The organism is Marinobacter sp. SS21 (genome assembly GCF_028369065.1).
GTDB lineage: Bacteria > Pseudomonadota > Gammaproteobacteria > Pseudomonadales > Oleiphilaceae > Marinobacter.
Genome location: NZ_JAQNDA010000005.1, coordinates 56,542 through 114,212, shown reverse-complemented (window position 1 = coordinate 114,212; position 57,671 = coordinate 56,542). Strand labels below are relative to the sequence as shown.

Sequence of the window (57,671 nt, the reverse complement as noted above, 5' to 3'; positions counted from 1 at the left end):
TCGAACGGCTGACCAAAGTTGTACTCGATGGTCTCCACCTCACCGTCCGGCAACGGTCGCGTGTTCACCACCACATCGCCGCCGGTGACCGCCCTGGCGGTTTCCCGCAGCATATCCTCGGTGAGATCCATCAGGTCGTTGTAATCGGCGTAGGCCTGATAGAACTCCAGCATGGTGAACTCAGGGTTGTGACGCGTGGACAGTCCTTCGTTACGGAAATTGCGGTTGATCTCGAACACCCGTTCGAAGCCACCGACCACCAGGCGCTTGAGATACAGCTCCGGCGCGATGCGCAGGTACATGTCGATGTCCAGGGCATTGTGGTGGGTGACGAACGGTCGCGCGGTGGCGCCGCCGGGAATCACCTGCAGCATCGGCGTTTCAACTTCGATGAAATCCCGCGCCGCGAAGTAATTGCGAATGCAGTTGATGACTTGGGAACGTGCCAGGAACACCCGACGACTGTCCTCGTTGGTCATCAGGTCAACGTAACGCTGACGGTAGCGAGTCTCGGTATCCGTCAGACCCTTGTGCTTTTCCGGCAGGGGTCGCAGGGATTTGGTCAGCAGCCGGTACTCGTCCATGTTGACATAGAGATCGCCCTTGCCGGACTTGGCCAGGGTGCCGCGCACCCCCACAATGTCCCCCAGGTCCCAGTGTTTGGTGGCTTTCTGAATGTCCTTGGCGGCGTAAATCTGAATCCGGCCGGACATGTCCTGAACCACTTTGAAGGCCTTGCGATCCAGCATCAAACGACCGGCAATCGCCACCTGGACGCCCAGCGATTCCAGCTCTTCCTTGCTCTTGTCGCCGTATTGCTCCTGCAACTCGGCGGCAGTGGCGTCGCGACGGAAATCGTTGGGGAACGGCGCACCTTGTTCGCGCAATTCCGCCAGCTTGGCACGACGTTCTGCAATCAGTCGGTTTTCTTCCTGCTGGACGTCGTTCGGCGTTTGCTCAGTCATGGTCTCTCACTAACAGTCGGGTCTATAAAGTAAATTCGTTGATCGCTCGGTTCGGCTTACAGTGCCATCTTGAGACTGGCTTCGATGAACTTGTCGATATCGCCATCCAGCACGGCCTGGGTGTTGCTGGTTTCCACCTTGGTACGCAGGTCCTTGACCCGGCTGTCGTCGAGGACATAAGAGCGGATCTGGCTACCCCAGCCGATGTCGGCCTTGGAATCTTCAAGTTTCTGCTTCTCGGCGTTACGCTTCTGCATTTCGAACTCGAACAGCTTGGCCTTGAGCTGTTTCATGGCCTGGTCCTTGTTCTGATGCTGACTGCGACCGGCCTGACAGGCCACCACGATGCCGGTGGGGTTGTGGGTCAGTCGCACCGCGGACTCGGTCCGGTTAACGTGCTGACCACCCGCCCCGGAGGCGCGGTAGACATCAACCCGCAGATCGGCGGGGTTGATCTCGATCTCGAAGCTGTCATCCACTTCCGGCGAGACAAACACGGAGGAGAAGGAGGTGTGACGACGATTGCCGGAATCGAACGGGGATTTACGCACCAGACGGTGAACTCCGGTTTCGGTACGCAGCCAGCCATAGGCATAGTCGCCTTGGAAATGCACCGTGGCACTCTTGATGCCGGCAACCTCACCGTCCTGGGCTTCGACAATTTCGGTCTTGAAGCCGTGGCGCTCACCCCAGCGCAAAAACATGCGCAGCAACATATTGGCCCAGTCCTGGGCTTCGGTGCCACCGGAACCGGCCTGGATATCGAGGTAGGCGTTGTTGGCGTCCATTTCGCCGGAGAACATGCGCCGGAATTCCAGCTTCTGCAGTTCGCCGTCAAGCGCTTCGAGATCGGAGGTAATCTCTTCGGCAGTGGCTTCGTCGTCTTCTTCCACCGCGATTTCCAACAGGCCTTCGGCGTCTTCCAGGCCGGACGTCAGGTTGTCGATGGTCTTGACGATCAGCTCCAGGTCCGAACGCTCCTTGCCCAGCCCCTGGGCCCGTTCCGGGTTGTCCCACACCGTGGGCTCTTCCAGTTCGCGCTCTACTTCAACCAGCCGTTCACTTCGGTGGTCGTAGTCAAAGGTACCCCCTAAGCGCATCAGTGCGCTCACGAAGTTCTTTAATCTTCGTCACAATGGGATTGATTTCCATGAAACCGCTTCTCACCTTCGGGAAATGTGGTGCTCGCCATTCACCAGCTAACAAAAAAGGGTGGCGCGAGCGCAATCGATCAGACGCGGCATTTTAACGGAAATCCGGGGGCAAATCAGCCTGCGCCGACGGCGAGAACCGAAGATTCCCGCCAATCAGCCCAGCGGGGCCGAGGCTGGCTCCAGGTAGTCGATCAGCAACTGCAGCGAAGTGCGGCCACGGAAGGTGTTGGCATCTGGCTTGTACACCGCTCGCGCTCCGGTTGCGGTATAGTCCGGCACCTCGGCCCCGGTGTTGAAGGCAATGGCGTCCACCACCTCGCCACCGGTGGCCGGGCGCAACACCAGCTTGAGATGATTCTGGCCGACAACGCGCTGGCTGATGACCTGGAATTCACCGTCGAACAGCGGCTCGGGGAAATGCTGTCCCCAGGGTCCCGCCCGCCGGAGCAGATTGGCGGTTTCCAGGGTCAATTCCTCCGGCGCTAACGGGCCGTCGGTGGTGATTACCGCCTCCAGATCGGCAGCGGTGATGGCATCCCGTACCGCTGCATCGAAAGCGGCGGCAAAGGCCTCCAGGTCCTGAGCGGCGATGGTCATGCCAGCGGCCATGGCGTGGCCGCCGAACTTCTTCAGGATGCCAGGGTGGCGGGTGTCCACCGCCGCCAGTACATCCCGAATGTGCAAGCCCGGAATCGACCGCGCAGAGCCTTTGAGCTCCTCGCCATCCTCACTGGGCGCAAACGCAATCACCGGGCGATGGGTCTGCTCCCGCAATCGCGCCGCCAGGATACCGATCACGCCCTGATGCCACTGGGGATCGAACAGCGCCAACCCCCAGGGCAGGCCGTCCAGATCCAGCGACATGGAGGCCAGCAGATCCTGGGCCTGGCTTTTCATGTCCCGCTCGATGGTGCGCCGTTCACGATTGAAGGTGTCCAGCTCGGTTGCCAGCCGCCGCGCCTCATCCGCTCCGTCCGCAAGCAGACAGGCAATGCCCACACTCATGTCGTCCAGACGCCCGGCGGCATTGAGGCGCGGCCCGACCACAAACCCGAGATCGGTGGCGCTGATGGCGCTGTGATCCCGGCCAGCCACCTCCAGCAGCGCCAGGATTCCCGGACGGGCCTGACCCTGGCGGATGCGGCGCAGCCCCTGTTCCACAAAAATACGGTTGTTGTGATCCAGAGGCACCACATCGGCCACGGTGCCGAGCGCCACCAGGTCCAGCAGAGAGCCCAAATTGGGCTCGGGCTCGGGCAAGTCGCCGGCCTCCCGCAAATGACGCCGCAGGGCGGTGAGCACGTAGAACATCACCCCCACGCCGGCAGCATTTTTGCTGAGAAACGGGCAGCCCGGCTGATTGGGGTTTACGATGGCGTCAGCGTCAGGCAGCGATTCGCCAGCCAGGTGATGATCGGTAATCAACACCTTAACCCCCATCTCCCGGGCAACCGCCACGCCTTCAAGGGCGGAGATACCGTTATCCACCGTGACCAGCAGATCCGGCAAGGCGCCTTCGTCCCGCAGCCGATGGAGAATGCCCGGGGTCAGGCCATAGCCATCGGCAAAACGGCTGGGCACCCGGAAATCCACATCCCCGAGCCCCAGCATCGATAGCCCAAGCACCGCCACCGCCGTGCTGGTGGCGCCATCGGCGTCAAAGTCGCCCAACACCAGCACCCGCTGATGACTCCGAATGGCTTCGGCCAACAACGCCACCGCCCGCTCAATGCCACGCAGTTCCAGCGGCGACGCCAGTTGCTTCAAGGCATAGCTAAGTTGTTGATCGGAAGTGACGCCGCGCGAGGCATACAGCCGACGCAGCAGGGGGGGGATTTGCCCACCCCATTCCGGCGCTGAGGCCGGAAGGGGGCGACGTACGATCTTTTTCGGGGTCATAGGGACCAAGTTACCGTTAAGCGTGCTTCCAGTGGTCAGCCATGAACGACTGCACCGCGGCCAGGTCGTTGTCCAGCACGGTGCAACGCTCCTCCCGTTCGAACAGATCGGCCATATGGGCCGGCAGCTGGGGCTTGACGCTCAAACCGGCTTCGGCAATGGCATCCGGGAACTTGGCCGGATGGGCGGTGCCCAGGGTAACCATGGGAACACTGGCATCCCGGCGACAGTTCCGGGCCGCGCGTACGCCGATGGCGGTGTGGGGATCCAGCAGGTATTCGTTCTGCTCATACACCTGGCGAATGGTGTCGCAGGTGTTACGGTCATCCACCGCGTCACTGTCAAACAGCTTGCGGGCATTGCGCCAGCGATAGTCCTCAATGCTCACAGGGCCCTGCTGGGCACGTTCCAGCAAATCCCTCACGGCGGCGCCGTCACGCCCGTGCAGGTCGAACAGCAGTCGCTCGAAATTACTGGACACCATGATGTCCATGCTCGGCGACAGGGTATGTTCCAGCTGGTGCTGCTCATACTTGTTGCCGCTCATGAAGCGGTGCAGGATGTCGTTGCGATTAGTGGCAATCACCAGCTGGGAAATGGGCAATCCCATCTTCTTGGCCAGGTAACCGGCAAAAATATCGCCAAAGTTACCGGTCGGCACCGAGAACGCCAGACTGCGATCCGGGCCGCCAAGGGCGAGAGACGCCTGGAAGTAGTAAACGATCTGGGCCATGATCCGCGCCCAGTTGATGGAGTTCACCGCCGCCAGCTGGGTCTTGCCCCCCAGGAACGACTGATCACCGAAACTTTCCTTGACCATCCGCTGGCAGTCGTCGAAGTTGCCGCGCACCGCAATGTTGTGGATGTTGTCACCCAGAACGGTGGTCATCTGGCGACGCTGCACTTCGGACACCCGCTCATGGGGATGGAGAATAAAGATGTCGACGTGTTCACAATGCCGACAGCCCTCGATGGCCGCGGACCCGGTGTCGCCGGACGTCGCACCCATGATCACCACGTGTTGCTTGCGCTTCTCCAGCACATAGTCGAGCAGGCGACCGAGCAACTGCAAGGCGAAATCCTTGAACGCCAGAGTCGGGCCACGGAACAGTTCCATCACCCACTCATTGCAGTCCAGCTGCACCAGCGGAGCAACCGCCGTATGGGAAAACTTCTGGTAGGTCTCATCCAGCATCGCCCGGAAATCGTCCGCCGGAATGGCGTCGTCGACGAACGGGTGCATCACATTGAAGGCGAGTTCGCTGTATGACAGACCACGCCAGCTGCGGATCTCCTCCAGGCTGAAGTGCGGCAGCGACTCCGGTACGTAGAGACCACCATCGCCGGCCAGGCCGGTCAGCAGAACATCCTCAAACCCCAGGGCGGGGGCCTCGCCCCGTGTACTGATATATCTCACGCTGTATTCCTGTTAACTGAAATTTTCTGCACGGATACGCACGACCTGGCCTACGATGTCGGCCAGCGCCTCGATATCCTCGATCGCCCGGTTAACCTGGCGCTCCTGTACGGTGTGAGTCAGGATGATGACGGGGATCTTGCCATCCTCCAACTCGGATTCCTTCTGGACGATGGACTCAATATTGATACCATGTTCACTGAGGATCGAAGCCACCTTCGCCAGCACGCCCGGATGGTCCTCCGCCTGAATCCGCAAATAGTAGGCGGACTGAATGTCTTCCATCGGCAGCACGGGCAAGTCTTCCAGCGCGCCCTGGGAGAAGCCCAGATACGGCACCCGGTGGGAGCTATCGGTGGCCACGGCACGAGCCACGTCCACGACGTCGGCAATAACGGCGGACGCCGTTGCCTCATCACCGGCGCCAGGTCCGTAATACAGGGTCTGGCCCACGGCATCGCCGTCCACCAATACCGCATTCAACACCCCGTCCACCTGGGCGATCAGATGCCCCTGGGGCACCAGGGTCGGGTGCACGCGCAGCTCAATGCCATTCCCGCGACGGCGTGCGATCCCCAGATGCTTGATCCGGTAGCCGAGCATTTCGGCATGGGCAATGTCGTATGGGGTGATCTTCGAGATGCCCTCGGTGTAGGCCCGCTCAAACTGCAACGGCACGCCAAATCCGGTGGAGGCGAGGATGGTCAGCTTGTGGGCGGCGTCGATCCCTTCAACGTCAAAGGTCGGGTCCGCTTCCGCATACCCGAGCTGCTGCGCTTCCTTGAGCACATCGCCAAATTCCCGTCCGGCACGCATTTCGGTGAGAATGAAGTTGCCAGTGCCATTGATGATGCCCGCAATCCAGTCGATGCGATTGGCCGCCAGGCCCTCTCGCATGGCCTTAATGACCGGGATGCCGCCCGCTACGCCAGCCTCGAACGCGACAATCACCCCTTTCGCTTCGGCGGCCTCGAAAATCTCGTTGCCATGCACGGCGATCAGGGCCTTATTGGCGGTGACCACGTGTTTACCGTTCTTGATGGCCGCCATCACCAGCTCTTTGGCGGTTTCATAACCGCCGATCAGCTCGATGACGATGTCCACGTCAGGATCATTGACCACATCGAAGATGTCGGTGGTGAAAGGAATGTCGCCCAGATCGAAATCGGTCCGCTCGGTGCGACTCGCGACCCGGCTGATTCGAATATTGCAGCCCGCCCGGCCAGCAATCTGGCTGGCGTTCCGGTTCAGTACATTAAAGGTACCGCCACCTACCGTACCCAGCCCGCAGATTCCGACATTGACGTCTTTCAATCTTTCACCTCTGTTCCTGATGGTTGGAAAGCCCGCAAACCGCTGAGGTGGTCAACCACAGCCATTCGGCCGACTCCGTAGTTTTGGAGCCGCCTAGTATACCGATTAAGCAGCCAGTTGTGTTAGGACCGCCAGCAAATGCGGATTTAGTGTCCCGTCTGCCTGATTCGCTAATCTACTGCGCGACACCAGAAAGCCCGAGCCCCTTCGCCAACTGTTCCGCAGGCACATAGCCGCGAATCATGTTGCCGTCTTCCAGCACAATGGCCGGAGTACCGGTAACACCCAGCTGCCGCCCCAACCGATACTGCTCCAGCACCGGGTTGGCGCAGCTGGCAGATGCGACACCCTGGCCCAGCTTGGCGGCGTCCATGGAGGCCTGCTGATCGTCGGCGCACCAAACCGACTCGTACTTGGCGAACGAAGGGGTATTGGGTCCGCTACGGGGGAAGGCGTAATAATTAACGGTAATTCCGAGCGCATTGAGCTGTGGCACTTCGCTGTGCAGCTTGCGGCAGTAGCCACAGTCGATGTCGGTGAACACGTTGATCTGCGCTTTCTCTTCGCCATCGGCCTGGAAGCGGATAATGCCTTCCTGCCCCAGCTCAGCCAGCGACGCCACGCGAATGTCGGCTCGGGCGCTCTCCGAGAGATTGACCAGACCATCATCCGTCAACTGCAGCAACTCACCGCTGAAGAAAAACTGACCGTCTTCCGTGGTGTAGATCAACTCCTTCTGCTCACTCACCACCTTATACAGCCCCGGTGCCTGTGAAGGCTCCACGGTCACCCGCCCCAATGCCGGCAACGATTCCGACAGCCGCTTGGCGATGGCCTCTTCCACCTCCCCCGCCCAGGAGGCACCACTGGCCGCCAGGGCCAGAACCATGGTCACCGACGGCAGCCGGTGGGCGATATTCTTCGTTCTCGACATAGTGGATCCTATTGTTGTTGCCCAGCGCTCTGGGCTGCCGACCGGACCGTTCCGGTCAATCCCGGGTCTTTTGCGACCTCAGATGGCGACAAAAGTTCATTCCTTACGCTGCCACCCACTGTACCAAGCCTGGGGCACGCTGCCTAACCTCGCGGGTGGTGGTCACGATGCAAGGACTGAAGCCGTTGCCGTGCAACATGGGTATAAATCTGAGTGGTGGACAGATCGGAGTGACCAAGCAGCATCTGCACCACGCGCAGATCGGCACCATGATTCAATAAGTGGGTGGCGAAGGCATGGCGCAAGGTGTGGGGCGACAAGTGCTGGTGAATGCCCGCCCGGACCGCATACTGTTTTATGCGGTGCCAAAACGCCTGCCGGGTCATGGCGGAGGCACGGTTACCCGGAAAAAGGTCATCGCTGGCGCGCCCCTTCAGCAGCTCGGCGCGGCCGGCTTTCATGTACCGCAAGAGCCAGTCGACGCCCTCCTCCCCTAGCGGCACGAGGCGATCCTTGCCCCCCTTGCCAGTGATTCGCACCACCCCCTGGCGCAGATTCACCTGGTCTACCCGCAGGGTAACCAGTTCCGTTACCCGCAGACCACAACCGTATAGGATCTCCATCATGGCCTTATCCCGCAGCTCGATGGCGGAATCCGGGTCCGGTTCGTCCAGCAGCGCTTCGACGTCGGATTCGGAGAGTGTGCCCGGCAAACGCTTCGGCAACTTCGGGCTGTCAATGCTAAGCGTGGGGTCTTCCGCGATCACCCCCTCTCGCAGCAGATATCGGTAGAATCGGCGCAAACAGGACAGCCTACGCGCGGCAGTGGAACTTTTCCGGCCTTCCGCCATGTTCCATGAGATCCAGTCCAGCAGATCGCTTCGGGTGACCGCCGATAGCGGCTTGGCGGGCTGACGATTCGCCCACCATTGCGCCAGACGCTGCAAGTCGCTGCGATAGGCCGAACGGGTATTCCCCCCGAGACCCTCTTCGAGCCAGAGCGCATCGCAAAACCGCTCAATCAGTTCCGCTGCCTCCGCATTAATCGCCCCAGTCAATCAACCCCCCAGTCAATCAGCACCTCAGCCTTAGCCACAACGCCAGCCATCACACCGGCACAGTCCGCTGCCATGCTTCGACAAACTCGCCTGCGACCACATCCGCGCCGCGCAGCCAATGCGCATGCAGGCCGTGTATCGACGGTCTTCTCCGAGGACCGCTCCAGACGCAAAAAAGGCAGCCAGTGGCTGCCTTTTTTGACCGTGCCGGACACCCAGTGTCCAGCTTACCGATCACCCCAGAGTGGAGCGAATCAGCCCAGCTTCTCTTTGATACGAGCAGCCTTACCGGACAGGTCACGCAGATAGTACAGCTTGGCCTGACGCACGTCACCGCGACGCTTAACGGTGATGCTGTCGATCAGCTTGGAGAAAGTCTGGAAAGTACGCTCAACACCCACGCCGTAAGAAATCTTACGAACGGTGAAGGAGGAATTCAGACCACGGTTACGCTTGCCGATAACCACGCCTTCGAACGCCTGCAGACGCTCGCGGTTGCCTTCGGTTACGCGCACCTGAATAACCACGGTATCACCCGGCGCAAACGCTGGGATTTCCTTGGTCATCTGTTCTGCTTCAATCTGACTGATGATGTTGTTCTTGCCGCTCATCGTATTGCTCCTGATACCCAATCTCTTAATGCCCTGATCGCTCAGAGGCACCCGGTTCATTTAAAATTTCATCCAGCAGCTCACGCTCTTCGTCCGTAAACACCCGCTCTTCCAGCAGGTCGGGGCGTCGCTCCCAGGTTCGCCTCAACGACTGTTTCAGTCGCCAACGCCGGATCTGGCCATGGTGACCGCCTAGTAACACGTCCGGCACGGCCAAACCTTCGTAAACTTCCGGTCGGGTGTAGTGCGGACAATCCAGCAAACCGTCGGCAAACGAGTCCTGCTCTGCCGACTGCGCATGACCCAGCGCTCCGGGGATGAGGCGTGTAACCGCATCAATCACTGACATGGCTGCCAGTTCGCCACCGGACAACACGAAATCGCCCAGCGACACCTCCCGATCGACTTCCGTCATGATCAGGCGTTCATCAACACCTTCGTAGCGCCCGGCGACCAGAATCAGGTTCTCCGCCGCCGCCAGTGATTCCACCACCGACTGGTTCAGGGTCTCACCCTGAGGCGAAAGATAGACCACGCAAGCCTTACCTGGCGCAGCCTCCCGAGCGGCATGGATGGCATCCCGCAGGGGCTGAATCTTCATCAGCATCCCCGGACCGCCACCATAAGGCCGATCATCCACGGTGCGATGCCGGTCATGCGTGAAATCACGCGGGTTCCAACATTCGAACTTGAGCAAACCGTCCCGAACAGCCCGACCGGTAACACCAACGTCCGTGACCGCCCCGAACATCTCCGGAAACAGACTAATTGCGCTGATCCACACCCGTCAGAACTCCGGGTCCCAGTCCACCACCAGGGTTCCGGCAGCAAGATCAATCTCCCGGACCACCTGATCGGGGAGGTAGGGAACCAGGCGTTCCCGCTGATCGATGGACTCAGCGTTCGCCCGAACCACCAACACGTCGTTGGAACCGGTTTCCATCAGGTGATGCACCTGACCCAGGCAGTCGCCCGACACCGTCGAGACCGTCAATCCTTCCAGCTGGTGCCAGTAGAATTCACCCTCGGGCAACTCAGGCAACGATTCGGTCGGCACAACGATGTCGGCGCCGCAATAACCGCGCGCCACATCCCGGTCTCCGACACCGGCGAACTTAACGACGATGCCCGGTCCGTGTCGGCGACCATCCTCAAGCTTGATCGGCTTACGCCGCCCATCCTGGACCAATGTCCAGCCGGGGTACTTCAGAATGCCGTCGATGGGATCGGTATAGGAATAGACCTTTAACCATCCCTTGACGCCATACACCGAGGAAATCCGGCCAATCACAGTTTCCTGCGAACGCTGTGTCATGCCACCACCTCGGCCAAAATCGGAATTACTCGGCGCCTTTCAGCAGCTGAGTAACACGATCGCTGGTCTGGGCGCCTTGGCCGAGCCAGTAGTTAACGCGATCACGATCTACACGCAGGCGCTCTTCCTGGCCACGGGCAACCGGATTGAAGAAGCCAACACGCTCGATAAAACGACCGTCGCGGGAGTTGCGGCTGTCAGTGACTGTCAGATGGTAGAACGGGCGCTTCTTGGAGCCACCACGAGCCAAACGGATTGTTACCATTTCGACCAATATCCTGTTCAGTTGTACGAACTTTGTACGATTCGCACCAGACCGCGAACGGCTGATACGAAGACCCATACTCGAAAGGGGCGCTATTCTATGCCAAAAAAGCGCCAAAGAAAACAGCTAATGCACCTAGGGTGCCTCTGATTTTCACATACGACCAAAGGGCGGCATTCCGCCACCCGGCGGCATCATGCCACCCATACCACGCATCATATTGGCCATCGCACCTTTCTTGCTGAATTTCTTCATCATTTTCTGCATCTGCTTATGCTGCTTCAGCAATCGGTTGATGTCCTGAATCTGGGTACCGGAGCCGGCGGCGATCCGGCGCTTGCGGGAATTATTAATGGTATCCGGATAGCGCCGCTCTTTCGGCGTCATCGAACAGATGATCGCCTCCATCTGCCCAATACTCTTGTCATTGACCTGCTGCTGGGCCACCTGCGCCATCTGGCCCATACCCGGCAGTTTGTCGAGCAGCCCGCCAATGCCCCCCATGTTCTTCATCTGCTGGATCTGGTCGCGGAAATCTTCCAGATCGAAACTCTTGCCCTTCTTGATCTTTGCGGTGAGCTTCTGAGCCTTCTTCTGGTCGAGCTTACGCTCCGCCTCTTCTATTAAGGAGAGCACGTCGCCCATACCCAGAATCCGTGACGCCACCCGGTCCGGGTGAAACGGCTCCAGGGCGTCACTTTTCTCACCCACACCGAGGTACTTGATCGGCTTCCCGGTAATGTGGCGAACCGACAATGCCGCACCACCGCGGGCATCACCGTCAGTTTTGGTGAGCACCACCCCGGTCAGCGGCAGCGCGTCATTGAACGCCTTGGCGGTGTTGGCGGCGTCCTGCCCGGTCATGGAGTCGACTACAAACAAGGTCTCGACGGGGCTCACCGCGTTGTGGAGCCGCTTGATCTCGCCCATCATCTGCTCGTCCACATGCAGACGGCCCGCGGTGTCGAGGATGACGACATCGATGTGCTTCTTGCGGGCGGCATCAATAGCGCCCTCAGCAATGACAATGGGATCCTGGTCGGTGCTACTGGGGTGGAACGCCACACCCACCTCGTTCGCCAGTGTCTCGAGCTGGTTAATGGCGGCCGGACGATAGACGTCGGCACTGACCACCAGCACGGACTTCTTCTCACGCTCTTTCAGCAGCCGCGCCAGCTTGGCAACCGTGGTGGTCTTACCGGCGCCCTGCAGGCCCGCCATCATGATGACCGCAGGGGGCTGAACCGCCAGGTTCAGCGCCTCGTTGCCTTCTCCCATGACGCGCTCCAGCTCCTGCTGGACCACACGGACAAAGACCTGACCCGGGGTCAGGCTGCGCTGAACCTCCTGACCAACCGCCCGCTTGCGCACGCTTTCGACGAACGCCTTGACCACCGGCAAGGCCACATCCGCTTCAAGCAGCGCTTTACGCACCTCCCGCAACGTGTCCTTGATATTGTCGTCGGTGAGCCGGGCCTGGCCGGAAATTTTCCGGAGACTGCCCGAGAGTCGATCTGTCAGGTTCTCAAACATAGCGTAAATCCGTACCCCTGATTAATGGATGCATGAACAGGGAACCGGTTGATTCCGGTTGCACAATCGCGACATTATAACCAGACTATCGCGCTTAAACGACCAGCCGAGTCAAATCATTGAATAACAAACCCGCCTATGAGCCCGTCTCGAACGCCTCAAGGCCCCCAAGCCCCGATCGACAACAAGTAAGGACGACATGGGAACGCTGATTCTCGCGGTGATCTCACTCTTTCTGTACAGCGTCGGCACCGCCTTACAGGCGCTCAGCTTTCGCGGACGCGTTCACACCAATCTGGCGATCATCAGCCTGGTGGGCGCTCTAGCCCTGACCAGTCACGGCCTGCTGATCTGGCAAACTATTCATCACGACGGCGGCTTCGACCTGGGCTTTTTCCAGAGTTCGGTGCTGATTTCCTGGCTGATCGTCGCCCTGCTGCTGGCACTGGGCATTCGCAAACCGGTCCACAACCTGGCTCTTGCCATCTATCCCCTGGCCGGACTGACCATCCTGATGCTACTGGCGACACCCGCCACATCGCGGCTGGTGGCAGACGACAACTACGGGATGCTGTCCCACATCACACTTTCGATCACGGCCTACAGCCTGCTTACCCTTGCCGCCGCCCAGGCCGCTCTGCTCTACTTTCAGAACCGGAAGCTCAAGCACAACTACAACAGCCTGCTGGTCCGCAACTTGCCACCGCTACAGACCATGGAATCCTTGCTGTTCGAAATGGTCTGGGCCGGCGTGGTCCTGCTGGTACTGGCGATTGCCACCGGCGCCATGTTCGTTAACGACCTGTTCGCCCAGAACATTGCCCACAAGACCATCTTTTCGCTGATGTCGCTGGCGGTGTTTGTAGCCCTGCTCATTGGGCGCTACACCAAGGGATGGCGCGGCCTCACCGCGAGCCGCTGGACCCTGACCGGCTGCGCACTGCTGATGCTTGGCTTCTATGGCAGCAAATTCGTGCTGGAACTGGTGTTTCACCACGCAGGCTAGGCCAGGCAACCGCAAAGCTTGACAGCAGTCGCGATGACCCCCTATTTTCGCTACTCATCCGCAACATAAGGATTCCCTCTCTTGAACGAGGCATCGCTTCCGGCGCTGTTTTCACTCCTCGCGGGGCTGATTTTACTGTCCGCATTTTTCTCCAGCTCCGAGACCGGCATGATGTCGCTGAACCGGTATCGCCTGAAGCACCTGGCGAAAACCGGCCACAAAGGCGCCCGACGGGCGCAAAACCTGCTCCAGCGCACCGACCAGTTGATTGGCGTTATCCTCATCGGCAACAACTTCGTCAACATACTGGCCTCCGCTATTGCCACCGTAATTGCCATACGGATCTGGGGCGATGCCGGCATTGCCATCGCGACGCTGCTTCTGACTATCGTCATCCTGATTTTCGCCGAAGTCACCCCAAAAACCCTCGCTGCGCTGTTCCCAGAAAAGATCGCCTTTCCCGCCAGCCACGCCCTGGCGCCCATGCTCAAGGTCCTCTACCCGGTGGTCTGGCTGGTCAACCTGTTCACTGGGGCCATCCTGAAATTGATCGGAGTGTCGGCGCAGGACGCCGCCAACGACCACCTCAGCCGGGAGGAGCTACGCACCCTGGTTAACGAAGCCGGCGCCCTGATTCCCACCAAACACAAGGACATGCTGGTCAGCATCCTGGATTTGGAGAACGTCACCGTCAACGACATCTTCGTCCCCCGGAACGAAGTGGTGGGCATCGATCTGGACGACGATCTGGACACCATCATTCGGCAGCTGCGCAGCAGCCAGCACACCCGCCTGCCCGTGTACAAGGGCGACATCAACAACATTCAGGGCGTACTGCACCTGCGCAACACCTCCAAGCTGCTGATGCAGGACGACATCAACAAGGCCATGCTGATGCAACTGTGCCGGGAGCCCTATTTCATTCCTGAAAGCACCCCACTCAACACCCAGTTAATCAACTTCCAGAAAGGCAAGCGCCGCTTCGGCATCGTGGTAGACGAGTACGGCGAAGTGCTGGGCATCGCCACCCTGGAAGACATTCTTGAGGAGATCGTCGGGGAATTCACCACCGATTACGCGGCCACCAGCCCGGACATCATTCCGCAAGATGACGGCACCTACATCATTGACGGCACCGCCGCCGTACGCACCATCAACAAGACACTGGGCTGGAAATTGCCTACCGACGGCCCCAAAACCCTCAATGGCCTGATCACCGAGACCCTGGAATCCATTCCCGAGACCAACATCTGCCTGCGGGTTGAGAACCATCGGATCGAAGTGCTGCAGATCAAGGACAACGTCGTCAAAGCCGCCATCGTTCATCCACTCAAACGTCGTGGCCGCAGCCACTGAGTCGTGGCCAGGGCTATATGCGATTCCGTTATAGCCGCTTCACGGGTTGGAAGATCATATTTTAAGCACAGCCTTGACCTGACAGGCACCAGATTCAACACTGAAATGGCAGTCGTGCATAATAAAAACAGGAGTGCGAGCCATGAGTCTGGGGCATACTATTGGTCTGCTCACCCACCCGGATCAGGAGTGGGAAGCCATCAGAAAAGATTCAGAATCAGTCAGTAAGCTTTATTTTGGGCACATATTCTTACTCGCCCTGATACCAGCCGCGGCAGGGTACTACGGCAGCACCCAGGTAGGCTGGCAAATCGGAGATGGTCAGGTTATCCGATTGACCACGAGCAGCGCATTGCAGCTGTGCGTGCTGTTTTATGCCGCCATGCTGGCCGGCATCTACATCATCGGCCGGTTCATTGACTTTTTTGCTGCCACGTATGAAGTCAGGGAGAAGCAACCACACGGAGTCACACTAGCAGCCTATACCGCAACCCCGGTGTTCTTGCTGGGCGTCATTGCCGCCTACCCGAACATCTGGGTGAACATGCTGGTCGGCCTGATTGCCATTGCTTATTCCGTCTACCTGCTTTATGAGGGGCTGCCCATCCTGATGAAGATTCCGGCGGAGCGAGGTTTCATGTTTGCGTCGTCGGTTCTGACCGTGGGCCTGGTGATGCTGGTCGCCTTGTTGGCGATCAGTGTTGTTATCTGGAGCATGGGCATTGGCCCCGTCTACACCAGTTGACGGAGCCCATGTTGACGAGACTGGTATAGAGGGCAGTGTTCCCCCGGGCGGGATCCGGGGAATAGGGTAAGTTGCCGATCCCGCGGGAACCGCCTGAGCAGGCAATAACCAATTGGTCATTTTACCTTGCAAGGAATTACGGTAAATTACGCGCATAATCATAATAGAAGCAGTGTAGCTCGGTCATGTATCCGGTTGAGGCGTAACAGGAGTCAGCCATGAAAAAGCAGTCCGGCATACATTATCTCCGTGAGCACAGGGATGCCGGCAGTAAATCAAAACTTCCACTGGAAGTGGTACGGATTCGTGACACCGTCACCGCCGGGCTATGCGATTTATTGCAAGGGGCTTTTGATGCTGTTGACGATTCGTTATTCGAGCTGGCCAATAACGCGCGCAGCAATAACGAACAGAATCGCTACTTTGAAGCCATGCGCGAGATCCGAATCAAGCGCAGGGGCATTGAACGGCAATTCCAGATCTCGGTGAATGAGTTATTTGACCACCCTCCCCGGGCCGGCAGCGCCGCGTCCGCGGAACCAGCCACAGAAAAAGCCACGCTAGACAACCTAACCCTGGTTCAGGACGACGACCTCGAAGAACAGGTCGCGCTGAACGCCATGGTCACCAAATCCCGTGCGCACTTTCAGGGCCCTCTCATTCAGCTGCAAACCCGGTTTTCGGTGATCTATCCCGATGCCAGCGAGGATACCCCGGTCAATCCGCTCGCCCCGGAACACCTCTGCTCGGCATTTGTTGAGGCCACGCAAGCACTTGAGATCCAGATACGCGAACGCCTCATCGTTCTCAAGCAGTTTGATCGCTATGTCGTCTCCAATCTGGGCATGCTGCTGGACGAAGCCAACCGAATCCTGATCCAGGCGGGCATCATTCCCAATTTTCGCTATCACGGCAAAACCAACGAAAAAGCCAGCGCACCGTCAGGAGAGACTCAATCCACGCCGCAGACCGCCACGCAAGCTGCCGACAGCAGCCCTGAGAACGAAGCGTTGTTTGAGCAGATTCGCCAACTGCTCAACCGTCAGCGGCAGGTTAGCGGCCACCACCCCCGAGCGGCCGACCCCAATATTCATGTGGTGGGCGGCCCGGAGCTGATGCATTTGCTGGCGTCTTTGCCACAGATCCCTCAGGATGCGCCCTCCGGCGATCTCAGCGATGGCAAGCCGCTGGTGCTCGACCTGCACCAGGTCGTCGAAAGTCTGTTGCGCAGCACCGAAACCTCGGACGGCAAGAAACCCGCCTTGAACGAAGCGGACGAGGACCTGATCAACCTGATATCCATGTTGTTCGAGTTCATCCTCGACGACTACAACCTTTCAGCCCCGATCCAGGTTCTGATCAGCCGCCTGCAAATCCCCATGCTCAAGGTGGTCATCAAGGACAAATCTTTCTTCAGCAAGGCGGCCCACCCCGCCCGCCGGTTGCTGAACTCCCTCGCCCGTGCCGGTATCGGCTGGAGCGAAAGTGACGAGAAGACCCGCGACAAGCTCTATAACCAGATCCACACCATCGTGCTGCGCATTCTTGAGGAATTTGACGGCGACATCTCGCTGTTCGAGCAACTTGGTGACGAGTTTGAACAGTTCCTGGCGCGGGAGAACCGCCGGGCATCTCTGGTGGAACAGCGAACCCGGGAATCCGAGCGGGGCCGCATCAAGTCGCAAAAAGCCCAGGAAACCGTCGACAAGCTGCTGCAGGAAAAACTGTCGCAGCACACCATCTCGGATGCCGTTCATGACATTCTGGCGAACGGCTGGAGTCGGGTCATGTTCCTGGCCTATCTACGCAACGATGTGGAAAACCGCTGGAACAGCGCGGTACGCGTGGTGGACGATCTGATCTGGTGCCTGCACCCCCACCTGGAGGATGAGGCCCGTGATCAATGGGTACGGGTTGTCCCCGGACTGCTGAAATCCCTTCGTGCCGGCCTGGAGGAAGTCTCGTACAATTCCAGCAAGCTCGATGGCATGATGAGCGACCTCAAGCACGAATTGACCGAGGCCTTTCGCACCCACGCCCTGGCAGAGGCCCGGGAGACGGCCAAAGGGCCGGAGCCGGAACAACCGCCCGAGCCACAACACCCAAGCGCCATTGAGCGGCAGCAGGAGCTTGAAGATGCGGCCATTGCCGAGTTCATCGAGAAGGTGGATGCCATCGACATCGGCACCTGGGTCGAATTTGGTTTGGTCAACGGCGCCAGCTTCCGCTGCAAACTGACCGCCGTCATCGAGGAAGCCGACTGCTTTGTATTCGTCAATCGCATGGGCCTCAAGGTCATCGAGAAAAAGCGCACCGAACTCGCGCATGAGATGCGCCGGGGCCGCCTGACCGTCCTGGAGCAGGGCGCGTTGATCGACCGGGCACTGGATGCCGTCGTCAGCACACTCAAGGGCAAGGCGGCGGGTTAATCCCGCACCTGCCCGAGCCAACCGGCCGCTGTAACCAGGAGTCGCCCGTTTTTCATGTTAGACACCGGACGCCGCAACGCCTTTCCGGCGAAGTACCGGCTGCTGCTGGCCTTGTCCGTCGCGCTGACGCTGCACACCCTGGTAGTGGCGTTCCTGCCATTCATCAATCTCCCCGATGACCGGCCAGACCAAGGCGTTATTAAAATCTCGCTGGCGCAGCCCGGCAGTCGCGAGAGTCTGCCGACACCCCCGCCAACCGAAGCCGTGCCGCACCGTCCTGCCGCCCTGCCGGCGCCCACACCGTCCACCTTGGCGGTACCGAGCAGACCGGCCAGCCAGAGGGTTGCCGATCCGGAACCACCAGCGCCTGCACCCACCAAACCGCCGCAAACGGCTCCGATGAGCACCAGCACCCCGGCGCCAGCCGATAAGGCAGCACAGGACGAACCCATTGAAACCGCAACGGAACAACTCGATGTCGTGACGCAGCTTAGCGAGCCTGCGCCAACATCGCCCTACCTGACCGCATTGGCCGTTCGTATCGCCGAGCACGCCCGCAGCCAGTTCGCCCATGCCTTGGCGGCGACACTCGCCCGCCGTCAGCCGGCACCGGTGCAGATCGAATTAATGCTGATGAATAATGGTGCGCTGATTGGGGCTTCGGTGGTTCGCTCGTCGGGCAATCCGATCATCGATCGGGCGGCATACCAGGGCGCGCTGAGCGCGAGTCCCTATCCGGCACCACCGGAGGGCAACAAGGAAGGCAACCGGTTCCGGGTTGAAATCGTATTCTCCCCGGAACGGTTATAAGCCGGCGCCGGCCGGCTCAGATAGGTATCAGGCCTCGGCCTGCTTAGCGGCAGCCTTGACCATTTCCGTCAGCTCTCCGCTCTCGGACAGCTCAAGCACAATATCACAACCGCCAACCAGCTCACCGCCGATGTACAGCTGAGGATAGGTGGGCCAGCTGGAATAAACCTTCAGCGCCTCACGCAGTTCCTGATTGTCCAGGATATTTACGAACGCGAACCGCTCTCCGCAGGCCATCAGCGCCTGGACTGTCCTGGCGGAAAAGCCACACTGGGGAGACTGCGGAGTACCCTTCATGTAAATAATGACAGGGTTCTCTTCCAACTGACTCTTGATAGTTTCGTTAATATCCATGAACGCTTACCTCTTCGTTGAATCCAGACCGTCACAGCAGGCTGCGCAGCGGCATAGAGAGTGCCCCACCGGTGGTACAGGCACTCGCGATTTACGACAGCCCCAGTGCAGGGAACATTTCAGCCTATTGTACACACCCTGCCAATCCCGCACCAAGAGCGCGTCCGTATAACTCCGAATCCTCTCCGCGCGCCCCACCCCAAGCGCACGACATTGTCATCACCGGGCTGACCCGCTAGACTTGGCCTTTCGCCTGTCGTCGGGCACGTCACGCAATTCCCGCGAAGCTTCCTGCCAGTTCCGCGCTCCGCTCTTTCGGAGTCGCGGCGGGACATGGTTCGGTTCGGGTCGGCTTCGAATTGCTTTCTCTCTTGGTTTCCGCTTCTTAAGGATCAGACAAAGGCCGTGAACATGGCAGTAAGACATTTCCTGACACTCAATGACATGACCCCCGACGAGCTGAACCAGCTCCTGGCGCACGCCAGCAGCCTGAAGCAGGAGTGGCGGGCCGGAAAACTACGCGATTCCCTGAAAAACCGCGTGCTGGCGATGATATTCGAGAAGTCCTCAACCCGTACCCGGGTGTCCTTCGAGGCAGGAATGGCTCAGCTGGGCGGCTCCGCCATGTTCCTCTCGCCCCGCGACACCCAACTGGGCCGGGGAGAGCCCATCGAAGACTCCGCCATTGTCATCTCCAGCATGGTGGACGCGGTGATGATCCGCACCTTCGCACACAACAAGGTCACCAGTTTTGCCGACGCCTCCAAGGCTCCCGTGATCAACGCCCTTACAGACGACTTCCATCCGTGTCAGCTGCTGGCAGACATGCAGACCTATCGCGAGCACCGCGGCAGCATCCAGGGTGCAACCGTAACCTGGGTCGGCGACGGCAACAACATGTGCAACTCCTATATCAATGCCGCCATGCAGTTCGACTTTAACCTACGGATTGCCTGCCCGGCCGGCTATGAGCCCGCCAAGGCCCTGCTGGACAAGGCTGGCAACCGGGTTACCGTGATTGCCGATCCCGACGAGGCAGCTCGCGGTGCCAATCTGCTGGTCACCGATGTGTGGGCCTCCATGGGCCAGGAAGAGGAACAGCAGACGCGGGAATCCGATTTCAAGGATTACCAGATCAACCCGAAACTGATGCAATTGGCCGACAAGGATGCGCTGTTCATGCACTGTTTGCCCGCCCACCGAGGGGAAGAGATTTCAGCGGACATGCTGGAACACAGCAGCTCTGTGGTGTGGGACGAGGCTGAGAACCGCCTGCACGCTCAGAAAGCACTGCTGGAGTTCCTGATCCTCGGCCAACTGGACTGAATAGACCATGAGCAGTGGCGGCGCAAGCCCATCCGACTGGCTGCTGGAGGTTAACAACCTCGCCTGTGGCTACAACGGTGCAACGGTGGTCAACAACATCCATTTCGCCCTCGGCCATGGTGACATTGGCTGCCTGCTCGGCCCCAGCGGCTGCGGCAAGAGCACGATCCTGCGTGCCCTGGCCGGCTTCCTGCCGCTGACCGCCGGCGAAGTCCGTCTGCAATCCCGGGCCATCAGCCTGCCGGGGCGTACGGTGGCGCCGGAGCAGCGAAAAATCGGCATGGTGTTTCAGGACTACGCCCTCTTCCCCCACCTGACTGTCGCCGGCAATATCAGCTTTGGCCTGAGGCACAGCTCACGGGCACAACGTCAGCGCAAGGTGGCGGAGCTGCTGGATCTGGTGCACCTCAAGGACCTGGCCCAAAGCTATCCCCACGAGCTCTCGGGCGGTCAGCAGCAGCGGGTGGCACTGGCCCGGGCCCTGGCCCCGGAACCGACCCTGATTCTGCTGGATGAACCGTTCTCCAACCTGGACGCCGACCTGCGCCGACGGCTCAGTCTGGACGTGCGTGAGATTCTCAAATCCCTCGGCATCAGCGCGTTGCTGGTCACCCACGACCAGCAGGAAGCCTTTGCCATGTGCGACCAGATTGCGGTGCTGCGCGCCGGCAGCATCCAGCAGTGGGATGAGCCGTACAACCTCTACCACGAACCGGTCAATCGATTTGTGGCAGGTTTTATCGGCCAGGGCGGCTTCATACCCGGCAAGGCACTGGGGCCGGATGCGATTGAATCGGAACTGGGGATTATTCGCGGCAACCGGGCCTACAAATGGCCAGCCGGCACCCAGGTCGATGTGCTCATCCGCCCTGACGACATCGTTTTCGACGCCGAATCATCGCTAAAGCCCAAGGTGGTGGAAAAAACCTTCGCCGGCACGTCCACCCTGTACCGGTTCAAATTGTCGAACGACACGGAGTTCGAGGCGCTGTTCCGCAGCCACCTGGACTTCCAACTCGGTGAAACGGTCCCGGTCAGGGTCGAGGCGGATCACCTCATCGCCTTTGAACGGGGCTGAGCCACCCGCCCCCGCCGGCAGGGGGCGAGCGGTGGCCGCGCCGCTCACTTATGGCAGATGCGCTCTATCGCATCCTCCCAGCCAGCGTAGAGGGATTCCCGCAGGCCCGGTGCCATGTCGGGCTCAAACCGGCGTTCGCGCTCCCACATAGTGGCGATATCGTCCAAGCCTTGGTAGACCCCTACCTGCAAACCCGCCAAGTAGGCCGCACCCAGGGCGGTGGTTTCGGTAACCCGGGGACGATCCACCGGCACATTGAGAATGTCTGCCAGGAACTGCATCACCCAGTCGTTCACCGCCATGCCGCCGTCTACCCGCAACTCCTGGAGCCGGGCGCCGTCGTTCTGGATCGCCCGAATCAGATCCTTGGTTTGATAACACACCGACTGCAGACCCGCGGTGACAATTTCGGCAATGCCGGTATCCCGAGTCAGCCCGAACAGCGCGCCACGGGCATCCGGGTCCCAGTGCGGAGCCCCCAGGCCGGTGAACGCCGGCACCATGTACACCGAGTTCTCCACCCCAACCGTCTCGGCGAGGGCGGTGGACTCGCGGGCATGGCCAATCAGCTTGAGCCCATCCCGCAACCACTGCATGGCGGCTCCGGCCACAAAAATGCTGCCCTCCACGGCGTAACTGACCTGTCCCTCCAGCCGGTAACCCACCGTGGTCAGCAATCGGTTCTCTGATCGCAGGGCCTCACTGCCGGTGTTCAGCATGAGAAAGCAGCCGGTGCCATAGGTGCTCTTGGCCATACCGCTCTGAAAACAGGCCTGTCCCACCAGAGCCGCCTGCTGGTCCCCGGCGATGCCCGCCACCCGTACCGGCGCACCCAGGATGTGAGCGGAAACGGTGCCAAACTCCGCGGCGGAATCCTTCACCTCCGGCAGAATCGCCCGGGGCACCCTGAACAGATCAAGCAGATCGCTGTCCCAATCCTGGCTATGAATGTTAAACAACGCCGTGCGCGAGGCGTTACTGGCATCGGTCAAGTGGGACCGGCCATCGGTGAGCTGCCACAGCAACCAGGTATCCACTGTCCCAAAGGCCAGCTCACCGGCCTCGGCCCGAGCCCTCGCGCCTTCCACTTCGTCCAGTATCCAGGCAACCTTGGTGGCAGAAAAGTAGGGGTCGATCAACAGCCCCGTCCGCTCCACTACCAGGCTCTCGTGCCCTTTACTGCGTAGCTGGGCACAGATGGCGGCGGTACGCCGATCCTGCCAGACGATGGCGCGATGAATCGGCTGGCCGGTGGCACGATCCCAGATGATGGTCGTTTCCCGCTGATTGGTGATACCAATCCCGGCGATCTCTTTCGCCTCAATGCTGGCCTGGCGAACCGCATCCCGACACACCTGCAACGAGCTCTCCCAGATCTCCATCGCGTCGTGCTCGACCCAGCCGTCTCGGGGGAAGTGCTGCTGAAACTCCTGCTGGGCGACGGCGACAATTTCGCCCTGTTGGGTAAAAACGATGGCCCGGGAACTGGTCGTGCCCTGGTCAATGGCCAGCAGATAGGTTGGCATCCTGAGTGTCCTTTTACGTCACGTGAATACCGCTTGGCGGCGGGCGATCGAAACAGGCCCACAAAGCGGCGAGCTTATAGTTGGATTTTCGTAAACGAAAATTATAATGAACTCATCGCCATTCGAAAACCCACATGCAGCATCTGCGTCACCCAACGAGACCCAATCCATGACCATCAACGCACGCCACGAAAACATCGTCGAACTGGTCAGCGACCGTGGCTTTATGACGGTGGAGACTCTGGCAGAGCACTTTAACGTTACTCCCCAGACCATTCGCCGGGACATCAACACCCTGGACGACGCCGGCCGGCTAAGGCGCTATCATGGCGGCGCCGGACTCCCCGCCAGCACCACCAACCTCGCCTATGCCGAGCGCCGTATCCGCAACCTGGACGAAAAACAGCGCATTGCCGAAGCCATTGCCGAACAGGTACCGGACAACAGCTCCCTGTTCATTAACATTGGCACCACCACCGAAACCATTGCCAAGGCCCTACTCGGCAAATCCGGACTGACCGTGATCACCAACAACCTCCATGTTGCCAGCATTCTGTGCAGCAAGGACGACTTTACCGTCATCATTGCCGGCGGCATGGTGCGCAACCGGGACGGCGGCATCATCGGCGAAGCCACCCAGGAATTCATCCGCCAGTTCAAGGTGGATATTGCGGTTATCGGCATCAGCGGCATCGACAACGACGGCGACCTGCTGGATTTCGACTACCAGGAAGTTCGCGTCGCCCAGGCCATCATCGAACACAGCCGCCAGGTCTTCCTGGCCGCGGACCACACCAAGTTCGGCCGCAACGCCATGATTCGCCTTGGCCACATATCCCAGGCAACACACCTGTTCACCGACTTGCAACCGAACAAGCGGCTGAGCGCCTGCATCAAGGATTCCGGCGTAAAACTGATTATTGCACCGGAATCAGAGACTTTCTGAGCACAAATGTTCGAAGGTGAAAATTTATCTTGGTTTCCACTGCGACTTTTCGCTAATATCGCCCTATATCATTTTCATTTTTGAACATTCGGGCGCTAAAATGGGCATTCAGGACAACCGGAACAAGACCACTTCCTACCAGGTATCAAGCACCTACGACCTCCTGATCATTGGCGGCGGCATTAACGGTACCGGCATCGCGGCCGATGCCGCCGGACGCGGCCTCAACGTCATGCTGTGCGAGCAGAGCGATCTTGGCTCCGCCACTTCCTCCGCCAGCAGCAAGCTGGTGCATGGCGGACTGCGTTACCTCGAACACTACGAATTCCGCTTGGTGCGGGAAGCTTTGGCTGAACGGGAGGTCCTGCTGAAAATCGCCCCTCACCTGGTCCGCCCGATGCGCTTCACCCTGCCCCATCGACGCCACCTGCGTCCGGGATGGATGATTCGCTGCGGCCTGTTCCTATACGACCACCTGGCGCCTCGGGAAACCCTGCCGCCGGCGCGGCGAGTGCGCTTCAACGGATCGGGCCCACTTAACCCCGCCATCAAGAAGGGCTACAGCTATTCCGACTGCTGGGTCGATGACGCCCGACTGGTGATTGCCAACGCCCAGGCCGCCCGCAACTATGGCGCCCGGGTTGCGCCATACACTCGGTGCGTGAAGGCACGGCAATTGAAAGATCAGGCACTGTGGGCGGTCGAGCTGAAGGACACCCGCACCGGCGAACTCAACACCGTTTACGCCAAGGCACTGGTCAATGCCAGCGGCCCGTGGGCGGCACAGATCTTCGACCAGGCCCTGGATCGACCGTCACCCCATGGCGTCAGGCTGATCAAGGGCAGCCATATCATCGTGCCGCGACTGGTCGACAGTGAAGAGGCCTACATCCTGCAAAATACGGATCGCCGAATCGTATTCGTGCTGCCTTATGAAGAAAGGTTCAGCCTCATCGGCACCACCGACAAGGAATACCAGGGCAATCCGGCGGACGTCGCTATAGATGACGACGAGGTCGACTATCTGCTCACTGTGGTCAATGAGCACTTCATCAGCCAGCTGTCCCGGGACGATGTCGTGCACAGTTACTCCGGCGTACGGCCCCTGCTCGATGACGAATCCAGCGATCCGTCGGCGATCACCCGCGACTATACGCTCGAACTGCAAGGCGACGCCTCCCAAGCTCCGCTGCTGAGCGTCTTTGGCGGCAAGATCACAACCTACCGAAAACTGGCGGAAGCCGCAGTGGAGCGTCTGCGGGCCTGGTTCCCGACGATGGGGCCCGCCTTCACCGGCTCGATGCCATTGCCGGGTGCCACGCGTCAGCTGAACAACCGCAGGGCAATCCTGGAGTGCCTCACCAGCCTGTACCCACAGCTACCACCCGAGATGCTGAATCGCTTCAGCCGCAGCTATGGCCTGCTGGCGATTCGCTTTCTTGGCGAGCGGCAATCCACCGCTGAGATGGGACAACACTTTGGCAGCACCCTGTACGAGTGCGAGACAAGGTATCTGGTGGAACAGGAATGGGCACGCACCACCGACGACGTGTTATGGCGGCGCAGCAAGCTGGGCCTGCAACTGGAGCCGGAGCAGGTGGAAAACCTGAAACTGTGGTTGGAGGCCGAGAACGGACAATGCGGACAAAAAAAAGGGCCGGAAATTCCGGCCCTCAAATGACGAATGAAACAAGGAAAGTTCGTAAGAACTACAACCTCAAAAGTCATCCCTTACCCGTACAGTATGCTCATTGAGCCCCCACGGCTCAGTGAGCATTAGGTGTTACTTTGTTACATTGGGTCACCTAGCGGTACATACGTCACATTTCCGAGCCCTTAGAGGGCGCCCTCAAGAGGCGCCTTGCGGGGCCAGACCAGACTGAAGCGGGCACCACCCAGGTCCTCACTGCGACTGACGAAAGCCTGGCCGCCGTGCCAGTACAAAATCCGCCTGACGATGGACAAGCCCAACCCGTAACCACCCGAGGTTCGGGTCCGGCTGTCGTCGAGACGGGCAAAAGCGGTAAACACCTTCTCCCAGTCTTCCTCCGGAATGCCTGAGCCGTCATCCTCCACATCCACCCGACAGTTGTCCTCATCGAGTTGGCAGCGAACCCGGACCCTGGTACTGGCGTAACGGGCAGCATTGCCCACCAGATTCTGGACGGCGCGATGAAGGTAGCGAGGCTCAACGTCGGACATCGCCCAGCGTTCGCAGTCATCGCTGATATCCGCCTCAATGACGGTGTCCGGGCGGACCAACTGCTGCTCGCCCACCACCTGCCGCACAATGTCCGTCACCGATGCCTCCACCAGGGAGAACACCGGCCCACCCTGCTCCAACCGGGCATAGGTCAGGATTTCATCGATCAGCTCGTCGAGCTCCTGGATATCGCCATCAATGCCATCCAACTGTTTCTGCAGCGCCTCCGGGCTATTGCTACCCTCCAGCATCTGCACGCCGAAGCGAATCCGCGCCACCGGGGTGCGCAATTCATGAGACACCGCATGGATCATTTCCCGCTGCACCCCCACCAGCCTCTGGATCTGCTCCGCCATGCCGTTAAAGGCTCCGGCAAGCCGTGACACCAAGGTGCTGTCCCCGGCCTCCACTCGCGCCCCCATCTCTCCCCGGGCAATGCGCACCGCGACCGACTCTACCGCCCGCAGGTTGTGATCGACGCCCCGCAATAACAGATACAGCGCTGCAGCCAGCACGCTGGCGGCCACCACCGCCAGCAGCAGGATGACTGACCAGTGCCAAGGATTGAAAGCAGAGGGCGGTGTCATGCCCAACAAGGTGCCGTCCTGCAAGCGGATCAGCACCTTGGTGGTATCCGCCTCGTCGCCCCGATACAAAGCCACATGGCGCTGGGTCACCTGCTCCAGCACGCTGGTGTCGGGCACGCTGCCACGGATCAACGGGGTTAGGACAACTCCGAGGGCCTCGGACAACTGGGCCATGAGCGTATCCCGCTCATCCGGTAGGGTTTCGTTGAGATGAAACAGGGAAACATAGGCAATCGCTTCGGCGACCTGTTTGTAGGTATCCCGAAAATTAGCCTCCAGCACACGCCCCTGGCTATCGACCACCATCACCCGCCAACCCAGGCTGGTCGCGTCAGCCACCACCTGGCCGTAGTCCAGGCGCTCCCGCGTGACCGGGCCCGCCACCAGATCGACAGGCGCAAGCCGGCGTACATCAGACAACTCTGCCAACCAAGGATACTGGACCAGTGGCTCAGGTATTGATGCCAACCATCGCATCAAGGGCGCCGGGTACTGTTCGTGCCAAGCCTGCAGGCGAACGGCATTGCTGCCCCAGAACAGGGAAAAGCACAACAACAAGACCACGGTTGTCAGCCCGATCAGGCGCAGGTACAGCTTCAGGAACAGCTTCAGGGGCATGAGTCCTACCCTGGAGAAACGGGCCGGCGCTCCACCGGCGCAGGCCACTGGTAGTCAGTCAGGCTTCCTTGACGAACAGATAGCCCTTGCTGCGAACGGTCTTGATCCGCCGCGGGTGTACCGGATCGTCGCCAATCTTGGGGCGAATCCGTGAGACCCGAACGTCAATCGAGCGATCCTGACCGTCGTACTCGATACCCCGAAGCGCGGTGAAGATCTCTTCCCGACTCAATACCCGCCCGGCACTGCTGGCCAGCAGCCACAACAGGTCAAACTCGGCGCTGGTCAGATCAATGCTCTTATCGTTAAGCCAGGCTTCCCGCATCGAGCGATCCACCACCAGGTCGTTAAACTGCAAGCGCACCGGTTCATCTTCGCCCTCTGCCTCCGCCGAGGACCCAGCAGTCTCGCCAACGCGACGCAACAGCGCCCGAATCCGGGCCAGCAATACCCGTGGTTGCACCGGCTTGCCGATGTAATCGTCCGCACCCATTTCGAGCCCGAGCACCTGATCCAGGTCGTCGGTTCTGGCCGTCAACATGATGATCGGCCCCGAAAAATACGGTCGCACCCGGCGGCAAATGGACAATCCATCTTCCCCTGGCAGCATCAAATCCAGCACCACCAGATCCGGCTGCTCATTGCGGATGCGATCGACTGCGTGCCCGCCATGGGATTCAACAGCCACCGTGAGCCCGTTCCCCTCCAAGTACTCCCGGGTCAGATCCGCCAGCCGTTCATCATCCTCAACGATGAGGATACGCCAACTTTCATTCGTCTGTTCCACGCCATCCATCTCTGATTTTGTTTTCCGGAACGGGTACCCGCCGCTAGACAGACCCAACCTCGCCTCCGTGCCTCAGCTACGGAGATCGCTTACTGCCCGCCTGACCGTAGGCTTTACGACCCCACGCGTTGCGTACTGCCAAAATGTTAAGCACTGCCTCAGCAGGTAAAGGCAGCCCTAACCTTTAAGGAGCCTCTTAGCCCAAGTGCTTTCTTAACCTAAGCACGCTCTTAACCTAACTACGTTCTTAACCTAATACGTTCTTAACCTTAAGTACTCTCTTAAACAGTACAGGCAACGTCCTGTAACAGCAATTATACATGGTATTCAGAAATATACATGGAACCGGCCAATCGTAACACCATGTGACGCATTGCCCGCTGGCCCGATCGGCCCCGCTGCTGTCACAGTTCCGTCACCCCCACTTCATCGAGCTGTCACACCGGCTTCATAGGCTTGTCTGAAAATGGAAACAAAGAGACAGCACCATGACCGTACAAACCGCTCGCGCTGCCCGCTCAGCCCGTCGCCTTAAGACTGTCATTACCCGCCAGCCCAGCTTGATCGAAGCGGCCCAACGGCTACGTTACGAGGTGTTTTCCGAAGAGTATGAGTCAGACTTGGGCAGCTGCACCCCCGGCCTGGACGCGGATGAGTTTGACAGCTGGTGCGACCATCTTGTGGTGACCGACGAAGCCAACGGCCAATTAGTGGCCACCACGCGGATCCTCCACAGCGACGGCGCCGCCCAAGCCGGCGGTTTCTATTCCGAAGGCGAATTCAACCTGACCAACCTGTACCGCCTGCCGGGCACGGTGGCCGAACTGGGCCGCACCTGCGTGCATCCCGACTATCGCAGTGGCGCCACCATCAGCATGCTCTGGGCGTCCGTTGCTGAATACCTGGTCGCCCAACGGGTCGATTACTTGATCGGCTGCGCCAGCATTGGCATGTCCGATGGCGGACAGCGAGCCTGGCGCATCGCCAAGCATTTGCAGCAGGAGTACCTGGCGGATGAGCGTTTCCGGGTGACGCCGAAGCGGGACCTGCCCCACCTGACTCACCCGGTCAGCGACGACCGACCGGTGGAGGCACCGGCGCTGATCAAGGCCTATATGCGCCTGGGGGCCAGGGTCTGCGGTGAGCCCTGCTGGGATCCGGATTTCCGCTGCGCAGACCTGCTGGTGGTCCTGGAAGTCAACCAGCTTGCGGACCGCTACAGCAAGCATTTCATGCGCCGTCAGAAGGATTGACACACCGGCTTTGCGAAGGAGACGCAAACATGGGCTACATTCGCCTGAGCGTTAGACTGACGCTGTTCGTGCTGTTCCTCGGTTTCACCGCCGGGGTTGCCGTTGCGGTATCACTGGCTGAACTGATCAAACGTCGCCCCATCGACCGCACGCCCTACGCCAGCTTCTGTTTCCAGGGCGCGGTACGCTGTCTTGGGTTTCGGGTCAGACAACAGGGCCAGGCAATCGACGGGCCGGTGCTGTTTATCAGCAACCACATCTCCTGGTCGGACATTCCAGTACTCGGCGGCACGGCCCCGTTGAGATTTTTGTCCAAGGCGGAAGTCGGGCAATGGCCACTGATCGGTTGGCTCGCCCATCAGGCAGGGACCCTGTTCATCCAGCGCCGCAGCGGTAAATCCGGACTCAGTCGCCAGGAAATTGCCGCAACACTACACCAGGGCCAATCCGTGCTGGTGTTTCCCGAAGGTACCACCAGCGCCGGCCTCACCGTTCTGCCCTTCCATCAGCGGCTATTGTGGGCAGCCGCGGACGCGGGTGTCGCCATCCAGCCCATCAGCATCGGATACCTGCGAGACGGCCAGCCGGATCATTTGGCACCGTTCATTGGGGACGACGACTTCCAGTCACACCTGATGCGGTTACTGCAAAAACCGGCAGTGGAGGTCGGCGTGGTCTATCACCCGCCGGTTACCGTGGTGCCAGGCGCTCTCATGGATACCCGCATGGACACCGACATGGACACTCTCTGCCAGACCCTGCGCCAGACCGTGATGGAGGGGCTGACGCAGATCCATCAGAGCGGGGCTCAGTCAGGCACCGCCGGCAAACCGGTCTCTGCCCGCTGAACGCTTCTCGCCGCCGGAACAGCCAGGCGGTACCGGCAGCCCCTCAGAACAGCGGGCGGCCGGCCTCGATCTCGTCCTCGGTCGCCTCCCGCCTGGCGATAATTTCCAGTTCGAAATACAGGGTCAAGCCCGCCAGCGGATGGTTGGCATCCACCATGACCAGATTGCCATCGATCGCCATCACCCGCACCACCTGGGCTTGCTCACCGGTGTTGGTCTGAAACTTCATACCGACCTGTAGATCCTCTATGCCCTCGAAGGCGGAGCGAGGGACCTTGCGCACCAAATCCGGGTTGTGGTCACCGTAAGCCATGGCCGGCGGAATGGTCACCTCCAGGCAGTCACCCGGACCGCGCTCCCGCACGGCCTCCTGAATACCTTCGATAACTCCATCACCACCCAACAGGAAGTGCAGTGGCTCGCCACCCTCGGAGGTATCCACCACCTCGCCGGTGCGGTTCTTCAGTTGATAGTGAACGGTATAAACTGCGGTCGTTTGCATTATGTCTTGGGAATTCCTTTGGTACCGAGGAGACCGGCGAGCGTCAGCCCCTGCAGCAACAGCCGCTGATGCAGCTTTTCCCGCAGGCCCTTCGGCGCATTCAGTCCCATGCGTTTCAACAGCGGCAGAACCGGCGACAGATCCGCCGGGGCCCCCAGGCCTCGCCACAATAGCGCCAGTTTACCACGACGGCTTGCGGTTGCCGCTTTTAACGCCTTGAGCGCCCTACCCAGCGCCAGCTCATCCTCACTGAAATCGCAGCCAAACGGAAACGCCGGGAACAACTCCTCGCCGGTCGCCGGCTGAAACACCGCCCGAACGGATTCCGTCGTGTTATGGCGCCATTCTTCCGGAAGCTCGTAATCCGCCGCCACTTTACCCGCGCGCTTGGCCTGTTTCAGCAGCTTTGGCTGGAACCGGGAGTCGGCGATCCGAATCATCTCCAGATACACCTGTTCATCGGATTTGCCACGCAGATCGGCAATGCCGTACTCGGTCACCACCAGGTCCCGTAGATGCCGGGGAATGGTGCAGTGAGCGTAATTGAACACGATGTTGGATACGGTTTTGCCACCGGACGACCGGGTACTGCGCAAGGTCAGGATAGAGCGGGCATCCGGCAGCTCATGGGCCATGGCAACGAAGTTGTACTGGCCGCCTACGCCACTGACCACCCGGCCATCGTCCAGGCCGTCGGATACGACAGCACCGTCCAGGGTATGCATCATGGCGGAATTGACAAACCGGCTCTCCTTGCGCTGAGCGGCCTTCAATTGTTGATTGCCTAAGCGGTGGTCGTACAGGTGGTTGATGTAATTCACACTGGTCATGCAGATCCGGTCCCGCTGGCCCGGCGTCAATTGCCGCAGCTGCTGATAGAAGGCCTCCGGCCCAAGGTAGAAGCCGCCGTGCAGCACCACCCCACCCTGCAGGCGTTGCCCCAGCGCGAGGAGCGCTATGCCCTCGCGGGCTGACGCATCATCCAGGTCTGGCTCCAGAGTCTGGCCCTGTACCACCAATCGCCCGCCCTTGTAACGCACATCCGCATGGAGAATGCCGTAATGGCTCAGCCAATGTACGTCCCGGGCTCGCAACGGCGAATGAATCAGCTCAGCCTCGCGCAGCGCGTCCAGCGTTGCCAGGCTAACCTCAAGCCCCACCTTGCCCTCATTGATCAGCCGCTGAAGCCCGGCATGATCGAACACCTCCCGCTTCAGCACGCCGGCCTGCAGCAGATGCATGAAGCCATCTACCATCATCTCACTGCAGCCGTACAACCCCTCCTCAAAGGTGCCGGTATCGCCACATTGCTGTGCCGCCGGCTGGCGCCGGGCCACCTCAAGCGCATCGAAAATCTGTCGCCAGGCCGCGTTGCGGGTATGCCGCAGCAGGGTGCTGTGCACCAAGGCAGCCCCCAGGGAGCCAATTCCCACCTGCAGGGTCCCGCCGTCCTTGAGCAACGTACTGGCGTAGAAGCCAATGGCATGATCCACCGAAGAGACGGCCATCTGAGGCACCGAAAACAGCGGGTACTCGGTTTTTTGACGGTCCAGCAGGATGTCAAAGCTGCTGGCGGCCACCTCGGCGTCCCGACCGAGGTAGGGCAGATGTCGATTGGTCTCGGCCACCAGGGCGATGGCCTCCCCGGCCTCGGCCCTGGCACGGAGCGCGGGGAGCAGATCCAGTGACAGATCCGGATTACAACTCAAACTCACCAACTCCGATTCCTTACCCTGAGCCGGCGCCACCAGCTGCCCGACAACATTGACCCCCTGGGCCAACAGATCCCGGACGGCGTGGGTGTAGTTGGTACAGACGTAATTGCGCTGCTGCTCAGTGTTGCCGAGAAAACTTCCGGCCTTAAAGAAGAACTCGGAGACCCGGACATTGTCGGGAAGCTGGCCGTCCACCACATCGCGGGCGTACTCCAGTTCCGGAATGTCGCCATAAAGTCGGTGGGCAAACGGCTCCAGAAAGCGCTGTTCCAGGGACGAATGCCCTTGGGGTGCCAGCATGGAAATGGCCGTTATGATGTGCAGATCGATGGTGGCATCCTGCTGGGCCCGGCGATAGAGCGCGTTCACGAATCGCACCGGCTTACCCAATCCCAATGGCAGACCGAGAATGATCCGGTTACCCACCCGTTCAATCACCGCATCCACACAGGCTTCACCGCTGGCCACCTTGACCGGGCTGTCTGACACCATCGCAACACTCCCCTATCACGAAACATCCAATGGACAGGGATAATCACACGACTGGGCGCGGCAGACAACGTAGGGGACCATCGGAATGAAGGCTCGAAGCAATTTGGCCCAGGCAGGCAGACAGGGAAATACGTCAAAGAAAGGCAGAATCAGCGCCGGAAACGACGTTCAGAGCGGGGAGTGCAAAGGCGTGGGGTTTAGCAAACTAACAACGTAACAATTGAACAACCGGAGGATCAGAATTTCCACTTCAGGTTCAGGCAGGCGCCGCGCTGCAACAGCGCCACGCCATGATCCGGTTTGACCGCCTGAGAGGCGTAGCTCTTGTCATCAGCGGCGCTATTGAAGCCGAGACTGAGCAAACGTGAGCCGATTTCGGTCAACGCATCGGTTTCATCCCGCTCAAAATCCCCTGACATCTGCTCCTGCAGCTGATACAGGTTATCCACGGCAATTTCAGCCAACACCGGCTCACGCTCCGCGGCATCGGCCCGAACGACAAAGGTCAGCATGTTGAGCGCCAGCAAGGCGACGAAGATTCGAATAACCATAATTAGCCTGACTACTGATTTGCGAAGCGAATTTTAGAGCTCCATTAGGCTAAAGTCTAATCAACTTGAGTCTCATATCTGTGAAAGGCGACACATTGTCATCGGCTTTTTGTCACCAACTGCAACAGAACGTGTCAATTTATCATCAATCAACGTCGAATTCCGCCAGCTTAGACTTTGTCATCAAGCAAATAGCAAATCCGCAGGAACCAGCCTACCATTTGTTAACATTTTGTCATGTTAGCCATCTTCCGATACCACCTGATGGCCTGGGGAGGTAACTCGAGTGGTCAGAGAGTAAACAGAATGTCATCGCGCTGTCGCCTGGCTGTCACAGAGTCTTTCCATAGTGACAGCAGGGAGATGGAGAGCCGAGCCTGGCAACCTGGCCGGGCCGGCCCCATCCGCCAGTCCATATCGGCATGGTAAGCGCATGACAGAACCGACAAGAACATCCATACGACCCCGTCACATTGCCATCGTGTCCGAGACCTTCCCCCCGGAAGTCAACGGCGTCGCCAACACCCTGCGCCATTTGTGCCAGGGTTTGATGCAACAAGGCCATCGAGTCTCGGTGGTGCGTCCGCGCCAGCAGGACGAATCCGGCGCCGAGGTTCAGGCCGCGGGTCAGGCCCTGTTCACCAGTGAACACCTGGTGACGGGCATTCCGCTGCCCGGGTATCCGGAACTGCGTTTCGGCCTGGCCCGCACCGGCAGGCTGACCAAACTCTGGCGCCGTCAGCGCCCCGACGCCCTCTACGTGGCCACTGAAGGCCCCTTGGGCGTCGTCGCCGTGAGTGCGGCGCAACGCCTCGGCATTCCGGTCAGCTCCGGCTTTCACACCAATTTCCACAGTTACAGCCACTATTACGGCGCCGGCTTCCTGGAAAAACTGCTGTGCGGCTACGGCCGCTGGTTCCATAACCGCACCGCCATTACGCTGGTGCCCACCCGCAAGATGCAGGACGCGGTGCGGGCCATGGGCGTGCAGAGCACCGGACTGTGGAGCCGCGGCGTGGATTGCACCCGCTTTACCCCCCACAAGCGCGATACGGAGCTGCGATCAAGCTGGGGCGTGGCGCCGAACGAACGGGTGGTGCTCTACGTCGGTCGACTGGCGTCGGAGAAAAACCTGCAGATGGCCTCGGCCTGCTTCGAGCGAATCCGCAACCTGCACCCCAAGGCCCGATTCGTGCTAGTGGGCGACGGTCCCATGCGCAAACGGCTGGCCGAGAAACACCCGGATTACCTGTTCTGCGGCATGCAGCGCGGGGAAGCCCTGGCACGGCACTACGCCTCCGGGGACATCTTTCTGTTTCCCAGCAAGACCGACACCTTTGGCAACGTGGTTACCGAGGCCATGGCCAGTGGCCTGGCGGTGGTTGCCTATGACGATGCCGCCGCCAGCGAACACATTCAGCACGAAGGCAACGGCATGAAGGCCGACCTGAGTGACGACGACGGCTTTATCGACGCCGCGCTCAAGCTGGCAGACCAACCCACCCTACTCAGCCGGATACGGGCCCAGGCGCGACTGGACGCTCTGGAGCTGAACTGGAGCACACAAATCGAACAGTTCGAACAACTGGTACTCAACCAGCAACACAGGGCCAAATACCATGCCATCAAGCAAAGCATCCCGCTTCTTTGAGGCGGTCGACCAACGGGAGTTCGCCCTCTGCCAGACCATCAACCGGTCACTGCGGTTCCGGCCGGTGCATGGTTACTTTCAGCTCACCAGCAAACTGGGAGACGGCTGGTTCTGGTACGCCCTGATCCTCGCCCTGCCCCTGCTGCGCCCCCAGGACGGTCTGGCCATCGCGCTGTTGATGGTCGCCACCGGCCTGACCTGCACCATGAGCTACAAGCTGCTGAAGCGCTGGCTGATCCGGGAACGCCCGTTCATCTCATTCCCCTCCATCAGTTGCGGTACTCCGCCCCTGGATCGCTACAGCTTCCCCTCCGGGCATACCCTGCATGCGGTCTGCTTCAACACCATGCTGGCCGTGATGATGCCGGGCCTGGCCTGGCTGATTCTGCCCTTCACCTTCAGCGTGGCCGCCTCGCGGGTGGTACTGGGACTGCATTACCCCAGCGATGTGGCCGCCGGCGCGGTCATCGGCGCCAGCCTGGGGTTAACGGCGGTGTACGGATTTAGCGACTGGTTTGTCGCCATGTTTGGCTGAAGGGTGCCACGAGGCTTGGGCGCAGTCTAGTCGAACAACCGCAACTGTTGAGTGGGCGACTGTTCGCTGCGGAATCGCACTCCCAACCCCAGCAGACGCACCGGGCGCTCAGCGTCGGTCACCAATTCCCGCAGCAGGGGCAGGTAGTCCTGAGATTGGGGCTGTTGCACCGATTCGCGCACCCGCTCCAGGGTATGGGTTGAAAAATCGCTGTAGCGGATCTTCACAAACAGCTTATGGATGGGCTTGTCACCGGCCTTGCGGGACAGCCGCCGGACCAGCTCCACCACCAACTCTTCCACCACGGCTTCACAGGCGGCGCGCCCCGGCAGATCCTTGGCAAAGGTACGCTCCACACTCACCGACTTAGCGTTGCGACTCACCACCACCGGCCGCTCGTCACGACCGTGGGCCATCTCATAGAGGCGATAGCCCTGGCGACCAAACTGCTCGGTGAGCTGCTCCGGGCGTAGCGCTTGCAAATCGGCGCAAGTCGCAATGCCCAATTCGTGGAGCTTGCGGGCAGTCACCTTGCCCACGCCGAACAATTTCTCCACCGGCAGGGCACGAACAAAACCGTCGACGTCCTCCGGACGAATCACGAAGAGGCCGTCCGGTTTTTCCCAGTCGCTGGCAATCTTGGCCAGGAACTTGTTGGGTGCGACCCCGGCCGATACCGTGATGCCCACGTCCTGACGGACCCGCTCGCGCAAGTAGCGGGCCATCAGCGTGGCACTGCCGCGATGGGATTCGATGTCGGTCACGTCGAGAAACGCCTCATCCAGCGACAGCGGCTCCACCCATTCCGTGAGTTCCCGGAAGATGGTCATGACCTGACGGGACACTTCCCGATACCGGGCCATATTAGGCGGCACCGTCACCAACTCCGGGCACAGCCGGCGGGCTTCGCCGCCAGGCATGGCCGAACGCACGCCGAACGCCCGCGCCCGGTAGTTGCACGTGGTCACCACGCCCCGGCCGCCCTCGCCGCCAACGGCCAACGGTACTTGGCGCAGGGACGGGTCATCCAGCATCTCGACGGCAGCATAAAAACAGTCACAATCGATATGGATGATCTTTCGCTGGCCCATGGCCGCCACTGCCTGTTCAAGTGGATTTCTGTTGACGTTTGCCACCGCAAAACCATCACCAAGACAACACCTTGTCGCAAGGTACCGCAAAAAGTCCGGAAACACGGCATTTTTCCCTTCCGCAACTTGCGGTACCATGCCCCAAACCGGTTGATCCGACCATGCCAGCCCCGCTCGCCCGGGCGCGCACGGGCATTGGTCCCTTACCGCCCATAAAGGATGTCGCACACTATGACAGCCCCTGTATCGAAGCAAATCGAAACCGAAATTGAAGCCGCCGCTTTCCGTCGTCTCGTGGCGCACCTGCAGGATCACCCCGAGGTTCAGAACATCGATCTGATGAATCTGGCCGGATTTTGCCGCAACTGCCTGTCCAAATGGTACCGGGCGGAAGCCAGTGAACGTGGCGTGGCGCTGTCCGATCCGGATGCCCGCGAGCGCATTTACGGCATGCCCTACGAAGACTGGAAGGCTCGCCATCAGCAAGGCCCCAAGCAGGACGGGCAGCAACCATGACCATCACGGAAGCCGTAACAATCCATCTGGCGTCACTGGACGCCCGGCGCAGTGATTTTGAGGACACCCTCGCGCTGATCGAGCGCTATTTCGATTATACCCCGGCCGGCTTTCACAACGGCCCGCTGTTCAACGGCCCCGGCGAGAACGAAGGGTCCTGCAAGCTGTTTGCCCTCGGCCAGTTCTGCAACCTGAACGAGTCGGAGACATTGCGCTGCTTCGGTCGACACTATCAACAGGTCCTGGACGAGCCTACCGGGAACAGTCACGGCAATATCCGCCAGTTCATCGGCACCGGTTGGTCAGGCATTCGCTTCGAGCAGCCGCCACTGCGCCTGAAAACCACACCCTCACAAGAAGCCGCCCGGGAATCGAATCCATCATGACCAATGCCACCTCTGCGGATGTCACGCACTGCTTCCAGCTCAAGAGCGCCAACGTCTCTCTGACCGCGCTGGAACTTCACTTTTTTGACAGTGACAGCTTCGAGGCAACGCTGCGGGACAAGATCAGTCAGGCCCCCGGGTTTTTCAGGGACATCCCGCTGATTGTCAGCCTGGAAAAATACGAAGGAGCCACCAGCGAGCTCGACTTCTTCAAGCTGATCGGCAGCTGCCGTCGCCACAACATCCATGTGATCGGCGTTCGGGGCGGCAACGAAGACCTGCGCCGCCTGGCCCGCAATGCAGCTCTGGCCCTGCTGCCGGCAGTCAGCCAGCGCGACAGCGCGCCGCCTGAGGCGGCGGCCGCCAGCCACGAGCCCGCACCCGCGCCCCAGGCCGCTGAATCGGCGACGACGGAGACGCGGCCAACCAAAATTGTCAGTCAGACCGTCCGGTCAGGTCAGCAGATCTACGCCCCGGACGGCGATCTGGTCATTTTGGCCCCGGTTCAGGCTGGCGCGGAAGTATTGGCTGCGGGTAACATCCACGTTTATGGTCCGCTGCGCGGACGTGCCCTGGCCGGCATCCATGGCGCCCCCGGCGCACGGATTTTCTGTCAATCGCTGGAAGCCGAACTGGTTTCCATCGCCGGCCAATACAAGATCTCGGAAGACTTACAAGAGAGCGGTTGGAAAACCGCCGTACAAATCCAGCTCAACAATGACGTACTGGTGGCCTCACCACTGGCCGCCGGATGAGCAGCGCAATGAAACCCAGTTCGTCACACTCACGCAAAAGGGATTGCAACCTTGGCTAGAATCATCGTCGTTACCTCAGGCAAAGGCGGCGTAGGTAAAACCACAACCAGCGCTTCAATCAGCACCGGACTGGCCCGTCGTGGCCACAAGACCGTAGTTATTGATTTTGACGTTGGCCTGCGCAACCTGGACCTCATCATGAACTGCGAACGTCGTGTGGTGTACGACTTCGTCAACGTCATCCAGGGCGAAGCCTCTCTGAATCAGGCCCTGATCCGCGACAAGCGGGTTGACTCCCTGTATATCCTGCCCGCATCCCAAACCAGGGAGAAGGAAGCCCTGACCAAAGAGGGCGTGGAAGCGGTCATCAATGAGCTGTCGCAAACTTTCGACTACATTGTCTGCGACTCCCCGGCCGGCATCGAACACGGCGCCCAGATGGCGCTGTACTACGCCGACGAGGCCATCGTTGTGACCAACCCCGAAGTCTCCTCAGTACGCGATTCCGATCGAATTCTGGGCATCCTGCAGAGCAAGTCCCGCCGCGCCGAAATGAGCCAAGACCCCGTCAAGGAGCACCTGCTGCTCACCCGCTACAATCCGGAGCGGGTTGAAAAGGGCGAAATGCTGTCGGTCGGCGACGTGGAAGAAATCTTGGCCATTCCGCTGCTGGGCGTGATTCCGGAGTCTCAGGTGGTACTCAACGCCTCCAACCAGGGCACCCCGGTGATCCTGGAAGAAGACAGCGATGCGGGCCAGGCGTACGAAGACGCCGTCGCCCGTTTGCTAGGCGAAGAACGGGAGCATCGCTTTATGACCTCGCAGAAGAAAGGATTCTTTTCACGGATGTTCAAGGGGTGATAGCGGATGAGTTTCCTGGATTACTTCAGAAGCAAGAAAACAAACAGCGCCAGCGTGGCCAAGGAGCGGCTGCAGATCATTGTTGCCCATGAACGGGGGCATCGCGATCAGCCGGATTACCTGCCCCAGCTCCAGCAGGAGCTGCTGCAGGTGATTCGCAAGTACGTCCAGATCGACGACGACATGGTGCAGGTGGAAGTGGACCGCAACGATAGCTGTTCGGTACTGGAACTGAACGTCACCCTTCCCGAGCAATAACACCGGCTGGCGCTGGCGGCCCTGCGGGCCGCCAGCCGCCGTCGACCTCACCAGCGGGCAAAGTGGTCTTCCATCAGCCCCCGCAGGCCGTCGACCACCACCTCTCCGCCAGCCTCATCCCGCACCACACCCTCAAAAGTACCGGCATACTGGCGGAAGTTGGACGCCAGCACCACCACGTCCATGCGCTCCTGGCGCACCCCCGAAGGCGTAAAGCGCAGGTCTACCCGACCATCCGAGGTCGTGACTCGCCACGGGGATTCCGGCGCCTGGCGATCAAATTCAAAACGGGCCATATCGAGCTTGTGGCAGCGGCCGTCGAGCCACAGCGCGTTCTCGGTGACTCCGGTTTCATTGACCCCGGCGGCGAGATTCAACCCCAGCGACCGGCCATCCGGCAACTGCCCCGCCAGGCACGCCCAATTCCAGGCGGTCTCCCGCCGCATGTAGCCACAGCTCCAGTCAATGGTGCCACGAAAGCCGGGGTCGCAGTGAAAGTCACGCCCATCCCAGTGGACCGAACCGGTCACCGGCAATCCGGCCGATTTACGGGTAAACACCCAACCGTTGTAGCCGGCCTGTGACGCCATCCGCAGCGGATCACTGTCCTGCTGAAGCTCAAAATCGGCCCGTATCCGGGCCCCGTCCCGGATGCGCACCCGTCGCCCACTGGCGGTGGGCTCTATCACAATCTCTGCCGAGCCCTTGGCGAATCGGGCAGTACCGACTTCCGGCTTCGGTTCCAGCTGGGTGTTCCAGCCCAAGGGCTGGAGCAGGCTGCGTTCGTAGAGATCGCCCGAGCGGAAATCAAACAGGTAGAAAAATGCATTGCTGACCAGCTTGAGATCGACGATCGCCACGCCCATCAACCAGTCGGGCCCCATGACGCTGACAAACTGAAACTGGTTGAAGCGCCAGCGCCGGGCCAGGCCGGAGCGAGGCCGGTCCATTACCGTACGCAGGTCGTAATCCAGATAATTGATGGCGTCCACTGGCTCCGGCAACACCCCCAGGAACGGCTTTCCCTGTTCGTCGATCAGCTTGTTCATTCGTCTTCCTGTCTCATGCAAGTCGAGCCACCAATTATTACCGGGGCCACGGTCCTCAAACCGTCGGCTACGGCACAGTTTCACGGGTGGCAGCGCGGTACACTTCGGGCAGCGTCGGAATAACCGCTTCAGCAGGCCATGCTGCGGTCTGTTCAGTTATTCAGAAGCCTTCAATAAATTCAAGGAAGTATACCCCATGGCAAAAGACAACGTCTGGCAAACCGCCACCCAAGCCCTGGCGGCCACGGTGCTTTCCGTAAGCCTGTCTGCCCAGGCCAGCCTGCCGGACGAGGCCTCGCCGGACTGGTCGCTCAGCAAACACACGGACGACATTCGGGTGTATACCCTCGCCCAGCCGGATTCCAACTTCCGCGCCTTCAAGGCCGTGGCCCTGCTGGACGTCCCCATCGAGAACCTGATGGCGGTGATGATTGACCCCACCTCTTGTGTGGCCTGGGTCCATGGCTGCACGGAATCCTATGGCTTTGGCGAGGGCAGTTTTCACGATCGCTATGCCTACTCGGTCAACGACATGCCCTGGCCGGTCACCGACCGGGACTATGTGCTGCACATCGTCACCGAGGGCTCCGAGGCGACCGGCGAGGTGCAGATGAACCTGAACGCGGTCCCGGACCTTCGCGAGGCGTTCGAGTCCTATGTCCGGGTCGATCGTTCCGACACCCTGTACCGTTTCATTCCCGCTGGAGCCCAGACCAGAATGGTGTGGATTCAGCACACCGATCCCAACGGTGCCCTGCCCGGCTGGCTGGTCAATTCCCTGCTGGTGGATATTCCGATCAAGTCCCTGCAAAACCTGGAAAAAGTTGCCCAGCAGGCGCAGTACCTGGACCATCAGCTGGTGTACGACGACGGTGGCCGACTGATTGCGGTCAGCGGCCGAAAAACAGGGGATGACTAAGCGCCCAGTTGCAGCTAAGCTCTCGGTAAAAGGAACTTAATCGAGCAGGACCCCATCAATGACCGTTCTCGCTTTCGAGATCATGACCCCCAGCATCAAGGCGGTGCCGCAATCCTGGACCATGGAACGGCTGGCCCGGTTTCTCACCGACAACGAAATCACCGGCAGCCCGGTCATCGACGACCACGGTGAAATCGTCGGTATCGCCACCCTCAAAGACATCACCGAGTTCCGCTGGAATGCGACCCGCAACGAGTTCGACAGCCGGCTGACGCCGGAAGAGGAACAGGAAGCCCGCCGCCTGCGCATGGCCATCTTCGAGGAGATGGGCAAGGTGCCGGTGGAAGTTCGGGACATCATGACTCCCATCGTGCTGTCGGTGGATGAACAAACCCCGGTCAGCGAGATCGCCCATACCATGATGGACGAACACCTGCACCGGATTTTCGTCACCAAAGACAACAAGATCACCGGCATCATCACCACCTACGACATGCTGAAACTGATTGCCGATAAGGACTTGACCAAGCGCTGCGCCGATGACGTTTGACTCCGACCCCACAAGCCAGACTCCCACAGCCGCCTGCCAGAGAGGTATCGAGCCTATGCCCAGAGCCCATGACGCTCGCAAAAAGATGTATGTCCTCGACACCAATGTCCTGATCCACGATCCCAACGCCCTCCTCAACTTCGAAGAGCACGACGTCATCATCCCGATGACGGTGCTGGAAGAGCTGGACAGCCTCAAGTCCGGCAAACAGGCCGTCGCCGCCGATTGCCGGCAGGCGATCCGCAATATCGACAAGCTGCTGGGGGACGCGGTACCAAAGGACATCGAACGGGGCGTGCCCATCAAACGGGCACAAAAAGCCGAGCCACTGGGCACCCTCTCCATCCTCATGAACATGGAGCATGTCGGCTCACACTCGCTGCCGGAGAACCTCAACGACAACAAGATCATCAACACCCTGGCGGAACTGCAGAAGCGCCACAAGTCCCGCGACATCATCCTGGTCAGCAAAGACATCAACATGCGCCTCAAGGCGCGAGGATTTGGCGTCGAGGCGCAGGATTACCACAATGACCAGCTGCTGGACGACATTGACCTCCTGCCCAAGGGTTATCGCGAGTTTAGCAATTCGTTCTGGGACACCATCGAAAAGGTGGAAACCCTGCAGCGCGAAGGTGTCACCGAGCACATCCTCAAGCGTGAAGGCGAGCTGGCCCGACTCAATATCAACGAGTTCGTGATCGACGAGCAAGGTTTTGTCGGCAAGGTAGTGGATATTCAGGACGACAAAATCGTCATGCAGGACCTGCATCAGGATGACCTGATGAACGAGGAAGTCTGGGGGCTGATGCCACGGGACATATACCAGGCCATGGCATTGAACCTGCTATTGGACCCGGACATCCACATGGTCAACCTGACCGGTTCGGCCGGCTCCGGCAAGACCATCCTGGCACTGGCGGCGTGCATCGAAATGACCGTGGCCAGCAAGCAGTACAAGCGCATCATCGCCACCCGCAGCACCCAGGGTCTGGATGAAGACATCGGCTTCCTGCCGGGCACCGAGGCGGAAAAAATGGAGCCCTGGCTGGGAGCCATCGTGGATAATCTGGAAGCTCTCCACGAAGACGACGAGAACATGACCGCCAGCGTCGACTATATCCTCAGCAAGGTGCCGCTGCACTTCAAGTCGATGAACTACATTCGGGGCCGCAGCTTCCAGCACAGCCTGATCATCATCGATGAGTCGCAAAATCTCACCCCCCATCAGATCAAGACCATCATCACCCGGGCCGGCAATGGCTCCAAGGTCATTTGTTTGGGCAATCTGGCACAAATCGACACCCCCTACCTCAGCTCGCTGAGTTCCGGCCTTACCTACATGACCGAACGCTTCAAGGGCTTTCGTCATGGCGGCCATATCCACCTGCAGGGTGTGCCGCGATCCATTTTGGCGGAATACGCCGAAGCCAACCTTTAATTAACAGCTCCTCTTTGTTCCGGGCGGGCCTGCGGTGCCCGCTCCGCCGCCTGCCTTGCCCACGCCCGCCCCTGGCTGCATTTTGACCAAATCGACACGGAATGACGGCTGCTTGGCCATCCACTAACCATTCCGACGCCGATAATGTGACATACGTCACAGGGTGTGACCTTCGCGAATAAACAATTACAAAAGGCGACGTTATGAACAAACCAATGGCAGCCGTGCTTTTGAGCGCGGGCGCCCTTCTTTTGGGTGCCTGTGGTGGCGGAAGCGGCGACAGCTCCCTGGAGGGTGCCACCAGCTCAACCTTGATCAGCCGGGACAGCCCCGTGGTGGCGGGCGATACGGTAGAAGGACCACAGCGGCCGCTTCCGGCCAGTATCAGCGCTCTTCCCCCCGCTTCCTGCAGCGCCGACGCCCTGCCCGACGGTGGTCGCCACTACCGGGTGGAAATGCCCTCCCGGGTGGACGGGGCTGCGATTGTGTTTGAAGTGTTCGAGCCCGCCAGCCTCGATTGCCAGGACAAGCACCCGCTGATTCTTCAGGGTCACGGCTTCAGCGGTACTCGCACCACCGAGGCCGGCACCGATCCGCTATCCCCCATCTTGCCCTTGATCGAAGCCGGTTACACCGTGATCAGCATCGATCAGCGTGGCCATGGCGAAAGCGGTGGTACTGTCCGGGTCATGGACCCGGATTACGCCGGTGAAGACCTGGTACAGATTGTGGACTGGGCCGAGACCCACCTGGACTTCCTCAAGTACCGGGACGACAACCTGCTGCTCGGTGCCGTGGGCGGCAGTTACGGCGGCGGGTTCCAGTACCTGCTCTACAACGTCGATCCAGACCATCGTATGGACGCCATGGTGCCCCAGATCACCTGGCACGATCTGACCTACAGCCTCAACCCCGGCGATGTCACCAAGAACTATTGGCTGCTGTTCCTGGCGCTTGTGGGCGATGCCGGCAGCGGCGGCTCCATGGACCCGTTGCTGCGCTCGTCCATTCTCGACGGCTTGCTGCAGAACCGGTTCCCGGAGCCGATGTTGGACTTCGTTCACTATCACAGCCCCAGCTACTTCTTCGATAACGAACGGGGACTGGAGCTGCTGGATAGCGGCAACACCCAAAGTTACCTGCTGGACCCGATCACCGGCCGAGTCCCCGTCACCGGCGATGGCCGCTACATCGTCAAGACCGCCCGTACCAACCAGTACCCGGTGGATGTGCTGATGTTCCAGGGCATGCGGGACAGCCTGTTCCCCTTCAACGATGCCTACGAGAACTACCTGAGCATGAAAAAGGCCGGGGGTGACGTGCGCCTGCTGACCTACCCCTTCAGCCATCATTACCTCGCCCCCAGTGCCGGTCTGGTTCAGGAAACCCTGCAAAGTCTCGGTTTCTACGGCGAAGCCCTTCCCGAGTTCGCCACCGAGGGCCTGGGCGCTCTGACCGACTGTGGCGACATCAACATCAACGACGCCACCGTAGCCTGGTTCGATGAAAAACTGCTGGGCCGCGGCCATGCCGACGAGGTAATCACCAGCGGCCAGCAAATCTGCTACACCCTGGCCCCGGGCGATGCGGTCTATGCGCCGGAGGTAACCGTCGGCGGGGCGCCGTTCCCGATTGCCATCCCGGTTCTCAACACGCCGGTTCCGGTAGTGTTGGGCGCGAACCCGGTACCGGTGATCGTGCCGCTGACCACACTGGAAGACGATGGCGTGATCGCCGGCATCCCCACCGCGACCTTGACGGTTGGCACCGGGCTGGAGTCGCTCGATGAGCAGTGTCTGGAGGCAACCGATCCGATTCTCCACCTGGGCACCTGCGATGCCATGATGTATGTGGGTGTCGGAGTCATCCGCAACGGTTTGAGCGTGCCGGAACTGATCGACGAGCAGGTAATGCCGGTACGGGGCTTCGGTGCACACGACCTGGAGCTGGTGGGTATTGCCGAACGACTGCGGGCCGGGGACCAGCTGGTGCTGATGCTGTATGGCCAGCACCCCACCTTTGTCGGCGCCTTCTCCCGGGATCTGGCGAGCTGGCTGGTTCAGGTCAGTGGCGAGGTGTCGCTGCCGTTGCTGAGTTCTGACGGCCAGTCGGCGCTGTAAGACATCCCCCACGGGCGCAGGTTCACCCGCAGGACGCGGAGAGGCATAACCGAACCGCATCAGTTGAGCCGGCTAACCTCGATGGCACTGATGCGGTTCGCTCTGCTCACCACATCCTACCAAGCTGGATCACTCGAAGGATGCGGTGAGGCCTAGCCGAACCGCATCCATCGAGCCGGCTTACCTGGAAGGCATTGATACGGTTCGCTCTGCTCGCCACATCCTAGCGAGCTGGATCACTCGTAGGATGTGGTGAGGCGTAGCCGAACCGCATCAATCCTGGTCAGGCCGACAGCTTGGCTTCGGCCTCCGCCTGCTGACGCAGCAGGAAGCGCTGAATCTTGCCGCTGGAGGTTTTGGGCAGCTCGTCCACGAACTCGATTTCCCGTGGGTAGGAGTGGGTGGACAAACGGGTCCGCACATGGTGCTGCAGCGCTTCTACCAACTGATCGTTGCCATCAAACTCCGGCCGGACCACCACGTAGGCTTTCACAATCGCGCCCCGCTTGGCATCCGGCTTGCCCACTACCGCGCTTTCGATCACCGCCTCATGTTCCAGCAGTGAACTCTCTACCTCCGCCGGGCCAATCCGGTAGCCCGCGGAGGCGATGATGTCGTCGTCCCGGCCGGTGTAGGAATGGGCACCGTCGCCGTTGTTGATGACAATATCGCCGGTCAGGTAATACTTGCCATGGAACGGGCTCTTCTCATTCCAGGTGTAACCCTGGAAGAAGTACAGCGGGGAATTCTCGATATCGATCGCCAGCTCGCCGGTTTCACCCACGCCCACCTCGTTGAACCCGGCATCCAGCGCCACCAGGCGGTAACCGGGAATCTGATAGCCCATGCTGGCGTCCCGGTGAGGATGACCCAACTCGTGGAAGTTGGCCGAGGTCATGCCGGTCTCGGTCTGGCCATAGTGATCGCACACGGTGCAATCGAAGCGCCGCTTCACCCAACCGATCACCTCCGGGTTCAGGGGTTCACCGGCACTGCTCGCCACCCGCAGGTTAATGCCGGGAAAATCCGCCACCAGCGAATCGTTCGCCTTCAGCAGGCGATAGGCGGTTGGGGCGGCCGCCAGGTTGGTGATGTTGTACTTGCGCAGGAATTCCAGGGTGTTGTCGGCGGTGAAGCCAGCTTCGTTGAAGTGGGTGGTACAGCCCAGCAAAAGCGGGCCAACCACCGCATAGTAGAGCCCGTAGGCCCAGCCGGGATCGGCCACGTTCCAGAAGTTGTCGTCCTGGCGCAAGCCAATGGCGTAGCGCATGTACATCCAAAACGCCGGCAGTGCCTTGGCCGGTACCGTCACCCCTTTCGATTTACCGGTGGTGCCGGAGGTAAACATTTGCAGGAACGGATCTTCCGGGCCGATCAGCACCGGTTCGAAGTGGTCGGCCTGCTGCTCCAGAGTTTGCCAGAACAGGTGGTTCGCCTCGGTTGCAGCCGCCGCGCCGTCCTCTGCCACCAGCATGGTTTCCGGCAGATCGTTAACGTCCGCCAGTTTCGGCCACTGCTCCGGATTGGTGACAATCAGCTTGGTGCCGGCCTTGCCCAGGCGGTACTCGATGGCGCCGGAGCCGAAGGCGGTGAACAGCGGCTGATACACCGCCCCCACCCGCAGGGCGCCCAAGACACAGATCATCAGCTCTGGGGTACGCCCCAGCAGACAGGCCACGCGATCGCCCTTGCCAATGCCGCGGGACTTTAGAAAACCCGCGAATTGGGCGGAACGACGCTTGAGTTCGGCAAAGGTCATCTCGCCGCTGCGGCCATCGGCCCGTTCATAACGCAACCCTACGCGCGTCTCATCGTTGGCGTAGCGGTCGCAGATTTCGGTGCAGACATTCAGGCCGTCGTTATAATTGCCCTGAAAATTCTGTAAGATCGAGTCAACCGAAAAATTGTTCGCAAATTCGTCGTAGCTGATAGCGTCCATAAACACCTGCCCTTTTGATTTGTTGTTAGTAACCTGCGATTTGTTGCTAGTAACCTGCGATATGTTGTTAGAAACTTGCGATTTGTGGTGAGTGACTTAAGCTCGCTGGCTGCAACCACCGCTCAGAAGGCTGTCAAATCAGGTTAAGGAAAGGCGTTTAGCAACAGAATGACAGGATTCAGCAGATAACTTGACAAGTTTTGCAGGAGCCACTGTCCGCGTTCATGAAAAACCTGACCTTCTCATCCCACTACGCCCGTGCCGTCCTCTACGGGCTGGAGAAGACCGGCCGCGACGTGGACGCCTTACTGGCGAGCCGGGACATTGACCCGGAGCTGGTCCACGAACCCAAGGCCCGGGTACCCACCGAGCAGTTCATCCGGCTGTTCCGGCTGACCTGGAAAACCCTGGACGACGAATTTATGGGCCGCACGACCCGGCCCTGTCGTATCGGTCATTTCCACCTGATGGGATCACTGGTGGTGCATGGCGCCAACCTGGAAGACGTGATCCGCCAGAGCATCCGCTGTTATCGGCTGTTTTCAGAAGACATCCAGATCGACCTCAACCTGGAAGGTGACGAGGTGGAACTGAGCCTGACCCACCACCACCCGGAGCTGGACCCGGACAACTTCCTCATCGAGTGGCTGCTGCTGGTGTGGCACCGGCTGGTGGGCTGGATGATTGGCCGCAAGATCGTGCTCAGTCACGCCACCTTCATGCACCCCTTGCCGCCGCACTTTGACGAGTACCGGTTCGTGTTCCCGTGCCAGTGCCACTTCGACCGCCGTCGCAACAGCCTGTTTTTCAGCAAGCAATACCTCACCATGCCGGTGACCCGCAGCTCGGAAGAGCTGGACGACTTTGTCCGCAATTCGCCACGGGACCTGCTGATCTGGACCGAAGAAGACAACAGCGTCACCACCCAGGTGCGCCAGCTGTTGGAGGCCTCGGAAGCAGGAAAACTGCCCAACCAGGACCGGGTGGCCGAACAATTGCACATGACCGCCTACACCCTGAGCCGCAAGCTCAAGGCCGAAGGCAGCTCCTACCAGAAGATCAAGGACAACCTGCGCCGGGACCAGGCCGTGACCATGTTGACGCGGCAGAACCTCAGCATTGCCGACATTTCCAACCGCCTGGGCTTTGCCGAACCGGGCGCCTTCTCCCGGGCCTTCAAGCACTGGACCGGCGTTAGCCCGCTGGCCTACCGTAACCAGGACCAGCTGCCCAGCCCATAGCCCAAGCCCCGTGACCGTTCTGTGACAGAGCCCCCACCGCATCCCCCGCCGACACTGTAGGCTTGGAGCTGCTGAAACGACCCAACAACGTCAACTATGGATGGATGACGGTGAAAATTCTCAAAACCAGCGACCTGGTGGCGGCGGACCTGCCCAACCTGGAAGCGCCCTACGCTGCGGCCCAAAGGGCACGCAGCCTGATCCTTGCCGACCACTCTGGCCGATTTAATCTGGAGCGGTTGCTCACCCCGCTGCCCGCCCATGGCGTCCGGGCCCGAGACCGTTCCCGACTGGTAGAGGACGTCCTGCGGAAGATCGGCAGCGGCCAACTCTGGCTGGTGTACGGCGTGGGCGACGGCCGACCGTTCGACCCGGTGATTCGCTGGAACGAGCCGGCACTGGGCCAGGGCCGGGGACACTGGGTGCTGAATGGCCACGACGCCCCCTGGGCGCTGAGACACGGCCTGAACAGCCTCAATGACCGCGGCGTTACCCCGCAACAACTAGCCCGCCACGAAGCCGGCGGCATCGGCACCCTGCCCGCCAGCAACCTTGCTCAGGAACTCAGGCTCAAGAGCAAGGAAGACGCTGTGCAACAGCAACCCTCAGCCAACTCTCAGACTCCTTTTCCGGCAAGGCCGATCGCGCCTTTACCCTCGCCTTTGCCCTCGCCTGCCACCGCGCCGGAGCAACCAACGCCGGAGCCAAGCCCGGAAATTTACCTTGAAGTGGGGCTGTTTACCGATGGCACGCTGAACAATGCCGACAACTCCCGGGCGCTGGAGGCGCAAGTGAACGCAACGTGCACCGATCCCCTGGAGCGGGGGGAGATTTCCGAGGAAGAGTGCCAATATCGTTTGGGGCTGCTGCTGGGGGATAGCTATGCCAATGCGCCGAGTAATGTGGCGAAGCTGAGGGATCTGTATATCGAGTCCCAGGATTTCCAACAACACAAAGCCATGCACCGATTCTGGCTTTATGCACCAGGAATTGGCACCCAGTCCGGAGATGATGACTCTCCCGTTGGTATGATCACTGGTTTAGGTGAGACAGGCATAATTCGTCAGGTAGAGAAAGCGTTTAAACAACTGGCTCGCAGGGTTCATGACTTAGAACTACGAAAGAGAATCACCACCTTTACAATCGACTTATTTGGTTTCAGTCGCGGTGCTGCTTCGGCACGTCATGCCGCCCATGAAATCAGCCTTGGCCCAGAGGGCGCATTAGGAAAAGCCTTTAACGCCAAAGGAATCGATTGGCCTGAACGAGTTACCATCCGCTTTGTCGGTCTATTCGACTGTGTAGCCGCTATCATCAATCCAACTAACGGAGACTGGGTGCCGAGCAATGATGTCAATGCTCCGGTAAATGTCTACCTGAATCCGAAGACTGTTGAACAGGCCGTGCATCTGACCGCCGCTGACGAGCACCGCAAGAACTTTGCGCTGAACAGCTTGCGAAGTCCCGATGGCAACCTGCCCGCCAACTTCCGGGAGTGCAGCCTGCCTGGTGTCCACTCTGACATTGGGGGAGGCTATGGTGATAGTCAACGTGAGGATATTTTAATCAGCCCCCTTCACCAGGTGCCAATTGACCGGATAAAGTGGCCGGAGCAATCGATGCAATGGGACACTCTGGAGGCCCTGAAGCGAGAGAAAGAAGAGGAAGGATGGATTGGTGAATTTTGCCTTCCAGTGCAGCCTTCTGAACGCCTAGCCCCATCCCCCAGTGATCTGGGACCAGAGAGTGATGCCAACCTGCATATATATGAATACGCTTCAGAACATCCTGCACCATCGGGGCGAGTAGAACTAGCACTCAGGATGGTGCGCCAGGTTCGTGGCGAATTTTCCCGAGTGACACTTCGAGTAATGCACCAACTGGCGACTAACGCCGGAGTGCCATTGGACAGTATCGATCCAGAAGATGAATCGGTTCGCCTGCCCAGTGAACTCGTCCCCATCACAAACACAATTTTGGAGCAAATTTCTACAGGCTCCGACAGGCCTTCTTTAACAACGAATCAGCGGAACTTGATTCGGCAACGATATACTCACTACTCGGCGCACTACAATCCAATCAAGTTCATGACCCTAAATACGCCAGTTTCACTTCGTTTATCCCGAAACTTCGGTCCCAACATTCCAACTACATCCGGTGAAAGAATTGTCTATCCCAATAGGTAAGGACTGGGTATGAAAGTCGTTAGCATGATGATTATGGCCGGAGTGATCGCAGCACTGACGGGCTGCGCCGCCTGGAGCAATGATGACATAGACTGGGATATTTCCATCGCAGCCCCCCAACACTACAAAATGTGGCTTCTCAATGCCCACCTGGAAAAATCTGGCATACGGAGTTGGCGGGGTCCCATTGGCGGAGGAGTGGAGTGCTGTTGGAAAGGTCCCAATGGTCCCTTTGGGTCTGGTGGCCCAATGGACCCCTTTCCCAACCTGATTGCCTTACATTGGTTTTCCTTTGCCGAACAGAAATACTATTCCACTCTGCTCAAAATCCCACCGGACTTGGAGGAACGCATGCGCGTACCAGCTCCCACGATAACTCAGCAGGGCGAAGTCCGTTATTTGCCAAGGAACAATTTGGTTCTGGGCCTAGCCCCTGGTGGGGAGGTAGTAGTCTGGATAATGAGCCAGAAATCCAACGCCGAGGAAGTCATGCGCGTACCCGCCGTCGAAGTAGAAGGTAACCTTAATGCCTTCAAGGTGCGCACGGAAGACTACCTCAAAGAACACGGCGCCTACCTCCAAGAGCACGGCATCCCGCTTGAAGGATGGTAAGCAATCGTTCGAGGAACTTGTCGGCCGGGAAAACAAGTCACCCAACGAACCTGACCAAAGCCATCGAACCTCCGTCATCCTGTAGGATGCCGGTGAGCGCAGCGAACCGCATCAAGGCCCAACCTGCGAAACAGGCGCGAACGATGAGGTTCGCTTCGCTCACCGCATCCTACGAATGACCAGGCAGCAATCAAACCCGGGGCCTTGTGTCCGCCGGGAAAACAAGTCACCCAACGAACCTGACCAAAACCATCAAACCTCCGTCATCCTGTAGGATGCCGGTGAGCGCAGCGAACCGCATCAAGGCCCAACCTGCGAAACAGGCGCGAACGATGCGGTTCGCTTCGCTCACCGCATCCTACGAATGACAAGGCAGCAATCAAACCCGGAGCCTTTTGTCCGCTGGGAGCACTAGTCACCCAACGAACCTGACCAAAGCCATCAAACCTCCGTCGTCCTGTAGGATGCCGGTGAGCGCAGCGAACCGCATCAAGGCCCAACCTGCGAAACAGGCGCGAACGATGCGGTTCGCTTCGCTCACCGCATCCTACGAATGACCCGGCGGCAAACAAACCCGGAGCCCCCCATTGGCCAGCCGCCGTCAACAGGCAACACCCACCTAGCACAAGGCAAGGCACCAACAATGTGCCGCCTCTCCGGGCCGAAGAGCGCCCCGCTTCAACAAAAAAAGGCCGCAACATCAAACGATGGCGGCCAACAATCCCCGCTACCAATAGCCCAAGGGGGGGAGTTCTTTGTTCGTATCGTTACAGCAGCTCAATGGCCACGGCCGTGCCTTCACCGCCGCCAATGCACAGCGACGCCACGCCCCGCTTCAGGCCTCTTTGCTTCAGGGCGTTGATCAACGTCACGATAATCCGCGAGCCTGAGGAGCCAATCGGGTGGCCCAGGGCGCAGGCGCCGCCATAGACATTCACCTTGTCCGCATCCAGCCCCAGTTGCTGAATGGCCAGCAGGGTGACCACCGCGAAGGCCTCGTTAATCTCGTAGAGATCCACATCGTCCTTGCTCCACCCCGCCTTGGCCAGCACCTTCTCGATGGCGCCAATGGGCGCCAGGGTGAACTCGGCCGGCAGCCTGGCATGGGTGGCGTGGGCAACGATCCTGGCCAGCGGCTGCAATCCCCGCTTGCCCGCCTCCTCGGCACTGGCCAGCACCAGCGCAGAGGCCCCGTCACTGATGGAACTGGCGTTGGCCGCCGTCACTGTACCGTCTTTCTTGAACGCCGGCTTGAGGCTCGGAATCTTTTCCGGACGGGCGTTACCGGGTTGTTCGTCGGTATCCACCAGGGTCTCGCCCTTGCGGCCCGGCACCGTCACTGGCACGATTTCGTCGGCAAACCAGCCGTTCTCGATGGCGGCCAGCGCCTTGTTCAGGGAGTCCACCGCAAACTCGTCCATGGTCTCCCGGCTGAGCTTGAATTCATCGGCGGTGCGCTGGGCAAACACCCCCATCAGGCCACCTTCGTAGGCATCTTCCAGGCCGTCAAAGAACATCGAGTCGATCACTTCCCCGTGGCCCATGCGCATGCCCTGACGGGCCTTGGGCAGCAGGTACGGCGCCTGGCTCATGTTCTCCATGCCACCGGCGATCATCACCGAGTTGGTGCCGGCCTTGATCTGGTCGTGGGCCATGATCACTGCCTGCATGCCGGAACCGCACATCTTATTGACGGTGGTACACCCCGCACCATCGGGAACGCCGGCCTTGCGGGAAGCCTGGCGAGCCGGCGCCTGACCGAGACCGGCAGGGAGTACGCAACCCATCACCACTTCTTCGACATCCGCCGGGGTCAGCCCTGCGCGCTCGATGGCCGCCTTGATGGCGACCGCACCCAGCTCCGGTGAGCGGACGCCACTCAGGGAACCCAACATGCCCCCCATCGGAGTCCGGGCGGCACCGGCAATGACTACAGAATTGTCAGACATAGCTCTACCTTCCTGTTTCAATTCAGTCCCGCCCCAGTACAGAGCGAGCAATGACTTCTTTCATCACCTCGGACGTGCCGCCATAGATGCGCTGCACCCGGGCGTCGATAAAGGCGCGGGAAATGGGGTACTCGGTGGTGTAACCGTAGCCACCGAACAGTTGCAGGCAGCCATCCGCCACCCGGCACTGCATTTCCGTGGCGCTGAACTTGGCCATGGAAGCAGTGGCGGCATCCAGCTCGCCCCGGCTGTACTGGGCCAGACACTGATCGACGAACGCCTGGTTGACGCGATAGTCGGTCTCCATTTCCGCAATCCGGAAGCGGGTGTTCTGCAGTTGCTTGAGCTTCTGGCCAAACACCCAGCGTTCGTCCACGTATTTCAGCGTCAGATCCAGTGCTCCCCGGGCCGCCGCGGCACCGATCGCACCAATAACCAGCCGCTCACGGGGCAGTTCCTGCATCAGATAGACAAAGCCCTTGCCCTCCTCCCCCAGCAGTGCGCTGGCGGGCAGCCGCACATCCTCGAAGAACAGCTCCGAGGTGTCGCCACTGTGCTGGCCGATCTTGTCGATGTTGCGGCCACGACTGAACCCCGGCAGGGTGGTATCCACCAGGAACAGGCTGATTCCCCGGGCACCAGCAGCGGGATCGGTCTTGGCGGCGACAATCACCATATCCGCGTGCTGACCGTTGGTGATGAAGGTCTTGGAACCGTTCAACACATATTCGTCACCGTCCCTCACCGCGTGGCTGCGCATCGCCTGCAGATCGCTGCCCGCCCCCGGTTCGGTCATGGCAATGGCGCCCACCGCCTCGCCGGACACCATCTTCGGCAGCCAGTGCTGTTTCTGGTGGTCGTTGGCCAGGTGGCTGAGGTACGGCGCCACGATGTCGGAGTGCACCATCACATTAGTAGCCAGGGCACCAAAGCCCATCCGCGCCATCTCCGCGCCCACCAGCACCGAATACTCAAACGGTGCACCGCAGCCGCCGCATTCCTCCGGCACATCGACGCCCAACATGCCGGCCTGGCCAAGGATGTTCCAAAGCTCGCGTGGCACCAGGCCGGCTTTTTCCCACTGCTCGTAATAGGGAGCCACCTCGGTCTCCAGGACCTTGACCACCATATCCCGGAACAGAGTCAGTTCTTCGTTGTCGACGGTGCTTGTCATGAATATCTCCTGTCTCTTGGCAAGGGTGGGCAGAGTTAACGGGGCGCCATGCGCAGGGCGCAATCCAGACGGATAACTTCACCATTGAGAATCGGATTGCGAACCATCTGGTCCACCAGCAGGCCAAACTCCTCCGGCTTACCCAGACGTTTCGGAAACGGCAGCGTCGCTGCCAGACTGTCCTGAACCTCCTGGGGCATACCCGCCATCATCGGCGTCATGAACAACCCCGGCGCAATGGTGTTGACCCGAATACCCTCGCGGGCCAATTCACGGGCCGACTGCAGCGTCATCGCCACCACGCCACCTTTGGACGCGCTGTAAGCCACCTGGCCGATCTGACCCTCGTAGGCCGCCACCGACGCGGTGTTGACGATGATGCCGCGCTCGCCATCGGCATTGGGTTCACGCAGCGCCATATCCGCCGCCGCCAGCCGCAGGATGTTGAAGGTGCCTATCAGGTTGACCTGAATCACCTTGTCAAAGTTCGCCAACGGCATCGGGCCTTCCTTGCCGAGAATCTTCGCTGCCGGCGCGATACCGGCACAGTTGACCGCGATGCCACAGGGCCCATGGGCTTCCCGGGCCGCCGCCACCGCCGCTTCCGCGCTCTCGGCAGAGGACACGTCACAGCGGATGAACACGCCACCTACTTCTTCAGCCACCTGCCGGCCACGCTCTTCCTGCAGATCCAGAATGGCCACCTTGCAGCCCGCCGCCGCCAACGCCCGCACGGCACCTTCACCAAGGCCCGAGGCCCCACCGGTCACAATGGCTGGTACGCCCTGAAATTCCATGATCTTCCCCTTTGAATTAATCAACAGACCAGCCCGCAACGCTGGGCGCCGGTCGTAATGAGACAATGGATAAAGTCTGTCGCAGTCCCCGCGCGGGGGCCATGACATATTTGGGCAGGAAAATTGTTAAAAAATCTGAAAGCGGTGGGGATTTGGAGAGTAGTTGGGTAGGAATCGGCACTCGGCCGCTCAGATCTTCTTTTGGATTTCTATCCGCTATGCCGGAATCGGCAAGGTGCGAGACTATGGGTTTGGGGGACGTTTCTTGATCTGCCTTATCCAAACCGGCTTGTCGATACAGGGGGCACCGCACGGCGTGAATTCACGAGCAGGACGACCGGCGCCTATCCAAGGAAAGGAGCCTCAATTCACATCTTTTATTTACAGTGACCCGCAGGTCTAAGACAGTCTTCCATTACCCTGTGGACGAGGAAGCTGCCCCTTCTTTGGGAAGGTGTTCATCAGCATCCGAGTTCGCAGGGTCTACTTCTCCATAAGGCGTTTTATGTCCATGATTGACTCCTGCCTCAGAGCCCCGATCTCCTGCTGCGTCAGGCGATAGGGCTTATCTTCCGCTTTCTGCGTGGCCTTTTGATCGTTGCTCACTTTTTGCGCCCTCAGCTTGAGTACTTATCCTGAACATTGACGCTCACACCCTGCACGGTCAATAATTTTATTCGGGACGCGTTCTTGGCCCCCTCCCACCGCAATTGGAGCGGACGGAGCCGAGGCCAGGAGCGCGTTTCGTTTTTTGTCCGATTTGACAATGGCTCTCTGCCAATTCAGCTCTGTATCTGCCCGGATAATTCCGTCTCAGCATTACTGTTGGTTCACTTCATATTAGCGAGACAAGTGGCCCACGAGTTTCAGCAGAGGTACCAGAGCTTATTATCAAATCCGAAGAAGACGGAACGGCGGTGAGGTCAAGGAGAGGAATCACCCCCACGTCCGTTGGGAAGACTCGTGGTGGTGGTCCCGCTACCTGACAAACAAAGAAACACCCCCACGTCCGTGGGGAAGACATCCTGGCGTAAGCCAATACAACCAATCTCCCGGAAACACCCCCACGTCCGTGGGGAAGACAGCGCGACTCAGCGCCGACCGTAGTGACGAACGGAAACACCCCCACGTCCGTGGGGAAGACAACGTCTTGGCCGGCATCCCCTTCCATCAGGCGGAAACACCCCCACGTCCGTGGGGAAGACCGATGACCCTGGCGGCGACATCATCACGGGAAAGAAACACCCCCACGTCCGTGGGGAAGACAAAAATGGTCTGCCACAACACGTTAAACCGGCGGAAACACCCCCACGTCCGTGGGGAAGACCGAAATAACGACACCCCGGCACGATCTCCTTTGGAAACACCCCCACGTCCGTGGGGAAGACCGCCATGACGCTGTCGGTGATGACCAGGGGTGGGAAACACCCCCACGTCCGTGGGGAAGACGAGTACCTGGGAGAGCACCAGGCTGGACCGATGGAAACACCCCCACGTCCGTGGGGAAGACGTTACCAACATCAGAAACCAGATATCGACATCGGAAACACCCCCACGTCCGTGGGGAAGACTCGAAAACGCCAAAAAGACCCAAGCACCAGAAGGAAACACCCCCACGTCCGTGGGGAAGACCTGCGGGCCGGATGTACCAATACACGGTCACCAGAAACACCCCCACGTCCGTGGGGAAGACGAGGTCTTGCGCACCACACCAGACACGCCCTGGGAAACACCCCCACGTCCGTGGGGAAGACGCCGCCGAGGCGCAGCTTGATCTAATGGTGACAGAAACACCCCCACGTCCGTGGGGAAGACTCACCGCCAACCCGGGCGACCTGACCGCCCAGAGAAACACCCCCACGTCCGTGGGGAAGACTCGGGACAGTGAAATCGAATGGGAGTCTCTCAGGAAACACCCCCACGTCCGTGGGGAAGACGTTGGCTCCACCTGTCTCCTTGGCCGCATCGGAGAAACACCCCCACGTCCGTGGGGAAGACCGATGCGGCTAAAAGCGCGACGCTCGCCCTGGGGAAACACCCCCAC

General features: G+C 59.9%; 50 protein-coding genes and 1 CRISPR repeat array (2 of these 51 only partly in view). Of the genes, 25 read left to right on the top strand and 25 right to left on the bottom strand.

Going from position 1 to position 57,671, the window contains the following annotated elements; translation table 11 throughout:
- The 12 genes from lysS to ffh form a co-directional block, all read right to left on the bottom strand.
- Positions 1-965: the 5' portion of a lysine--tRNA ligase gene (gene lysS, locus N6L25_RS08595; RefSeq protein ID WP_271979411.1), read on the bottom strand. Its footprint begins 568 nt before the window's first position; only the first 965 of its 1,533 coding nucleotides appear in the window; the start codon lies at positions 963-965; the stop codon falls past the left edge of the window.
- A 56-nt stretch (positions 966-1,021) separates the two neighbouring features.
- A protein-coding gene (prfB, locus tag N6L25_RS08590) for a peptide chain release factor 2 (RefSeq protein WP_271979410.1) occupies positions 1,022-2,117 on the bottom strand; the annotation gives its coding sequence in 2 pieces (ribosomal slippage) (positions 1,022-2,044 and positions 2,046-2,117; 1,095 coding nt in all).
- A 155-nt stretch (positions 2,118-2,272) separates the two neighbouring features.
- Entirely contained in the window at positions 2,273-4,018 is a 1,746-nt protein-coding gene (gene recJ / locus N6L25_RS08585; protein ID WP_271979409.1) for a single-stranded-DNA-specific exonuclease RecJ, read from the bottom strand.
- A gap of 16 nt (positions 4,019-4,034) precedes the next feature.
- A complete protein-coding gene (gene thrC / locus N6L25_RS08580; RefSeq protein ID WP_271979408.1) occupies positions 4,035-5,435 on the bottom strand; it encodes a threonine synthase in 1,401 nt (466 codons plus the stop codon).
- Positions 5,436-5,447: 12 nt separating this feature from the next.
- Positions 5,448-6,749 carry a homoserine dehydrogenase gene (locus N6L25_RS08575; protein ID WP_271979407.1) on the bottom strand — a complete coding sequence of 434 codons (1,302 nt, stop codon included), beginning with the start codon at positions 6,747-6,749 and terminating at the stop codon, positions 5,448-5,450.
- A gap of 175 nt (positions 6,750-6,924) precedes the next feature.
- A complete protein-coding gene (locus tag N6L25_RS08570; protein WP_271979406.1) occupies positions 6,925-7,683 on the bottom strand; it encodes a DsbC family protein in 759 nt (252 codons plus the stop codon).
- Positions 7,684-7,826: 143 nt separating this feature from the next.
- Positions 7,827-8,741, bottom strand: coding sequence for a site-specific tyrosine recombinase XerD (gene xerD, locus N6L25_RS08565; RefSeq protein ID WP_271979405.1), 915 nt, complete (start codon positions 8,739-8,741; stop codon positions 7,827-7,829).
- Between the two features lie 254 nt (positions 8,742-8,995).
- Positions 8,996-9,352 (bottom strand): 50S ribosomal protein L19, encoded by a 357-nt coding sequence (rplS, locus tag N6L25_RS08560; RefSeq protein WP_271979404.1) that lies wholly within the window; start codon positions 9,350-9,352, stop codon positions 8,996-8,998.
- A gap of 25 nt (positions 9,353-9,377) precedes the next feature.
- Positions 9,378-10,136, bottom strand: coding sequence for a tRNA (guanosine(37)-N1)-methyltransferase TrmD (gene trmD, locus N6L25_RS08555; protein ID WP_271979403.1), 759 nt, complete (start codon positions 10,134-10,136; stop codon positions 9,378-9,380).
- A 3-nt stretch (positions 10,137-10,139) separates the two neighbouring features.
- Positions 10,140-10,667, bottom strand: a complete 528-nt coding sequence (gene rimM, locus N6L25_RS08550) for a ribosome maturation factor RimM (protein WP_271979402.1) — start codon at positions 10,665-10,667, stop codon at positions 10,140-10,142.
- Between the two features lie 25 nt (positions 10,668-10,692).
- Positions 10,693-10,932 (bottom strand): 30S ribosomal protein S16, encoded by a 240-nt coding sequence (gene rpsP / locus N6L25_RS08545; RefSeq protein WP_271979401.1) that lies wholly within the window; start codon positions 10,930-10,932, stop codon positions 10,693-10,695.
- 153 nt (positions 10,933-11,085) lie between these two features.
- A complete protein-coding gene (gene ffh, locus N6L25_RS08540; RefSeq protein ID WP_271979400.1) occupies positions 11,086-12,465 on the bottom strand; it encodes a signal recognition particle protein in 1,380 nt (459 codons plus the stop codon).
- Between the two features lie 199 nt (positions 12,466-12,664).
- Between ffh and N6L25_RS08535 the strand changes: the two genes are divergently transcribed.
- From N6L25_RS08535 to N6L25_RS08515, 5 genes are all read left to right on the top strand, one after another.
- Positions 12,665-13,471: a cytochrome C assembly family protein gene (locus N6L25_RS08535; RefSeq protein WP_271979399.1), complete on the top strand. Its 807-nt coding sequence runs from the start codon at positions 12,665-12,667 to the stop codon at positions 13,469-13,471.
- Between the two features lie 81 nt (positions 13,472-13,552).
- Positions 13,553-14,827, top strand: coding sequence for an HlyC/CorC family transporter (locus tag N6L25_RS08530; protein ID WP_271979398.1), 1,275 nt, complete (start codon positions 13,553-13,555; stop codon positions 14,825-14,827).
- Positions 14,828-14,969: 142 nt separating this feature from the next.
- Positions 14,970-15,572, top strand: coding sequence for a Yip1 family protein (locus tag N6L25_RS08525; RefSeq protein ID WP_271979397.1), 603 nt, complete (start codon positions 14,970-14,972; stop codon positions 15,570-15,572).
- Between the two features lie 218 nt (positions 15,573-15,790).
- Entirely contained in the window at positions 15,791-18,001 is a 2,211-nt protein-coding gene (locus tag N6L25_RS08520; protein WP_271979396.1) for a DUF1631 domain-containing protein, read from the top strand.
- A gap of 54 nt (positions 18,002-18,055) precedes the next feature.
- Complete coding sequence (locus tag N6L25_RS08515; protein ID WP_271979395.1) at positions 18,056-18,811, top strand: energy transducer TonB family protein; 756 nt, start codon at positions 18,056-18,058, stop codon at positions 18,809-18,811.
- Positions 18,812-18,838: 27 nt separating this feature from the next.
- On the opposite strand, the gene grxD is transcribed toward N6L25_RS08515, so the two are convergent.
- Complete coding sequence (gene grxD / locus N6L25_RS08510) at positions 18,839-19,165, bottom strand: Grx4 family monothiol glutaredoxin (protein ID WP_271979394.1); 327 nt, start codon at positions 19,163-19,165, stop codon at positions 18,839-18,841.
- Positions 19,166-19,576: 411 nt separating this feature from the next.
- Between grxD and argF the strand changes: the two genes are divergently transcribed.
- A complete protein-coding gene (gene argF, locus N6L25_RS08505; protein ID WP_271979393.1) occupies positions 19,577-20,491 on the top strand; it encodes an ornithine carbamoyltransferase in 915 nt (304 codons plus the stop codon).
- 7 nt (positions 20,492-20,498) lie between these two features.
- Positions 20,499-21,569 (top strand): ABC transporter ATP-binding protein, encoded by a 1,071-nt coding sequence (locus N6L25_RS08500; protein ID WP_271979392.1) that lies wholly within the window; start codon positions 20,499-20,501, stop codon positions 21,567-21,569.
- Between the two features lie 44 nt (positions 21,570-21,613).
- Here N6L25_RS08500 and glpK read toward each other — a convergent pair whose 3' ends face one another.
- Positions 21,614-23,095: a glycerol kinase GlpK gene (gene glpK / locus N6L25_RS08495; RefSeq protein WP_271979391.1), complete on the bottom strand. Its 1,482-nt coding sequence runs from the start codon at positions 23,093-23,095 to the stop codon at positions 21,614-21,616.
- Positions 23,096-23,264: 169 nt separating this feature from the next.
- Here glpK and N6L25_RS08490 point away from each other — a divergent pair, with 169 nt between their 5' ends.
- Together N6L25_RS08490 and glpD are read left to right on the top strand one after the other, a co-directional pair.
- A complete protein-coding gene (locus tag N6L25_RS08490; protein ID WP_271979390.1) occupies positions 23,265-24,041 on the top strand; it encodes a DeoR/GlpR family DNA-binding transcription regulator in 777 nt (258 codons plus the stop codon).
- Between the two features lie 100 nt (positions 24,042-24,141).
- Positions 24,142-25,722 (top strand): glycerol-3-phosphate dehydrogenase, encoded by a 1,581-nt coding sequence (gene glpD, locus N6L25_RS08485; protein WP_271979389.1) that lies wholly within the window; start codon positions 24,142-24,144, stop codon positions 25,720-25,722.
- A 155-nt stretch (positions 25,723-25,877) separates the two neighbouring features.
- Here the strand turns inward: glpD and N6L25_RS08480 are convergent, their stop codons facing one another.
- Entirely contained in the window at positions 25,878-27,449 is a 1,572-nt protein-coding gene (locus N6L25_RS08480) for an ATP-binding protein (protein WP_271979388.1), read from the bottom strand.
- Positions 27,450-27,507: 58 nt separating this feature from the next.
- Positions 27,508-28,245, bottom strand: a complete 738-nt coding sequence (locus N6L25_RS08475) for a response regulator (protein WP_271979387.1) — start codon at positions 28,243-28,245, stop codon at positions 27,508-27,510.
- Between the two features lie 479 nt (positions 28,246-28,724).
- Here N6L25_RS08475 and N6L25_RS08470 point away from each other — a divergent pair, with 479 nt between their 5' ends.
- Entirely contained in the window at positions 28,725-29,489 is a 765-nt protein-coding gene (locus tag N6L25_RS08470; protein WP_271979386.1) for a GNAT family N-acetyltransferase, read from the top strand.
- A 29-nt stretch (positions 29,490-29,518) separates the two neighbouring features.
- Positions 29,519-30,337, top strand: a complete 819-nt coding sequence (locus N6L25_RS08465) for a lysophospholipid acyltransferase family protein (RefSeq protein ID WP_271979385.1) — start codon at positions 29,519-29,521, stop codon at positions 30,335-30,337.
- 43 nt (positions 30,338-30,380) lie between these two features.
- On the opposite strand, the gene N6L25_RS08460 is transcribed toward N6L25_RS08465, so the two are convergent.
- From N6L25_RS08460 to N6L25_RS08450, 3 genes are all read right to left on the bottom strand, one after another.
- Positions 30,381-30,839 (bottom strand): FKBP-type peptidyl-prolyl cis-trans isomerase, encoded by a 459-nt coding sequence (locus N6L25_RS08460; protein ID WP_271979384.1) that lies wholly within the window; start codon positions 30,837-30,839, stop codon positions 30,381-30,383.
- Positions 30,839-33,046 carry an acetyl-CoA hydrolase/transferase C-terminal domain-containing protein gene (locus tag N6L25_RS08455; RefSeq protein WP_271979383.1) on the bottom strand — a complete coding sequence of 736 codons (2,208 nt, stop codon included), beginning with the start codon at positions 33,044-33,046 and terminating at the stop codon, positions 30,839-30,841. Before N6L25_RS08455 ends, N6L25_RS08460 begins: the two co-directional genes overlap by 1 nt.
- A 236-nt stretch (positions 33,047-33,282) precedes the next feature.
- Positions 33,283-33,597: a hypothetical protein gene (locus tag N6L25_RS08450; protein WP_271979382.1), complete on the bottom strand. Its 315-nt coding sequence runs from the start codon at positions 33,595-33,597 to the stop codon at positions 33,283-33,285.
- A gap of 433 nt (positions 33,598-34,030) precedes the next feature.
- Here N6L25_RS08450 and N6L25_RS08445 point away from each other — a divergent pair, with 433 nt between their 5' ends.
- A complete protein-coding gene (locus N6L25_RS08445) occupies positions 34,031-35,248 on the top strand; it encodes a glycosyltransferase family 4 protein (protein ID WP_271979381.1) in 1,218 nt (405 codons plus the stop codon).
- A complete protein-coding gene (locus tag N6L25_RS08440) occupies positions 35,217-35,783 on the top strand; it encodes a phosphatase PAP2 family protein (protein WP_271979380.1) in 567 nt (188 codons plus the stop codon). Before N6L25_RS08445 ends, N6L25_RS08440 begins: the two co-directional genes overlap by 32 nt.
- Positions 35,784-35,809: 26 nt before the next feature.
- Here the strand turns inward: N6L25_RS08440 and dinB are convergent, their stop codons facing one another.
- Positions 35,810-36,874 (bottom strand): DNA polymerase IV, encoded by a 1,065-nt coding sequence (dinB, locus tag N6L25_RS08435; protein ID WP_271979379.1) that lies wholly within the window; start codon positions 36,872-36,874, stop codon positions 35,810-35,812.
- 231 nt (positions 36,875-37,105) lie between these two features.
- On the opposite strand from dinB, the gene N6L25_RS08430 reads away from it, so the two are divergent.
- The 5 genes from N6L25_RS08430 to minE are packed head-to-tail and all read left to right on the top strand — an operon-like array spanning position 37,106 to position 39,650.
- Positions 37,106-37,390, top strand: a complete 285-nt coding sequence (locus N6L25_RS08430) for a DUF1244 domain-containing protein (RefSeq protein ID WP_271979378.1) — start codon at positions 37,106-37,108, stop codon at positions 37,388-37,390.
- Positions 37,387-37,776 carry a HopJ type III effector protein gene (locus tag N6L25_RS08425; protein ID WP_271979377.1) on the top strand — a complete coding sequence of 130 codons (390 nt, stop codon included), beginning with the start codon at positions 37,387-37,389 and terminating at the stop codon, positions 37,774-37,776. Before N6L25_RS08430 ends, N6L25_RS08425 begins: the two co-directional genes overlap by 4 nt.
- Positions 37,773-38,531: a septum site-determining protein MinC gene (gene minC, locus N6L25_RS08420; RefSeq protein ID WP_271979376.1), complete on the top strand. Its 759-nt coding sequence runs from the start codon at positions 37,773-37,775 to the stop codon at positions 38,529-38,531. Before N6L25_RS08425 ends, minC begins: the two co-directional genes overlap by 4 nt.
- Positions 38,532-38,582: 51 nt before the next feature.
- Positions 38,583-39,392 (top strand): septum site-determining protein MinD, encoded by an 810-nt coding sequence (gene minD / locus N6L25_RS08415; RefSeq protein WP_271979375.1) that lies wholly within the window; start codon positions 38,583-38,585, stop codon positions 39,390-39,392.
- Between the two features lie 6 nt (positions 39,393-39,398).
- Positions 39,399-39,650, top strand: coding sequence for a cell division topological specificity factor MinE (gene minE / locus N6L25_RS08410; protein WP_271979374.1), 252 nt, complete (start codon positions 39,399-39,401; stop codon positions 39,648-39,650).
- Positions 39,651-39,697: 47 nt separating this feature from the next.
- On the opposite strand, the gene N6L25_RS08405 is transcribed toward minE, so the two are convergent.
- On the bottom strand, positions 39,698-40,699 hold the full coding sequence (locus N6L25_RS08405) for a DUF2804 domain-containing protein (protein ID WP_271979373.1): 1,002 nt from the start codon (positions 40,697-40,699) through the stop codon (positions 39,698-39,700).
- Between the two features lie 196 nt (positions 40,700-40,895).
- On the opposite strand from N6L25_RS08405, the gene N6L25_RS08400 reads away from it, so the two are divergent.
- The 4 genes from N6L25_RS08400 (at position 40,896) to N6L25_RS08385 (ending at position 45,729) form a co-directional block, all read left to right on the top strand.
- Positions 40,896-41,618 (top strand): START domain-containing protein, encoded by a 723-nt coding sequence (locus N6L25_RS08400; protein WP_271979372.1) that lies wholly within the window; start codon positions 40,896-40,898, stop codon positions 41,616-41,618.
- A gap of 58 nt (positions 41,619-41,676) precedes the next feature.
- A complete protein-coding gene (locus N6L25_RS08395) occupies positions 41,677-42,168 on the top strand; it encodes a CBS domain-containing protein (protein WP_271979371.1) in 492 nt (163 codons plus the stop codon).
- Positions 42,169-42,253: 85 nt separating this feature from the next.
- Complete coding sequence (locus N6L25_RS08390; protein ID WP_271979569.1) at positions 42,254-43,609, top strand: PhoH family protein; 1,356 nt, start codon at positions 42,254-42,256, stop codon at positions 43,607-43,609.
- Positions 43,610-43,812: 203 nt separating this feature from the next.
- The gene (locus N6L25_RS08385) at positions 43,813-45,729 is read left to right on the top strand and encodes an alpha/beta hydrolase (protein WP_271979370.1); all 1,917 of its coding nucleotides are present in this window, start codon (positions 43,813-43,815) and stop codon (positions 45,727-45,729) included.
- A 283-nt stretch (positions 45,730-46,012) separates the two neighbouring features.
- Here the strand turns inward: N6L25_RS08385 and N6L25_RS08380 are convergent, their stop codons facing one another.
- On the bottom strand, positions 46,013-47,668 hold the full coding sequence (locus N6L25_RS08380; protein WP_271979369.1) for an AMP-binding protein: 1,656 nt from the start codon (positions 47,666-47,668) through the stop codon (positions 46,013-46,015).
- 224 nt (positions 47,669-47,892) lie between these two features.
- Between N6L25_RS08380 and N6L25_RS08375 the strand changes: the two genes are divergently transcribed.
- The 3 genes from N6L25_RS08375 to N6L25_RS08365 all read left to right on the top strand — a co-directional run bounded on the left by N6L25_RS08375 (position 47,893) and on the right by N6L25_RS08365 (position 51,707).
- Positions 47,893-48,909 (top strand): AraC family transcriptional regulator, encoded by a 1,017-nt coding sequence (locus N6L25_RS08375; protein ID WP_271979368.1) that lies wholly within the window; start codon positions 47,893-47,895, stop codon positions 48,907-48,909.
- Positions 48,910-48,971: 62 nt separating this feature from the next.
- Positions 48,972-51,095, top strand: a complete 2,124-nt coding sequence (locus N6L25_RS08370) for a T6SS phospholipase effector Tle1-like catalytic domain-containing protein (RefSeq protein WP_271979367.1) — start codon at positions 48,972-48,974, stop codon at positions 51,093-51,095.
- Between the two features lie 9 nt (positions 51,096-51,104).
- Positions 51,105-51,707, top strand: a complete 603-nt coding sequence (locus N6L25_RS08365) for a DUF2931 family protein (RefSeq protein ID WP_271979366.1) — start codon at positions 51,105-51,107, stop codon at positions 51,705-51,707.
- A gap of 767 nt (positions 51,708-52,474) precedes the next feature.
- Here N6L25_RS08365 and N6L25_RS08360 read toward each other — a convergent pair.
- Genes N6L25_RS08360 through N6L25_RS08350 form a run of 3 tightly spaced genes read right to left on the bottom strand, consistent with a single transcriptional unit; the run spans position 52,475 to position 55,627 of the window.
- Positions 52,475-53,656 (bottom strand): thiolase family protein, encoded by a 1,182-nt coding sequence (locus tag N6L25_RS08360; RefSeq protein ID WP_271979365.1) that lies wholly within the window; start codon positions 53,654-53,656, stop codon positions 52,475-52,477.
- Between the two features lie 22 nt (positions 53,657-53,678).
- On the bottom strand, positions 53,679-54,830 hold the full coding sequence (locus N6L25_RS08355) for an acyl-CoA dehydrogenase family protein (protein ID WP_271979364.1): 1,152 nt from the start codon (positions 54,828-54,830) through the stop codon (positions 53,679-53,681).
- Between the two features lie 35 nt (positions 54,831-54,865).
- Positions 54,866-55,627, bottom strand: a complete 762-nt coding sequence (locus tag N6L25_RS08350; protein WP_271979363.1) for an SDR family NAD(P)-dependent oxidoreductase — start codon at positions 55,625-55,627, stop codon at positions 54,866-54,868.
- 933 nt (positions 55,628-56,560) lie between these two features.
- Positions 56,561-57,671: direct repeats of the CRISPR family, unit length 28 nt; unit sequence GAAACACCCCCACGTCCGTGGGGAAGAC (it continues 2,638 nt past the right edge of the window).

What these genes read in the sequence shown, in the direction of transcription:
- minC (WP_271979376.1), top strand. Translation starts at nt 37,773, where the DNA reads ATGACCAATGCCACCTCTGCGGATGTCACGCACTGCTTCCAGCTCAAG.
- N6L25_RS08460 (WP_271979384.1), bottom strand. Translation starts at nt 30,839, where the DNA reads ATGCAAACGACCGCAGTTTATACCGTTCACTATCAACTGAAGAACCGC.
- N6L25_RS08570 (WP_271979406.1), bottom strand. Translation starts at nt 7,683, where the DNA reads ATGTCGAGAACGAAGAATATCGCCCACCGGCTGCCGTCGGTGACCATG.
- N6L25_RS08525 (WP_271979397.1), top strand. Translation starts at nt 14,970, where the DNA reads ATGAGTCTGGGGCATACTATTGGTCTGCTCACCCACCCGGATCAGGAG.
- N6L25_RS08405 (WP_271979373.1), bottom strand. Translation starts at nt 40,699, where the DNA reads ATGAACAAGCTGATCGACGAACAGGGAAAGCCGTTCCTGGGGGTGTTG.
- N6L25_RS08535 (WP_271979399.1), top strand. Translation starts at nt 12,665, where the DNA reads ATGGGAACGCTGATTCTCGCGGTGATCTCACTCTTTCTGTACAGCGTC.
- N6L25_RS08390 (WP_271979569.1), top strand. Translation starts at nt 42,254, where the DNA reads ATGTATGTCCTCGACACCAATGTCCTGATCCACGATCCCAACGCCCTC.
- rimM (WP_271979402.1), bottom strand. Translation starts at nt 10,667, where the DNA reads ATGACACAGCGTTCGCAGGAAACTGTGATTGGCCGGATTTCCTCGGTG.
- N6L25_RS08465 (WP_271979385.1), top strand. Translation starts at nt 29,519, where the DNA reads ATGGGCTACATTCGCCTGAGCGTTAGACTGACGCTGTTCGTGCTGTTC.
- grxD (WP_271979394.1), bottom strand. Translation starts at nt 19,165, where the DNA reads ATGGATATTAACGAAACTATCAAGAGTCAGTTGGAAGAGAACCCTGTC.
- N6L25_RS08520 (WP_271979396.1), top strand. Translation starts at nt 15,791, where the DNA reads ATGAAAAAGCAGTCCGGCATACATTATCTCCGTGAGCACAGGGATGCC.
- dinB (WP_271979379.1), bottom strand. Translation starts at nt 36,874, where the DNA reads ATGGGCCAGCGAAAGATCATCCATATCGATTGTGACTGTTTTTATGCT.
- N6L25_RS08360 (WP_271979365.1), bottom strand. Translation starts at nt 53,656, where the DNA reads ATGTCTGACAATTCTGTAGTCATTGCCGGTGCCGCCCGGACTCCGATG.
- glpK (WP_271979391.1), bottom strand. Translation starts at nt 23,095, where the DNA reads ATGCCAACCTATCTGCTGGCCATTGACCAGGGCACGACCAGTTCCCGG.
- N6L25_RS08455 (WP_271979383.1), bottom strand. Translation starts at nt 33,046, where the DNA reads ATGGTGTCAGACAGCCCGGTCAAGGTGGCCAGCGGTGAAGCCTGTGTG.
- N6L25_RS08475 (WP_271979387.1), bottom strand. Translation starts at nt 28,245, where the DNA reads ATGGATGGCGTGGAACAGACGAATGAAAGTTGGCGTATCCTCATCGTT.
- N6L25_RS08490 (WP_271979390.1), top strand. Translation starts at nt 23,265, where the DNA reads ATGACCATCAACGCACGCCACGAAAACATCGTCGAACTGGTCAGCGAC.
- argF (WP_271979393.1), top strand. Translation starts at nt 19,577, where the DNA reads ATGGCAGTAAGACATTTCCTGACACTCAATGACATGACCCCCGACGAG.
- N6L25_RS08375 (WP_271979368.1), top strand. Translation starts at nt 47,893, where the DNA reads ATGAAAAACCTGACCTTCTCATCCCACTACGCCCGTGCCGTCCTCTAC.
- recJ (WP_271979409.1), bottom strand. Translation starts at nt 4,018, where the DNA reads ATGACCCCGAAAAAGATCGTACGTCGCCCCCTTCCGGCCTCAGCGCCG.
- N6L25_RS08430 (WP_271979378.1), top strand. Translation starts at nt 37,106, where the DNA reads ATGACAGCCCCTGTATCGAAGCAAATCGAAACCGAAATTGAAGCCGCC.
- minE (WP_271979374.1), top strand. Translation starts at nt 39,399, where the DNA reads ATGAGTTTCCTGGATTACTTCAGAAGCAAGAAAACAAACAGCGCCAGC.
- N6L25_RS08445 (WP_271979381.1), top strand. Translation starts at nt 34,031, where the DNA reads ATGACAGAACCGACAAGAACATCCATACGACCCCGTCACATTGCCATC.
- rplS (WP_271979404.1), bottom strand. Translation starts at nt 9,352, where the DNA reads ATGAGCGGCAAGAACAACATCATCAGTCAGATTGAAGCAGAACAGATG.
- N6L25_RS08385 (WP_271979370.1), top strand. Translation starts at nt 43,813, where the DNA reads ATGAACAAACCAATGGCAGCCGTGCTTTTGAGCGCGGGCGCCCTTCTT.
- N6L25_RS08380 (WP_271979369.1), bottom strand. Translation starts at nt 47,668, where the DNA reads ATGGACGCTATCAGCTACGACGAATTTGCGAACAATTTTTCGGTTGAC.
- ffh (WP_271979400.1), bottom strand. Translation starts at nt 12,465, where the DNA reads ATGTTTGAGAACCTGACAGATCGACTCTCGGGCAGTCTCCGGAAAATT.
- N6L25_RS08400 (WP_271979372.1), top strand. Translation starts at nt 40,896, where the DNA reads ATGGCAAAAGACAACGTCTGGCAAACCGCCACCCAAGCCCTGGCGGCC.
- N6L25_RS08440 (WP_271979380.1), top strand. Translation starts at nt 35,217, where the DNA reads ATGCCATCAAGCAAAGCATCCCGCTTCTTTGAGGCGGTCGACCAACGG.
- N6L25_RS08395 (WP_271979371.1), top strand. Translation starts at nt 41,677, where the DNA reads ATGACCGTTCTCGCTTTCGAGATCATGACCCCCAGCATCAAGGCGGTG.
- N6L25_RS08500 (WP_271979392.1), top strand. Translation starts at nt 20,499, where the DNA reads ATGAGCAGTGGCGGCGCAAGCCCATCCGACTGGCTGCTGGAGGTTAAC.
- N6L25_RS08355 (WP_271979364.1), bottom strand. Translation starts at nt 54,830, where the DNA reads ATGACAAGCACCGTCGACAACGAAGAACTGACTCTGTTCCGGGATATG.
- rpsP (WP_271979401.1), bottom strand. Translation starts at nt 10,932, where the DNA reads ATGGTAACAATCCGTTTGGCTCGTGGTGGCTCCAAGAAGCGCCCGTTC.
- N6L25_RS08350 (WP_271979363.1), bottom strand. Translation starts at nt 55,627, where the DNA reads ATGGAATTTCAGGGCGTACCAGCCATTGTGACCGGTGGGGCCTCGGGC.
- N6L25_RS08480 (WP_271979388.1), bottom strand. Translation starts at nt 27,449, where the DNA reads ATGCCCCTGAAGCTGTTCCTGAAGCTGTACCTGCGCCTGATCGGGCTG.
- glpD (WP_271979389.1), top strand. Translation starts at nt 24,142, where the DNA reads ATGGGCATTCAGGACAACCGGAACAAGACCACTTCCTACCAGGTATCA.
- N6L25_RS08515 (WP_271979395.1), top strand. Translation starts at nt 18,056, where the DNA reads ATGTTAGACACCGGACGCCGCAACGCCTTTCCGGCGAAGTACCGGCTG.
- N6L25_RS08470 (WP_271979386.1), top strand. Translation starts at nt 28,725, where the DNA reads ATGACCGTACAAACCGCTCGCGCTGCCCGCTCAGCCCGTCGCCTTAAG.
- N6L25_RS08425 (WP_271979377.1), top strand. Translation starts at nt 37,387, where the DNA reads ATGACCATCACGGAAGCCGTAACAATCCATCTGGCGTCACTGGACGCC.
- N6L25_RS08450 (WP_271979382.1), bottom strand. Translation starts at nt 33,597, where the DNA reads ATGGTTATTCGAATCTTCGTCGCCTTGCTGGCGCTCAACATGCTGACC.
- N6L25_RS08365 (WP_271979366.1), top strand. Translation starts at nt 51,105, where the DNA reads ATGAAAGTCGTTAGCATGATGATTATGGCCGGAGTGATCGCAGCACTG.